The 55,588-nt window shown below is 71.2% G+C and carries 56 protein-coding genes and 1 pseudogene (2 of these 57 cut by a window edge); 25 read left to right on the plus strand and 32 right to left on the minus strand.

Going from position 1 to position 55,588, the window contains the following annotated elements; genetic code table 11:
* Nucleotides 1–146: the 3' end of an AlkA N-terminal domain-containing protein gene (locus AB0A63_RS24150; protein ID WP_360395356.1), read on the plus strand. 934 nt of this gene lie to the left of the window's left edge; the window shows 146 of its 1,080 coding nt (coding positions 935–1,080); its start codon lies beyond the left edge, outside the window; its stop codon occupies nt 144–146.
* 229 nt (nt 147–375) lie between these two features.
* On the opposite strand, the gene AB0A63_RS24155 is transcribed toward AB0A63_RS24150, so the two are convergent.
* The gene (locus AB0A63_RS24155; protein WP_360395358.1) at nt 376–1,296 is read right to left on the minus strand and encodes a serine/threonine-protein kinase; all 921 of its coding nucleotides are present in this window, start codon (nt 1,294–1,296) and stop codon (nt 376–378) included.
* A gap of 163 nt (nt 1,297–1,459) precedes the next feature.
* Nucleotides 1,460–2,872, minus strand: coding sequence for an N-6 DNA methylase (locus AB0A63_RS24160; protein WP_360395360.1), 1,413 nt, complete (start codon nt 2,870–2,872; stop codon nt 1,460–1,462).
* Between the two features lie 52 nt (nt 2,873–2,924).
* On the opposite strand from AB0A63_RS24160, the gene AB0A63_RS24165 reads away from it, so the two are divergent.
* Nucleotides 2,925–3,620, plus strand: a complete 696-nt coding sequence (locus AB0A63_RS24165) for a protein phosphatase 2C domain-containing protein (RefSeq protein ID WP_360395362.1) — start codon at nt 2,925–2,927, stop codon at nt 3,618–3,620.
* Between the two features lie 99 nt (nt 3,621–3,719).
* Here the strand turns inward: AB0A63_RS24165 and AB0A63_RS24170 are convergent, their stop codons facing one another.
* The 3 genes from AB0A63_RS24170 to AB0A63_RS24180 form a co-directional block, all read right to left on the minus strand.
* Nucleotides 3,720–5,480, minus strand: a complete 1,761-nt coding sequence (locus tag AB0A63_RS24170; protein WP_360395364.1) for an alpha/beta hydrolase — start codon at nt 5,478–5,480, stop codon at nt 3,720–3,722.
* Nucleotides 5,481–5,656: 176 nt separating this feature from the next.
* On the minus strand, nt 5,657–6,547 hold the full coding sequence (locus tag AB0A63_RS24175) for a helix-turn-helix transcriptional regulator (protein WP_360395366.1): 891 nt from the start codon (nt 6,545–6,547) through the stop codon (nt 5,657–5,659).
* A gap of 39 nt (nt 6,548–6,586) precedes the next feature.
* Complete coding sequence (locus tag AB0A63_RS24180; protein WP_360395368.1) at nt 6,587–7,405, minus strand: oxidoreductase; 819 nt, start codon at nt 7,403–7,405, stop codon at nt 6,587–6,589.
* A 91-nt stretch (nt 7,406–7,496) separates the two neighbouring features.
* Between AB0A63_RS24180 and AB0A63_RS24185 the strand changes: the two genes are divergently transcribed.
* Entirely contained in the window at nt 7,497–8,024 is a 528-nt protein-coding gene (locus AB0A63_RS24185; RefSeq protein ID WP_360395370.1) for a TetR family transcriptional regulator, read from the plus strand.
* On the opposite strand, the gene cobF is transcribed toward AB0A63_RS24185, so the two are convergent.
* From cobF to AB0A63_RS24200, 3 genes are all read right to left on the minus strand, one after another.
* The gene (cobF, locus tag AB0A63_RS24190; protein WP_360395372.1) at nt 8,021–8,764 is read right to left on the minus strand and encodes a precorrin-6A synthase (deacetylating); all 744 of its coding nucleotides are present in this window, start codon (nt 8,762–8,764) and stop codon (nt 8,021–8,023) included. The genes AB0A63_RS24185 and cobF overlap by 4 nt on opposite strands.
* 26 nt (nt 8,765–8,790) lie before the next feature.
* On the minus strand, nt 8,791–9,135 hold the full coding sequence (locus tag AB0A63_RS24195) for a hypothetical protein (protein ID WP_360395374.1): 345 nt from the start codon (nt 9,133–9,135) through the stop codon (nt 8,791–8,793).
* A gap of 172 nt (nt 9,136–9,307) precedes the next feature.
* Nucleotides 9,308–9,940: a peptidylprolyl isomerase gene (locus AB0A63_RS24200; protein ID WP_360395376.1), complete on the minus strand. Its 633-nt coding sequence runs from the start codon at nt 9,938–9,940 to the stop codon at nt 9,308–9,310.
* A gap of 695 nt (nt 9,941–10,635) precedes the next feature.
* Between AB0A63_RS24200 and AB0A63_RS24205 the strand changes: the two genes are divergently transcribed.
* Nucleotides 10,636–12,765: a diguanylate cyclase gene (locus AB0A63_RS24205; RefSeq protein ID WP_360395378.1), complete on the plus strand. Its 2,130-nt coding sequence runs from the start codon at nt 10,636–10,638 to the stop codon at nt 12,763–12,765.
* Nucleotides 12,766–12,884: 119 nt separating this feature from the next.
* Nucleotides 12,885–14,435 carry a tannase/feruloyl esterase family alpha/beta hydrolase gene (locus tag AB0A63_RS24210; RefSeq protein ID WP_360395380.1) on the plus strand — a complete coding sequence of 517 codons (1,551 nt, stop codon included), beginning with the start codon at nt 12,885–12,887 and terminating at the stop codon, nt 14,433–14,435.
* Here AB0A63_RS24210 and pip (AB0A63_RS24215) read toward each other — a convergent pair.
* The 4 genes from pip (AB0A63_RS24215) to AB0A63_RS24230 all read right to left on the minus strand — a co-directional run bounded on the left by pip (AB0A63_RS24215) (nt 14,408) and on the right by AB0A63_RS24230 (nt 17,488).
* Complete coding sequence (pip, locus tag AB0A63_RS24215) at nt 14,408–15,418, minus strand: prolyl aminopeptidase (RefSeq protein ID WP_360395382.1); 1,011 nt, start codon at nt 15,416–15,418, stop codon at nt 14,408–14,410. The two genes, AB0A63_RS24210 and pip (AB0A63_RS24215), sit on opposite strands and share 28 nt — an antisense overlap.
* Nucleotides 15,415–16,365 carry a prolyl aminopeptidase gene (gene pip / locus AB0A63_RS24220; RefSeq protein WP_360395384.1) on the minus strand — a complete coding sequence of 317 codons (951 nt, stop codon included), beginning with the start codon at nt 16,363–16,365 and terminating at the stop codon, nt 15,415–15,417. The genes pip (AB0A63_RS24215) and pip (AB0A63_RS24220) overlap by 4 nt, the downstream gene beginning before the upstream one ends.
* 116 nt (nt 16,366–16,481) lie before the next feature.
* Nucleotides 16,482–17,024, minus strand: coding sequence for a DUF305 domain-containing protein (locus tag AB0A63_RS24225; RefSeq protein ID WP_360395386.1), 543 nt, complete (start codon nt 17,022–17,024; stop codon nt 16,482–16,484).
* 56 nt (nt 17,025–17,080) lie between these two features.
* Nucleotides 17,081–17,488: a hypothetical protein gene (locus AB0A63_RS24230; protein WP_360395387.1), complete on the minus strand. Its 408-nt coding sequence runs from the start codon at nt 17,486–17,488 to the stop codon at nt 17,081–17,083.
* Between the two features lie 324 nt (nt 17,489–17,812).
* Here AB0A63_RS24230 and AB0A63_RS24235 point away from each other — a divergent pair, with 324 nt between their 5' ends.
* From AB0A63_RS24235 to AB0A63_RS24245, 3 genes are read left to right on the plus strand one after another with little or no spacing between them, the layout of a single operon-like run.
* Nucleotides 17,813–18,562, plus strand: coding sequence for a lytic polysaccharide monooxygenase (locus AB0A63_RS24235; protein WP_360395389.1), 750 nt, complete (start codon nt 17,813–17,815; stop codon nt 18,560–18,562).
* A gap of 4 nt (nt 18,563–18,566) precedes the next feature.
* Nucleotides 18,567–19,181: a DUF305 domain-containing protein gene (locus AB0A63_RS24240; protein WP_360395391.1), complete on the plus strand. Its 615-nt coding sequence runs from the start codon at nt 18,567–18,569 to the stop codon at nt 19,179–19,181.
* A 43-nt stretch (nt 19,182–19,224) separates the two neighbouring features.
* The gene (locus AB0A63_RS24245) at nt 19,225–20,247 is read left to right on the plus strand and encodes an FAD-dependent monooxygenase (RefSeq protein WP_360395392.1); all 1,023 of its coding nucleotides are present in this window, start codon (nt 19,225–19,227) and stop codon (nt 20,245–20,247) included.
* Here AB0A63_RS24245 and AB0A63_RS24250 read toward each other — a convergent pair.
* Complete coding sequence (locus tag AB0A63_RS24250) at nt 20,216–22,816, minus strand: BTAD domain-containing putative transcriptional regulator (RefSeq protein ID WP_360395393.1); 2,601 nt, start codon at nt 22,814–22,816, stop codon at nt 20,216–20,218. The genes AB0A63_RS24245 and AB0A63_RS24250 overlap by 32 nt on opposite strands.
* Nucleotides 22,817–22,828: 12 nt before the next feature.
* Nucleotides 22,829–23,590 (minus strand): AraC family transcriptional regulator, encoded by a 762-nt coding sequence (locus AB0A63_RS24255; protein ID WP_360395395.1) that lies wholly within the window; start codon nt 23,588–23,590, stop codon nt 22,829–22,831.
* 50 nt (nt 23,591–23,640) lie between these two features.
* Here AB0A63_RS24255 and AB0A63_RS24260 point away from each other — a divergent pair, with 50 nt between their 5' ends.
* On the plus strand, nt 23,641–24,039 hold the full coding sequence (locus AB0A63_RS24260; protein WP_360395397.1) for a DUF2000 domain-containing protein: 399 nt from the start codon (nt 23,641–23,643) through the stop codon (nt 24,037–24,039).
* A gap of 76 nt (nt 24,040–24,115) precedes the next feature.
* The gene (locus AB0A63_RS24265; RefSeq protein ID WP_360395399.1) at nt 24,116–25,321 is read left to right on the plus strand and encodes an MFS transporter; all 1,206 of its coding nucleotides are present in this window, start codon (nt 24,116–24,118) and stop codon (nt 25,319–25,321) included.
* Here the strand turns inward: AB0A63_RS24265 and AB0A63_RS24270 are convergent.
* Both AB0A63_RS24270 and AB0A63_RS24275 read right to left on the minus strand, forming a co-directional pair.
* Nucleotides 25,231–26,055, minus strand: coding sequence for an alpha/beta hydrolase (locus tag AB0A63_RS24270; RefSeq protein WP_360395401.1), 825 nt, complete (start codon nt 26,053–26,055; stop codon nt 25,231–25,233). The genes AB0A63_RS24265 and AB0A63_RS24270 overlap by 91 nt on opposite strands.
* The gene (locus AB0A63_RS24275) at nt 26,052–26,735 is read right to left on the minus strand and encodes an SRPBCC domain-containing protein (RefSeq protein ID WP_360395403.1); all 684 of its coding nucleotides are present in this window, start codon (nt 26,733–26,735) and stop codon (nt 26,052–26,054) included. Before AB0A63_RS24275 ends, AB0A63_RS24270 begins: the two co-directional genes overlap by 4 nt.
* Before the next feature lie 110 nt (nt 26,736–26,845).
* Here AB0A63_RS24275 and AB0A63_RS24280 point away from each other — a divergent pair, with 110 nt between their 5' ends.
* Nucleotides 26,846–27,025: a hypothetical protein gene (locus AB0A63_RS24280; protein WP_360395404.1), complete on the plus strand. Its 180-nt coding sequence runs from the start codon at nt 26,846–26,848 to the stop codon at nt 27,023–27,025.
* Here AB0A63_RS24280 and AB0A63_RS24285 read toward each other — a convergent pair.
* Nucleotides 27,004–27,237 (minus strand): zinc-ribbon domain-containing protein, encoded by a 234-nt coding sequence (locus AB0A63_RS24285; RefSeq protein ID WP_360395406.1) that lies wholly within the window; start codon nt 27,235–27,237, stop codon nt 27,004–27,006. The genes AB0A63_RS24280 and AB0A63_RS24285 overlap by 22 nt on opposite strands.
* A gap of 91 nt (nt 27,238–27,328) precedes the next feature.
* Between AB0A63_RS24285 and AB0A63_RS24290 the strand changes: the two genes are divergently transcribed.
* From AB0A63_RS24290 to AB0A63_RS24320, 7 genes are read left to right on the plus strand one after another with little or no spacing between them, the layout of a single operon-like run.
* Nucleotides 27,329–27,835 carry a GNAT family N-acetyltransferase gene (locus AB0A63_RS24290; RefSeq protein WP_360395407.1) on the plus strand — a complete coding sequence of 169 codons (507 nt, stop codon included), beginning with the start codon at nt 27,329–27,331 and terminating at the stop codon, nt 27,833–27,835.
* 35 nt (nt 27,836–27,870) lie between these two features.
* Nucleotides 27,871–28,461: a nucleotidyltransferase family protein gene (locus AB0A63_RS24295; protein WP_360395409.1), complete on the plus strand. Its 591-nt coding sequence runs from the start codon at nt 27,871–27,873 to the stop codon at nt 28,459–28,461.
* Nucleotides 28,424–28,672: a BON domain-containing protein gene (locus AB0A63_RS24300; RefSeq protein ID WP_360395410.1), complete on the plus strand. Its 249-nt coding sequence runs from the start codon at nt 28,424–28,426 to the stop codon at nt 28,670–28,672. Before AB0A63_RS24295 ends, AB0A63_RS24300 begins: the two co-directional genes overlap by 38 nt.
* The gene (locus tag AB0A63_RS24305) at nt 28,669–29,391 is read left to right on the plus strand and encodes a metallophosphoesterase (protein ID WP_360395412.1); all 723 of its coding nucleotides are present in this window, start codon (nt 28,669–28,671) and stop codon (nt 29,389–29,391) included. Before AB0A63_RS24300 ends, AB0A63_RS24305 begins: the two co-directional genes overlap by 4 nt.
* Nucleotides 29,388–31,145 (plus strand): thiamine pyrophosphate-requiring protein, encoded by a 1,758-nt coding sequence (locus AB0A63_RS24310; RefSeq protein ID WP_360395414.1) that lies wholly within the window; start codon nt 29,388–29,390, stop codon nt 31,143–31,145. The genes AB0A63_RS24305 and AB0A63_RS24310 overlap by 4 nt, the downstream gene beginning before the upstream one ends.
* On the plus strand, nt 31,142–32,092 hold the full coding sequence (locus AB0A63_RS24315) for a TIGR03557 family F420-dependent LLM class oxidoreductase (protein ID WP_360395416.1): 951 nt from the start codon (nt 31,142–31,144) through the stop codon (nt 32,090–32,092). The genes AB0A63_RS24310 and AB0A63_RS24315 overlap by 4 nt, the downstream gene beginning before the upstream one ends.
* A gap of 56 nt (nt 32,093–32,148) precedes the next feature.
* On the plus strand, nt 32,149–32,748 hold the full coding sequence (locus tag AB0A63_RS24320) for a DUF6766 family protein (protein ID WP_360395418.1): 600 nt from the start codon (nt 32,149–32,151) through the stop codon (nt 32,746–32,748).
* A 139-nt stretch (nt 32,749–32,887) separates the two neighbouring features.
* Here the strand turns inward: AB0A63_RS24320 and tuf are convergent, their stop codons facing one another.
* Together tuf and AB0A63_RS24330 are read right to left on the minus strand one after the other, a co-directional pair.
* Complete coding sequence (gene tuf, locus AB0A63_RS24325; RefSeq protein WP_360395419.1) at nt 32,888–34,069, minus strand: elongation factor Tu; 1,182 nt, start codon at nt 34,067–34,069, stop codon at nt 32,888–32,890.
* 200 nt (nt 34,070–34,269) lie between these two features.
* Nucleotides 34,270–35,142, minus strand: a complete 873-nt coding sequence (locus tag AB0A63_RS24330) for a LysR substrate-binding domain-containing protein (protein WP_360395421.1) — start codon at nt 35,140–35,142, stop codon at nt 34,270–34,272.
* Between the two features lie 70 nt (nt 35,143–35,212).
* Between AB0A63_RS24330 and AB0A63_RS24335 the strand changes: the two genes are divergently transcribed.
* The 4 genes and pseudogenes from AB0A63_RS24335 (at nt 35,213) to AB0A63_RS24350 (ending at nt 37,352) form a co-directional block, all read left to right on the plus strand.
* Nucleotides 35,213–36,250 (plus strand): FAD-dependent oxidoreductase, encoded by a 1,038-nt coding sequence (locus AB0A63_RS24335; RefSeq protein WP_360395423.1) that lies wholly within the window; start codon nt 35,213–35,215, stop codon nt 36,248–36,250.
* 102 nt (nt 36,251–36,352) lie between these two features.
* Nucleotides 36,353–36,448, plus strand: a pseudogene (locus AB0A63_RS24340) (hypothetical protein); the annotation flags it as partial.
* 91 nt (nt 36,449–36,539) lie between these two features.
* A complete protein-coding gene (locus AB0A63_RS24345) occupies nt 36,540–36,803 on the plus strand; it encodes an ATP-binding protein (protein WP_360395669.1) in 264 nt (87 codons plus the stop codon).
* Nucleotides 36,804–36,968: 165 nt separating this feature from the next.
* The gene (locus AB0A63_RS24350) at nt 36,969–37,352 is read left to right on the plus strand and encodes an STAS domain-containing protein (protein ID WP_360395424.1); all 384 of its coding nucleotides are present in this window, start codon (nt 36,969–36,971) and stop codon (nt 37,350–37,352) included.
* Nucleotides 37,353–37,374: 22 nt separating this feature from the next.
* Here AB0A63_RS24350 and AB0A63_RS24355 read toward each other — a convergent pair whose 3' ends face one another.
* The 8 genes from AB0A63_RS24355 to AB0A63_RS24390 all read right to left on the minus strand — a co-directional run bounded on the left by AB0A63_RS24355 (nt 37,375) and on the right by AB0A63_RS24390 (nt 46,947).
* Nucleotides 37,375–38,520: a glycosyltransferase gene (locus AB0A63_RS24355; protein ID WP_360395426.1), complete on the minus strand. Its 1,146-nt coding sequence runs from the start codon at nt 38,518–38,520 to the stop codon at nt 37,375–37,377.
* Nucleotides 38,521–38,574: 54 nt separating this feature from the next.
* Complete coding sequence (locus AB0A63_RS24360) at nt 38,575–39,648, minus strand: nucleotide disphospho-sugar-binding domain-containing protein (protein WP_360395428.1); 1,074 nt, start codon at nt 39,646–39,648, stop codon at nt 38,575–38,577.
* Nucleotides 39,649–39,739: 91 nt separating this feature from the next.
* On the minus strand, nt 39,740–40,663 hold the full coding sequence (locus tag AB0A63_RS24365; protein WP_360395430.1) for a hypothetical protein: 924 nt from the start codon (nt 40,661–40,663) through the stop codon (nt 39,740–39,742).
* 143 nt (nt 40,664–40,806) lie between these two features.
* Complete coding sequence (locus AB0A63_RS24370) at nt 40,807–43,566, minus strand: AAA family ATPase (protein ID WP_360395432.1); 2,760 nt, start codon at nt 43,564–43,566, stop codon at nt 40,807–40,809.
* Between the two features lie 251 nt (nt 43,567–43,817).
* Nucleotides 43,818–44,246 (minus strand): very short patch repair endonuclease, encoded by a 429-nt coding sequence (locus AB0A63_RS24375; protein WP_360395434.1) that lies wholly within the window; start codon nt 44,244–44,246, stop codon nt 43,818–43,820.
* Between the two features lie 16 nt (nt 44,247–44,262).
* Entirely contained in the window at nt 44,263–45,066 is an 804-nt protein-coding gene (locus tag AB0A63_RS24380) for an SAM-dependent methyltransferase (protein ID WP_360395436.1), read from the minus strand.
* Nucleotides 45,067–45,123: 57 nt separating this feature from the next.
* A complete protein-coding gene (locus AB0A63_RS24385) occupies nt 45,124–45,879 on the minus strand; it encodes a toll/interleukin-1 receptor domain-containing protein (RefSeq protein ID WP_360395437.1) in 756 nt (251 codons plus the stop codon).
* 93 nt (nt 45,880–45,972) lie between these two features.
* The gene (locus AB0A63_RS24390; RefSeq protein WP_360395438.1) at nt 45,973–46,947 is read right to left on the minus strand and encodes a YafY family protein; all 975 of its coding nucleotides are present in this window, start codon (nt 46,945–46,947) and stop codon (nt 45,973–45,975) included.
* 61 nt (nt 46,948–47,008) lie between these two features.
* Here AB0A63_RS24390 and AB0A63_RS24395 point away from each other — a divergent pair, with 61 nt between their 5' ends.
* Nucleotides 47,009–47,482 carry a VOC family protein gene (locus tag AB0A63_RS24395; protein ID WP_360395440.1) on the plus strand — a complete coding sequence of 158 codons (474 nt, stop codon included), beginning with the start codon at nt 47,009–47,011 and terminating at the stop codon, nt 47,480–47,482.
* On the opposite strand, the gene AB0A63_RS24400 is transcribed toward AB0A63_RS24395, so the two are convergent.
* The 4 genes from AB0A63_RS24400 to AB0A63_RS24415 are packed head-to-tail and all read right to left on the minus strand — an operon-like array spanning nt 47,466 to nt 51,356.
* Nucleotides 47,466–48,839, minus strand: a complete 1,374-nt coding sequence (locus AB0A63_RS24400; RefSeq protein WP_360395441.1) for an FAD-dependent oxidoreductase — start codon at nt 48,837–48,839, stop codon at nt 47,466–47,468. The genes AB0A63_RS24395 and AB0A63_RS24400 overlap by 17 nt on opposite strands.
* Nucleotides 48,840–50,057, minus strand: coding sequence for an MAB_1171c family putative transporter (locus tag AB0A63_RS24405; RefSeq protein ID WP_360395443.1), 1,218 nt, complete (start codon nt 50,055–50,057; stop codon nt 48,840–48,842).
* Complete coding sequence (locus AB0A63_RS24410; RefSeq protein WP_360395444.1) at nt 50,044–50,601, minus strand: hypothetical protein; 558 nt, start codon at nt 50,599–50,601, stop codon at nt 50,044–50,046. Before AB0A63_RS24410 ends, AB0A63_RS24405 begins: the two co-directional genes overlap by 14 nt.
* 47 nt (nt 50,602–50,648) lie before the next feature.
* On the minus strand, nt 50,649–51,356 hold the full coding sequence (locus AB0A63_RS24415) for a hypothetical protein (RefSeq protein ID WP_360395446.1): 708 nt from the start codon (nt 51,354–51,356) through the stop codon (nt 50,649–50,651).
* 230 nt (nt 51,357–51,586) lie between these two features.
* Between AB0A63_RS24415 and AB0A63_RS24420 the strand changes: the two genes are divergently transcribed.
* On the plus strand, nt 51,587–52,507 hold the full coding sequence (locus AB0A63_RS24420; protein WP_360395447.1) for a diguanylate cyclase: 921 nt from the start codon (nt 51,587–51,589) through the stop codon (nt 52,505–52,507).
* Nucleotides 52,508–52,557: 50 nt separating this feature from the next.
* On the opposite strand, the gene AB0A63_RS24425 is transcribed toward AB0A63_RS24420, so the two are convergent.
* Nucleotides 52,558–53,190, minus strand: a complete 633-nt coding sequence (locus AB0A63_RS24425; RefSeq protein ID WP_360395449.1) for a DsbA family protein — start codon at nt 53,188–53,190, stop codon at nt 52,558–52,560.
* Between the two features lie 353 nt (nt 53,191–53,543).
* Between AB0A63_RS24425 and AB0A63_RS24430 the strand changes: the two genes are divergently transcribed.
* On the plus strand, nt 53,544–55,588 hold the 5' portion of the coding sequence (locus AB0A63_RS24430) for an NB-ARC domain-containing protein (RefSeq protein WP_360395451.1). 76 nt of this gene lie beyond the right edge of the window; 2,045 of the gene's 2,121 nt are visible here — the first part of the coding sequence; the start codon lies at nt 53,544–53,546; its stop codon lies off the right edge, out of view.

The raw sequence follows: 55,588 nt of genomic DNA on the forward strand, positions 1-55,588 counted from the left end.
TCAAGCTGGCGGCTGCGTCACTCGGGTTGCCGGTGACTCCGGCGGCGTTGAGCCGGCGGGCTGCGGAGTGGCGGCCTTGGCGGTCCTATGCGGTGCAACACCTGTGGGCCACCGGGGAGCACGAGGTGAACCGCATCCCGTCGTGATCCGGCCACGGCTCGCACCGCCGGAGTGCGGCTTCCGCGCGCACGTCCTGGTTTTCGCCGCTCACGGCGCGGTTCCCGCTACCCATGCCTCGGCCCCTGCCGCACACGGCCCGTTTCTCGCCCCACCACGTGCCCGCTCCACCGCGCACCCCACCGCGCGCCCGCCCCACCGCGTGCCCGCTTCGCCGCGTGCCCACCGCCTAGCGGGCCCACGGCCTTGCGTAGCCGCCTACTGCCTGACCCCCGCCACCCGAGGCGCGCCCCCGCCGTCCACCGCACGGTTCCCGTACCGCCGCTGCACGTTGGCGTACATCGTCCCCGTCGACCCCTCCGCCACGAACCCCGGCAACGCCGGCACATCCCTCGAAACCCCTTGCAGCGCCTCGAAAACCTCCCGCGCCGACCCCGGCCGCCCGTCCGGTTCCTTGGCCAGCAGCCGCTGCACCACCCCGTTGAGCCCGCCCGCGACGGCTCGCGGCACCTCGCGCACGTGCCGTTCGAACACCGCGTACGCCGTCGGGCCGGTGAACAGCTGTGCGCCGGTCAGCATCTCGTGCAGCACGCACCCCAGCGCGTACAGGTCGCTGCGCGGCTCGGCGACTCCGCGCTGGATCTGCTCGGGCGCCATGTACGAGGGGGTGCCCAGGATCTGGCCGGCGCGGCTGAACGGGGCCACGTCGCTCTCCCGCAGCAGGGCCAGGCCGAAGTCGAGGACCTTCACGGCGCCGTCGGGGCAGAGCATCAGGTTCGTGGGCTTGAGGTCGCGGTGGCAGATGCCGCGGTCGTGGGCCGCGGCCAGCACGGCGGCGGTCTGGGCGGCGATGTTGGCGGCCCACGGTTCGGGCAGGGGGCCGAACTCGTCGACCAGGTCGGCGATGGTGACGCCGTCAACGAACTGCATCACCTGGAACAGGCGCTGGTCATACGTGCCGAAGTCGTAGAGCACCGGGACGCCGGGGTGTTCGAGCTTCGCCACGATGCGCGCTTCGCGTGCGAAGCGCTGCTGGACCTCCTCGTCGCTCCCGGGCAGTTGCAGGAGCTTGACCGCCACGCGGCGATCCAGGCGCAGGTCGCGGCCGCGGTGCACGGCGCCCATGCCTCCCCGGCCCAGCGGCAGGTCGTCGATCTCGTAGCGGTCGGCGATCAGCACCGGCGCAGCCTAACCGCCGCCGGCGACGGGCTGTTCCGGTTCGCGTGCGGGTCCCGGTCGCCTGTCCCGCGCGCTTCCTCGTCAGCGAGGCGGGCGAGACCGCGAATCCGGACATCTCGATCGGGTGAATTGGGGTCACGGTGCGTGCTCATCGCCGTGCGCCCTACGCAGGTCCGATCTGGCCGCCGAGCAACCCGTTGTATCCCAAACGGACCAGCTCCGCAGCGCCCTCCAGGCTGTCCTCCAGGTCCCTGAGCTGCACGAACGCGCGGCCATAGCGTCGTTGTTCGTCCAGCGGCAGCGACGGGACCTGGGTGCGGCGGACGTCCAGGCGCGTCGAGCCGGTGGGGGTGCGGGCGAGCGCGGCGCGGAGCAGGCCGGTCAGGTAGTCCGGGTCGAGGCGGGCCGGGTCGATCTCGTAGGTCGCGCCGGTCGGGGACGTGACGACGTGCGGGCCGGGGGCCGCCCGGAGCAGGTCGCCGATGGTCGTCATCGGCGGCAGGACGCGGTCGTGCAGTTCCGGCGGCTCGGGCATCGAGTACTTCGCGCGGGTCTCCACGTAGGCGCGGCCGTGCTGGCCCCGCAGGCGGCCGGGGCTCAGGTCGACGTCGTCGTCGAGGAGGTCGAGCACGCGCGTGTTCGGATCGAGCGACTCCGGGCGGTCGACCGAGTCGGGGGAGTCGAGCAGCGTCACGTGCTCGGGTGCGCGGTCGCTCGGGTGCGGGTGGCGCAGCAGCCACAGGTCGCGGCCCGGCTGGACGGTGATCACCGCGGTCACGGCGCCGGCGCGCAGGAGGTTGCCGCGCACGCGTTTGCCGGCCCGGCGGGAAGCCGCGGCGGACGGCATCAGGATCGCGACGGGCGCGCCCGGCCTGGCCAGCGACAGGCAGTGCTGCGCCCAGGCCAGCTCGGGTTCACCGCGCGGCGGCTGGCCGTGCGTCCAGCGCGGGTCACCGATCAGCTCCTCGTGACCCCACGCGCGGTCGTGCCACGGCGGGTCGCACAGCACGGCATCCGCCTTCTCGACGATCCCGTTGTGGCGCAACGAGTCGCCGTCCACGACGTAGGCGTCCGGCAGGCGGCGGCGCGCGATCGCGGCCAGCACCGGGTCGAGCTCCTGGCCCACCTTGCGGCGCGCACCGGCCAGCTTCAGCAACGAACCGGTGCCGCACGCCGGGTCGGTCACCGTGCCGTCGTGAGCTTCGGTCAGCGAGACCATCAGCCGCGCGATCTCCGGCGGCGTCGGGTTCAGCAGGCGGGAGTGGGCGGCCGCGTACCGCTCGTGCAGGTACTCGAACGTCACCGCGTCCGCCTCCACGGCCAGCAGCGCCGAACCGAGCTTCAGGTCGTCGACGGTGCGCAGCTGGGTCCAGAGGCGCTCGGCAGGGGAGACGCGGAACGGCTTGCCGTTGCGCCGCAACCATGCCTCCACGTCGCGCAGCAGGTACAACGGACTGGAGGCCGTACCACCGACCGGCACCGGGAAGTCGTCGAACCGGCGCCGCCAGTTCGACACGGCCGCGCGGCCCACGTCTGCCAGACGCGCGATGTCACCGGCGTTGACCGTCTCATCCATGTTCACAACCGTATTGCTTGTGAAGTGACTTCACAAGTGATCTACTGGTGGCATGACACACGAGCTGCGCATCGCCGTGGCCACCGATCCGGGGCTGGTCCGTGAGCAGAACGAGGACTCGGTGTACGTCCGCGCGGACCTGCAGGCGGTGGCCGACGGGATGGGCGGCCACGAGCACGGCGAGCTCGCCAGTGCAATCGCGGTGGACGTTCTGGCGCACTGGCAGGGCGACCTCGGCCCGGCCGTCAGCGAGATCGCGCGCCGGCTCGACGAGGAGGCCCCGCAGGGCACCGGCACCACGCTGACGGCGATCCGCTGGGAGGGCTTGGCGTTCCAGCTGGCCCACATCGGCGACTCCCGCGCGTACGTGCTGAGGGAGGGCGAGTTGCGCCAGCTCTCCCACGACCACACCATGGTGCAGGCCCTCGTCGACGCCGGCCGGCTGACGCCGGAGGAGGCCGCCGGGCACCCGCGCCGCGCGTTCGTGCTGCGGGCCCTGCAGTCCGGCAACTCGCACGACCCGGACCTGTCCTGGCACCAGGCGCACCTCGACGACCGCTACCTGCTGTGCAGCGACGGTCTCACCGACTACACCGACCTGGGCGACGTGCACGAGATCCTGCAGTCCACAGAGGACGGCACGGAGGCCGCCTGGCAGCTCGTCGCGCTGGCCAACGGCAACGGCGGCCCGGACAACATCTCGTGCGTCATCGTCGACGTCGTCCGCAAGAAGTGGTGGCAGCGCTAGAAAGCAAGCGCCGAGGACCAAGCGCCGAGGACCAAGCGCCGCAAAGCAGAAGTGGCCCCCGGGAAGCTTTCCCGGGGGCCACGACCGCAGCTCAGACCGTCAGAGGTTCGACGGCATGCCCGACTCGTCCGCCTGCGCGGTGGACGACGAGCTCAGCAGGTCCTTCACGATCTTGTTGGCCTTCTTCACGGCCGGCGTGATCATCTTGATCTTCACCTTGCCGTTGGAGAGCGTGCCGCCCACCTGGAACGTCTCGGTCTCCCCCGGCAGCGGCAGCGCCTGGCAGCCCGTGAACTGCTTGCGCGGCGTGGCACCGGTCTGGAAGTAGAACGTGATCGGGTCGTCGACGCAGTCCGTGTTGTACGGGAACAGGCCGTGCGAGCCCTCGTTGTCGACGCTGATCAGCTTCGCGCCCGGCAGCGCCTTCGTGGTGGACACGCCACCCTCGTACGGCGTCGCCGCGTCCAGCTCGCTCTGCGCCAGCAGCACGCGCGGGAAGGTCTTCTTGTCCGGCGCGGGCTTCGAGTTCTTGGTCTGCCAGTACGCGCACAGCGGCGTGCTCATGAACGGCGCGATGAACGGCGCGTTCACGGTCAGGTCGGCCTTCCAGTAGTTCCAGTACTGCAGGTTCTGGTTCCACTGGCCGTCCTGGCAGCGGATCGCCTCGAACGTCGCGTCCCAGGTCTCGACCTCGGCGGCGGCCGTCGTGGACTTGACCGCGACGCGCTCCTTCTTCTCGATGGCCGCGAGCGCGTTCGCCTTGGCCTTCGCGATGAACTCGGCGTTCTCCGGCGACAGACCCGGACGCGCCAGCATCTTCGCGACGAGCGCCTCGACGCGCTGGGCGGTGGTGCCCTCGGTCACCGTGCCGGCCACGGTCGCCACCGCGGAGGCCGCGACCTCGTACTGGCTGGTGTCGTACATCGCCGGGATGATGAACCAGGCGGTGAACAGCTGGCCGAGGAAGTCGCGCGTGCCGCCCGCCTTCTCCCAGTTCTTGCGGATCTCGAACGGGTCGGTGCCCGCCTCGTAGATCGCGTTGTTGCGCGCCACGTACGGCAGCAGCGCCTCCTGGAACTGCCGGTCACGGCTGCGCGGCTGCAGGTCCCACGTCTTCTCGAGCGTGGTCTGCGAGGCGTCGACGGCCGAGTCGAGCAGGAAGCGGTGCACCTTGCCCGGGAACACCGTGGCGTACCAGGTGCCCAGCCACGTGCCGTAGGAGTAGCCGATGTACGAGGTCTTCTTCTCCCCGAGCAGCACCCGGATGAAGTCCATGTCGTACGCGGTCTGCTCGGTGGTGATGAACTGCGTGAGCGGGTTCTCCAGGCAGCCGGCGACCTTCGCGCGGTTCAGCACGTCCTCGTCGGTCGAGCTCGGGACCGTGTAGGAGCACTTGAGCGGCGTGGACAGGCCGACGCCGCGCGGGTCGAACCCGATGAAGTCGTACTGGCTCGCCAGAACCGGTGCACGCAGGGCCATCGCCGCACCCCACGGCAGGCCGGAGCCGCCGGGGCCACCGGGGTTGACCAGCGCGATGCCCTGGCGGGCGGTGCCCTTGTAGGCGGTCTCGGTCTTCGAGACCCTCAGGTCGATCGTGTTGCCGTCCTGCGGGTTGTGCCAGTCGCGCGGCACCTTGACCGTGGCGCACGCGAGCCCCTTGACGGTCTTGAACCGCGCGACCGTCTCCTCCGCGACGCCGGGGAAGGTGCACTCCTCCCACTTGATCGTCTGGGTGGTCAGCGCGCCCGCGAGCGCCGCCGTGTCCGGGTCCGCCTTCGGTGCGGCCTGCGCCCCCGGTGAGAGCGCGAGGCTCGAGACGGCGAGCGCCCCGGCCAACGCGACTCTGAGAGTCTTCGTCACTGTCGATCCCTTCCTGCCCCCGCACGGCCTGATGAGCCCGTGCCTTCAGAGGAGGAGAAAGGTTTTCAACGCCGTTTAACACGTCTGGGTGATGGCAGAAAGTCGCCATGTCTGGAATCCGTCACCAAAGAGTGCCACAGAGTGATGAACGACTGCCGCACGCTAACCCGTTGTGATCAAAGCCAGCCGCGCCGTGACGCCTGCACCCCGAGCTGGAACCGCGTCTGCGCCCCCAGCAACTGCTGCAGCCGGCTCACGCGCCGGTGCACCGTCCGGTCGCTGACGCCGAGCTCCCGCGCGATCGACTCGTCCGTCAGGCCCGCGCTGAGCAGTGACAACAACCGGTGCGTCGCCAGCGTCGGCTCGCCACCGACGCTGTCCTGCCCGCCGGCCGTGACCGGCACGCCCATCCGCCAGAACGCCTCGAACAGCTCGATCAGCGCGCTCAGCAGCACGGACGGGTGAATGAGCAGGGCGACGACGTTCGCGCCCGTCACCGTCGGCACGGCGATCAACGCCCGGTCCGAGTCCGCCACGACGAGCTTCAACGGCACCCCGGGGAACGCCCGCGCCTGCTCGCCGACCGCGATGCTCTCCTGCACCGACGCGAACCCCTGCGGGTCCTGCAAGAGCGACGAGTCGTAGACCACCCGGTAGGAGACCCCGCGGGCCAGCGCCGGCGGCTGCGCGGGACTCGCCTCCGGCTGCGGGCTCAGGTACGAACCGGGGTCGAGCGCCCGCACCTCGGTCTTGGCCTGGCTCTGCATCTCCTCGAACGCGGTGATCACCTCGTCCGCGTCCCTGAGCACCTCGACGAAGTCCGCGTCCAGCCCGCCCCGCCCGGCGTAGGCCCGCGCCAGCACCTCCGCGGTCTCCCTGGCCCGCTGGGCGGCGACCTCGTGCTCGGAGGCGATCGCCGTCAACGCCGACCGCGGCGGCCGCACGTGCCCACCGCGGGTGAGCCCGAGCCGTTCGAGCTCCTCCAGCGCCGCACCGGGATCCGCCCTGCCGCCGCGCAACAACGCCAGGTACAGCCGTTCGGCCTCCGCCGACAAACCCCCGCGCACACCGCTCCCTCCGGTCTGAACCGAAGGTACCTGCTGCGATCAGGCGGCGGCCCGGTTGAGCGCACCGAGGAAGAGCGCGTCGAACGCCCGGTCGGGCAACACCCTGCGGGCGAACAGGATCGGCCGCGCACCGAACCCCGCCGCGTACCGGGTCCTGGGCCTGCGCGCCCGAGCGGCCCTGACGATGACGTCCGCGATCACCTCCGGTTCCGACCCGCGTTCGACCTGTGAGAAGAACGCCGCGAGCGCCTCGGCCTGCTTGCGGTAGGCCCCCTGCCCGGACGTCCTGCGGAGGTTGTCCACCGCGATGCCGCCCCACTCGGTCTTGATCGCACCCGGCTGGATCACCACGACGTCGATCCCGAACGGCTTGAGCTCCAGCCGCAGCGAGTCGCTCAACCCCTCCACCGCGAACTTCGTCGAGTGGTACCACCCGCCCAGTGGCTCGTAGATCCGCCCGCCGATCGACGACACGTTCACGATCCGCCCGCTGCCCGCCTCCCGCATGTGCGGCACGACCAGCTGCACCAACCGCGCCAGCCCGAACACGTTGACCTCGAACTGGTACCGCCCCTCGGCGAGCGGCACGTCCTCGAACGCCCCGTACGACCCGTAGCCGGCGTTGTTGACGAGCAGGTCGATCCGCCCGGTCTCCGCGACCACCCGCTCGACCCCGGCGACCATCGACGCGTCCTCGGTGACGTCCATCCGCACCACCTCGATGCCGCGCTCGGCAAGCCCGTCCATCCGCTCGACCCGTCGTGCCGCGGCGTAGACCGCGTAGCCCGCCTCGTGCAATGCCAGCGCCGTCGCCTCGCCGATGCCCGACGACGCGCCCGTGACCAGTGCGACCTTCATGTCCGCGCTCCTAACTAACCGGTTGGTTGCTAACTCCAGGCAACCACGGTCGCGGTCGACTGTCAACCAACTGGTTGGTTAGAATCGGTCCGTGGTGAGGGACAGGGAAGCAACCAAGGCGAAGCTGCTGGCGGCGGCGCTGACCGAGTTCGCGGCGCACGGCATCGCCGGCGCGCGCGTCGACCGCATTGCCGCCGGTGCCGGGTGCAACAAGGCGATGATCTACGCCTACTTCGGCAGCAAGGAGGACCTGTTCGAGGAGGTCCTGAAGATCCAGATCGCGGCCGTGGTCGAGGCCGTCCCCATCACGCCGGACGACCTGCCGGGGTACGCGGGGCGGTTGTTCGAGACGTACGCGCGTCAGCCCGAGCTGCTCAGCCTCGCCGGGTACCACCGGCTGGAGAACGGGTTCGAGGCGATCTCCCGGGCCGAGGGGGAGGCGCACGTGGCGAAGGTGGCCGCGATCGCCGAGGCGCAGGAGCGCGGGGTGCTGCCGGGGGAGTTCGGGGCCGAGGAGCTGCTCGCGCTGACCGTGCACATGTCGATCCTGGCGTTCTCCACGCCGGTGGCGAGCCGGGAGCTGGTCGAGCGGGCGGTCGCGAAGCTGATCGCCGGCTAGCCCCTGCGCAGCAGGTAGGTGTCCATGATCCACCCCTTGCGCGCACGGGCTTCCTCCCGCACCGCGCGGATCTCGGCGGCCACGTCCCCGACCCGCCCGGACACCAGGACCTCGTCGGGCATCCCCAGGTACGCCCCCCAGTAGATCCACGTGTCGGGGTCGACGCCCTCGAAGGAGTACTTCGCGTCCAGCATCACGGCCACGTCGTCGACGTCGGCGGGCCAGCCCTCGGACAGGCGGCGGCCGGTGGTGATCTGCACGGGGCGGCCGACCTGGTTCAGCGCCACGCGGTGGCCGGCGGTCAGCGCGGCCACGGAGGTGACGCCGGGGACGACCTCGACGGTGAACTCCAGGCCGCGGGCCAGGAGGTCGTCGAGGATCGCGAGGGTCGAGTCGTACAGGGAGGGGTCGCCCCACACCAGGAACGCGCCGACCTCGTCGTCGCCGAGCTGGTCGAGGAGGGCTGCGCAGACGTCGGCGCGGTCGCGGCGCCAGGCCTCGATCGTCTGCACGTAGTTGTCGGGGGTGCGGTCGCGGTCGGGGTCGCGGCCTTCGAGGACGCGGTAGGGGCCCGTCGCGTGTTCGGCCACAATGGACTGGCGGAGGTCGACCAGCTCCTGTTTGACGGCACCCTTGTCGAGCACGAAGAACACGTCGACCGTCCGCAGGGCCTTCACGGCCTGCAGGGTGAGGTGGTCGGGGTTGCCCGCGCCGATGCCGATGACCAGGATCTTTCGCACCACGACACCCTAGACCAGAGGTGGGATCATCCGCGCCGGTCGACGACCGCGACGAGTTTGCCGCGGGTGCGGGTGAAGTCGGCCAGGCCGACGTTCTCCACGCGCACGGTGAGCGGGCGGTCCTGTTCCACGGCGGCCGCCACCTCTGCGTAGCGGGCGAGCAGGGTGCGCCGGCTCGTGGCCGGGTCGGGTGCGCGGCCCTCTTCCAGGCGCACCACCAGTTTCTCGCCTGACGCGGACTCGTCGAGCACGAGCTGCAGTGCGCCGGAGTAGCCGAGCTCGTCCTCGACGATCATCAGGAAACGGCGGTAGTCCAACGTCTGCGCGGCGGTGCGGAACGCGTCACCGGTGCGGTCGAACTCGGTGAGCACTCCGCGGCTCCTCCGTTGCTGGGCGAATGGTTGTACCAATCGGACGTTACTGATCGGTACAACCGCCGTTCAGTCGAGCGAACGGGCCCAGCAGGGATTTTCGGTCCGCGGGGCGACCGGGATCACAGGCAGGGGAACGAGGTTGACCGTTGACCCCGATCGCGAAACGCGGTCAGGCGGCCACGTGGATGATCCGCACCGGCTTCTTCGGTGCGCCGTCGAGCGTTCCGTCCGGCTGCGGCACGATCCCGGCCGCCACGATCCGGTCCAGGGTGTCCATGCCGGACACGACGTGGCCCAGCACCGTGTAGACCGGCTTGATGTTCGCGAAAGAGTGCACGATGAAGAACTCGCTGCCGTTGGTGCCCGGCCCCTGGTTGCCGTATGCGATGGTGCCGCGCGGGTAGGTCTCCGCACCGCTGACCTCGTCGGCGAACCGGTAGCCGGGACCGCCCTCCTCCGCCCGGTGGATGTCACCGCATTGCAGCACGCCCAGCCGCGCGGTGTCCGTCAGCCGCCAGCACTGCGTCATCGTGTAGAACCAGCTCCGCGCCAGGTGCGCGAAGTTCGCCACCCCGCACGGCGCGGTGGCGCGGTCCAGCTTCGCGACCACGACGCCGTAGTTCGTCACGATGGTGACCTTCACGGTGCCGCGGGCCGGGACCGTCGACGGCGGTGGCTGCACCGGGCGGGCGGCCGGGTTCTCCGGCGTGGGGATGAACTCGCAGCGCGCGGTCGGCGGTGCCGCGTGTGCGGTGGCGGGGGCGAGGACGACCATCATCAGGACGGCGAGCAGTAGCCTCATGGCCGCCGACCGTAGTCCCGGCTCCACGCCTTGTCAGCACCTCGACGGCGCCTTGGGCAGCTCCCGCGGCACCGCTGCCCGGTGCGTCCATAGCACTGTTGCGAGCCGCTCCCCGCACGCACTGGCCGAAGAGGCAGAAACCCGGAGCCGTGCAGGTGAAGGGCTGCCCCGATAACGATATCGCGCTACTGCCGCGGTAACCGGATTTCAAAACCCAGCAACGGTCAACGACGAAGGTTCCGGAACTCGCGCGAAACGCCGTGCGTCAAGTCAGGTGGAAAGTCGTGACGGCACCGGGCACGGGAGACCCCCGTTGCGCCCCTCGGGTGTCCGCCAACAGGTGGAGGGCACGGGCACAGCGCGTGGTCGAACGGGGAAAGGTGCCCGAATCCCCGCCGAGCAGCCAAAAGTCGTGCGAAAATCGGCGCGGTCCACCCGTGGGCGGGAACCGGCGACGGACCGGAACCGCCGTCGTCACGCTGTCGGACGAACTCGTGGGGCGGATTGGGTGAGCCGGCTCGCCGGCTGCCGCGACGGTGCTGGGATTTCATTCGCGCGGAAAACAGAACAGTGATTTGCGGTAACGTCGGACTCGTATTGGTTGGTCACCTCATCGGAGTAACGGCGGTGCCGCGGTCATGAGGAGTCGGGCATCATCACCTGGCCCGACCAAGTCGCAGAACGAGGGGTCTCGTGTGACCATCTTCCGTGCCGGCCGGACCGGAGCGTGGTGGATGTACCTGGTGGCAGGTCACCTGCTGCTGGGGGTCTACTACCTCATCCCGGTGAGCCCGGCTGGCACAACGGGGCAGACGGTGCGCGTGGTGCTGTACTGCACGATCTCCGCCTCGGCCGCGATCGCCATGTTCGCCGGCGTCCGCCGCAACCGGCCGCAGTGGCGGCGCCCGTGGGTGCTCCTCGCACTGAGCCAGGTCGTCTACGCGCTGGCCGACCTCACGTTCTACGCCTCGCACTACATCTTCCGGTACACGCTCTACCCGTCGTACGCGGACGTCCTCTACCTGGGCCACTACCCGCTGATGGTGGCCGGCGTGATCATGCTGATCCGCCGCCGCACACCGGGGCTGGACCTGCCGAGCCTGCTCGACGCCGCCGTGCTCGCCGTGGTGGCCGGCATGGCGTCCTGGCTCTACGTCATCGGCCCGCAGGCCCGGCTCACCTCGCCGGCGCTGGTCAAGCTCGCCTCGCTCGGCTACCCGATGATGGACCTCGCGCTGTTCGTCGTGGCCCTGCGGCTGATCTTCGGTGCCGGACCGCGGCCGCGCGCGTTCGTGCTGCTGACGGCGAACCTGCTGGGCATCCTCACCGCGGACACGATCTACGTGCTGCAACGCCTCGACGGCAGCTACCACGCGGGCAACTTCCTCGACGCCATCTGGCTCTCGGCGAACCTGTGCATCGGTGCCGCCGCTCTGCACCCGACGATGGCGCGGCTCGTGGACCGCGCGCACATGAAGGACGTCGGCCTGAGCCGCGGCCGGATCATCGCGCTGTCGTCGGCCGCGCTGGCCGCGCCGGTGCTGATGCTGGTGCACGACGTCGGCGAGTCGTCGCAGGACGTGGTGGTGATCGCGGCGGGCAGCGCGCTGCTGTCGCTGCTGATCATCGCGCGGCTCGCGGGCCTGGTCGCCGACCAGCGCAAGCTCGCGATCACCGACAGCCTCACCGGCCTGCACACCCGCCGGTTCTTCGAGGCGCAGCTGCCGCTGGAGATCTCGCGGGCACGTCGCAACGACGGGTCGGTCGCGGTGTTCATCATCGACGTCGACCGGTTCAAGTCGATCAACGACAACTACGGCCACCCGGCCGGTGACGACGTGCTGATGGAGGTCGCCGCCCGGTTGCGCGCGGCGTCGAGGTCGGGGGAGGTGCTCGCGCGCTACGGCGGTGAGGAGTTCGCCCTGCTCGTCCCGGACGCGGGCCCCAACCGGCTCTCGGTGATCGCGAACCGGCTGCGCGAACGCGTTGCGGAGAAACCCATCCCGGTCAACGCGGGCAACGACGACATCCCGCTGTCGGTCACGGTGTCGGTGGGCTCGGCGAGCTTCCCGACGCACGGCGACGGCCCCGACGACATCGTGGTGATCGCCGACCGCGCGCTGTACGCGGCGAAGGCCGCAGGCCGCAACCGGATCGCGGTCGGCCCCGAGCCGCTGCCCGCCGTCGACCCGGACACCGACGGCGCGATGGCGGAGTTCCTCTGCCAGGTCGCCGACCGCGTGGACGGCTGGCTGCACCGCTACGACCACAGCCGGTCCGTGTCGCGCTGGGCCGGGGTGGCCGCCGGGGAGTTCGGCCTCGACGCACCCACGACCAGGGTCGCCCAGCTGGCCGGCCGGCTGCACGACATCGGCAAGATCATCATCCCGGAGGTCGTGCTGACCAAGCCGGGCGCGTTGTCGGAGGAGGAGTGGCGGCTGCTGCGCCAGCACCCGGACTTCGGCTACCGGCTCGCGCGGATGGTGCCGGGGTTCGCGGGCGTCGCGCACGTGATCCGCCAGCAGCACGAGCGCTACGACGGCACCGGCTACCCCGACGGCCTGAAGGGCGCGGACATCCGGGCCGAGGCGCGCATCCTCTCGGTGTGCGTCGCCTGGGCGGCGATGCGGTCGAACCGTCCACACCAGACCGCGCTGGACGAGAACCGTGCGCGGCGGGAACTCTGGGCAGGGCGCGGCGAACAGTTCGACCCGGACGTCGTGGACATGTTCCTCGACCTGCACACGCAGGGCAGCATCGGAACGCTGCGCCCCTCCGGTCTGTCCGTGCAGGAGGCCGGCTTCCCCGCCGACTTCCGGCCCTGACCCGCGGCGGTTCGTGCGCGAGATCATCCGTTCGGCCGAGCCGGATCCTGCCCAACACCTCCGGAACCACACCGGACAGGTGCGAGACTTCACCTGGTTCGAACCAGGGGGAAGATCGCATGGTCCGCAAGTCGCTGGCGGCGCTCGTCGCCGTGCTCACGGTCGTGGCGGGAACGGTGCCCGCCGCCTCGTCGTCGGGCGGACCGACCCGGCCGGTGCGGTCGTGCGCGGCGCTGGTGCGCTCGTACCCGGTGCCGGACGCGCGGACGCGGGTCGAGTCGGCCGTGGTCGTGCCGGCCGCGGGCAGAGTGCCGGAGTTCTGCGACGTGCGGGGCACGATCGAGCCGGACGTCCGGTTCCAGCTGAAGCTGCCCACCCGGACCTACCGCGGCCGGTACGTCCAGTACGGGTGCGGCGGGTTCTGCGGGTTCCTGGAGCCGGCGAAGTTCCCCCAGTGCGGTCCGGCGTTCGGCGACGCGGCGGTCGCGACCACCGACGCGGGCCACCGGACGCCGCCGGAGGACCCCACGGACACGACGTGGGCGCGGTCGGACCAGCAGGCGCGCGACGACTTCTTCTTCCGCGCACCGCACGTGCTGGCACGGGTGTCGAAGGTGCTCGTGCGGAGCTTCTACGGCGTCGCACCGGCGAAGTCGTACTTCACCGGCTGCTCGAACGGCGGCCGCCAGGCGTTGCAGCTCGCCCAGCGCTACCCGCACGACTTCGACGGCATCGTCGCCGGCGCGCCGGCCGGCTACTTCGGGGCGCTCGTGGGCTACCAGGCGTGGATCACCCGCAACGCCATCCCGAACGACAAGATCGACCTGCTGCACGCCGCCGTGCTGCGCGCGTGCGACGGTCTCGACGGGCTGGTGGACGGCCAGCTCGACGAGCCGCGGCTGTGCCGCTTCGACCCGGCCGTGCTCGCCGGTCAGCTGACCGACGACGAGATCGCCCGCGCCCGCCGGCTCTACGCGGGCCCGTCCGACGGCGGTGTCCGGCTCTACCCCGGTGGTCAGTCGTACGGCTCGGAGCTGGGCTGGAAGTACTGGACCAACCCGGTCGACGGCCACTCGATCTCCGGTGAGCTCGCCGACGACGCGCTGAAGAACCTCGTCTACCCCATCGGACAGCCACACTCCTCTGTGGACTCGTTCGAGTTCACCGTGCGCGAGCTGCACCGCGTGGCACGGGAGGCGGTGAAGGCGAACGCGATGTCGCTGGACCTGCGGGAGTTCCGGCGTGCGGGCGGCAAGCTGGTCGTCTGGCACGGCGCCGCAGACCCCGGCATCCCGGTGCAGGGCACGCTGGACTACTGGCAGCGGCTGACCGGCGGCCGGACGCAGGACTGGGCCCGCCTGTTCGTCGTGCCCTCGCTGCACCACTGCGCGCGCGGTGACGAGCTGACCGACTTCGACCCGTTCCCCGCGCTGGTGCGGTGGGTGGAGGGCGGTGCGGCACCGGTGAAGGTGGTCGCGGAGGGACGGGACGGCTCCGGTGCCGTGACCCGCACCCGTCCCGTGTTCCCCTATCCGGCCCGCGCCGTGTACGACGGCACCGGCAGCACCGACGACGCCGCGAACTTCGTGCCGGCGCCGGGCCCCGTGCTGCGCGACCGCATCCTGTGGGCCGGCGAAGGCCTCTACCGCTCCGGCCCCGTCGCCCCCTGACCCCCGCTGCTGGCAAGGCATCTGCAAGTACCACCAACTTGCAGATGCCGGCGGAAGCAGGGTTGGAGGAACTTTGCGATGGCCGCCGTCAAAGCGGCGTCCGTGCTGCGCGTGGACTGGTGGCCCGCGTCGCCGACGAACACGAGCTCGGCGTCGGGCCACCGCTGGGCGACCTCCCAGGCGTTCTCCGGCGGGCCGCCGAAGTCGTACCGGCCGTGGATGAGCACGCCCGGGATGCCGTGCAGGCGATGGAGGTTGTCCAGGACGTGGTCCGGTTCGAGGAACGCCTCGTTGCCCCAGTAGTGCGTGATGATCCGGGCGAGCGTGTACGACGTCAGCGGGTCCTCGTACCGCGTGCCGGCGAAGTCCGTCGCACCACCGGCCATGAGCGCGAGGTCCCACCTGTTCCAGTCGTGGGCGGCTTTCGCGCGGGTATCGGGATCGTCGGAGTTGAGGAGCCTGTTGTAGGCGACGGCCAGGTTGCCGTTCCGTTCCTCCTCCGGCACCCCGCGCTGGAACTCCGCGAACAGGTCGGGGAAGAACAACCGGGCCCCGCGGGTGAGCCACGCGTGCTCCTGCGGCCGGGACGTGGTGACCGCGCTGATGATGAGCTCGCTGACCCGGTGCGGGTGCTGGATCGCGTACGCCAGCGCGAGCGTCGACCCCCAGGAGGCCCCGGCGATCAGCCACTTGTCGATGCCGAGGTGTTCTCGGAGCTTCTCGGCGTCGTCGATGAGGTGCTGGGTGGTGTTGTGCTCCATGCTCGTGGCGGGGTCACCGGCGTGCGGGGTGCTCTTGCCGCAGCCCCGCTGGTCCCACAGCACCAGCAGCCAGTGCTCGGGGTCGAAGTCCTCGCGCCACCGCCGGTTCAGCCCGCTGCCGGGACCGCCGTGGAACACGACCGCGGGCTTGCCCGCCGGGTTTCCGCTGACCTCGTAGTGGATCCGCTGCCCGTCACCGACGTCCAGCCAGTCCCCGGTCACCGGAACTTCTCGACGGCCGCGGCGATCGCCTCGCTCATGCTGCCGCCCTCCTTCGCCTGGTGCCCGGCGTCACCGAGGACCACCAGCTCGGCGTCCGGCCACCTCTTCGCCACCTCCCACGCGGTCCACAGCGGCCCGCCGAGGTCGTTGCGGCCGTGGATGAGCACGCCGGGGATGCCGTGCAGGCGGTGGAGGTTGTCCAGGACGTGGTCCGGTTCGAGGAACGCCTCGTTGCCCCAGTAGTGCGTGACCACCCGTGCCGTCGTGTAGCGGAAGAGCGGGTCCTCGTAGGGCGTGCCGGTGAAGTCGTTGTCGCCGCCGGTGACCGTGGCGAGGTCCCACTTGCTCCAGTCGTGGGCGGCTTTCGCGCGGGTATCGGGGTCGTCGGAGTTGAGCAGCCTGTTGTAGGCGAGGGCGAGGTTGCCGTCGCGGTCCTCCTCGGGGACGCCGTCGAGGAACCGCTCGAAGTGGTCGGGGAAGAACAGGCTGAGGCCACGGGTGATCCACGCGTGCTCCTGCGGCCGGGACGTGGTGACCGCGGCGATGACCAGCTCGCTGACCCGCTCGGGGTGCTGCTCGGCGTAGGCGAGCGCCAGCGTGGAACCCCAGGAACCGCCGATGATCAGCCACCTGTCGATGCCGAGGTGGTCGCGGAGCTTCTCGGCGTCGTCGATGAGGTGCTGGGTGGTGTTGTGCTCCATGCTCGTGGCGGGGTCGCCGGCGTGCGGGGTGCTGTTGCCGCAGCCGCGCTGGTGCCAGATGACGAGCTTCCAGTGCTCCGGGTCGAAGTCGCGGCGCCAGCGGGCGCTGTTCCCGGGGGCACCGGGGCCGCCGTGGAAGACCACGGCGGGTTTGCCGTCCGGGTTTCCGCTGATCTCCCAGTGGACGCGGTTGCCGTCGCCCACGTCGAGGAGGCCCTGGTCGTAGGGCTCTGGATGGGGGTGCATGCGGTCAGGCTATTGCCGGGAACGGGGGAGGGCCCGTGGTTTTCCGCTGCCCCGCGCACGACGCGGTGGCGGGTCCGCCGCCCTTCGAGAGGGGACCCGCCACCGGTGCGGCCGCGTCAGGACTTCTGCCGGGCGCCGATCTGGTCCAGCACCTCGGTCTGCGACACGATGATCTTGCCGGCCAACGCCTTCGAGCCCACGTGCACGCCCTTCGCCTGGGCGTCCTTCGCCATGTCCACGCCGCTGCGCAGGTGGCGGGACAACGTGGCCAGGTAGAGCGTGTCGAACTGGGTGCCCTGCGCGGTCTTGAGCGCCTCGACGTCCTTGGCGGTCATCATGCCCGCCATCTTGTGCGTCTCGTGGGGGGCGTCGCCGGGGACCTGGATGTTCCACGTGCGCAGGTAGGTCGACATCTGCTCGATCTCACCCGCCTCCGCGGCGGCGATCCGGTCGGCCACGTCGACGACGAAGGAGTCCTTGGAGCGTTCGACGGCGAGCTTCGAGATCTCGATCGTCTGCCGGTGGTGGGGGATCATGCGCAACGAGAACGTCGCATCCGCCTCGTTGGCCGCCGGTTCGCCGGAGCCGCCCCCGCCGAACGCCGAACAGCCCGTCAGTGCCAGCAGCCCCAGCACCACGATGAGCAGACGCGCACGCATGAAGCCTCCCGTCCTCGGTTCCCTGCCGAGGCATACGGAGGGGCGTTCTGCCCGGTTCAGAAGTTCCGCTGGCCGAGCTGCTCGGTCACCGCGGACACCACGTCGGGGTGGCCGAGGGGCAGCGGTGCGGGGATGCGGTCGTCGGCGCTGTCGTCGCTGCGCGCGATGACACGGGCGAACGGCGCGGTGACCTCGGTCTCCGGGTCCACCAGCAGGACCGAGTTCACGAGGTGCTCGTGCCGGCCCACCAGGTCGACGACGTCGGCGGCGAGGGGTCCGCTGCACACCACGTCGAGGCGCACCGGCGCGTCGTCGTCGTGGTGGGCGGCGAGCACCTTGTCCACTGTGGACTTCCACTCGGGTGCGGCGGGGACGCGCAGCCACACCACGCGCAGGGTGTCGGTGAACGGGCGCCAGGTGGCGGGGATGCCCTCGTGCGGGGCCTCGCCCGCTGGATCGATCACGAGGACCGTTGGGGCACCTGCGGGTCCGTCGACGACGACGCCGGGGCCACTGGCTCGGGAGGGCTGGTCGAAATCACGCATGACGCGGGGATTCCCCGTCCGGAGGCGACTTACTCGGCTGACAGGACCAGTTGTCCCGGTGGACCGGCTGGTGCGGAACTCGTCGAACTTCGCTCCGGGTGACTCCTTGACCACTTTCGAAACGTCGGTTTATGGTCTAGACCACACCGATACTTGATCGGCGAGCGATCAGAAACGCCGTCGGTTCCCGCCCCTGCAACGGGGGTCCACCCCGCCTGGGAACGATCCAAGGAGTTCGGAAGAATGAAACTCACCAGGAAAGCGGCGCTCGTCATGGCCGCGGTCCCCGCAATCGTGCTCGTCACGCCCGTCGGTTCGGCCAGTGCGCACGGGTACGTGTCGTCACCGCCGAGCCGGTCGGCGCAGTGTGCGCAGAAGACCGTTCCCTGCGGTGCGCCCACGTACGAGCCGCAGAGCGCAGAAGGCCCCAAGGGCCTGATGAACTGCAACGGAGCGCGCGGCGACTTCGACGAGCTCAACGACGACAGCAAGGGCTGGCGGGCCACCAGCACCGGCACCAGCCTGACGGTGAGCTGGACGTTCACCGCCCGCCACCGCACGCGCGACTACGAGTACTACATCAACGGCTCGCGCGTCGGGTACGTCAACGGCAACAACGCGGCTCCGGCCGACCCGGTGCGGCACACGATCAACCTGAGCGGCTTCTCCGGCCGCCAGAAGATCTTCGCCATCTGGAACATCGCCGACACCGGCGCCGCGTTCTACTCCTGCATCGACGTCAACGTGAACGGTGGCGGCACCCCGCCGCCCACCACCACGCCGCCGACGACGCAGCCGCCGACGACCACCCCGCCCACCACGACCCCGCCGACCACGCAGCCGCCCGCGGGTGGCACGTGGGCCGCGAACACGTCCTACGCCGCGGGTGCCCAGGTCACCTACGGCGGCTCGACGTACCGCTGCCGGCAGGCGCACACCGCGCTGACCGGCTGGGAGCCGCCGAACGCGGTCGCGTTGTGGGAGAAGATCTGATCCGATGAGGCGCCTGGTGATCGCGGTCGCGGTCCTGGCGCTGGCGGGGTGCGGTGGAGGTGCCGCCGTGCCGGAGGCCCAGCAGCAACACCAGCAGGGCCACGGGCACGGTGCGGCGACCTCCACCGCACCACCTCCCGCTGCCACCGCGAGGTTCAACGACGCGGACGTCATGTTCGCGCAGATGATGGTCGCCCACCTGCAACAGGGCATCGACCTCGCGGTGGTGGCGAAGGCCATGGCCACCGCGCCGAAGGTCAAGGAGCTCGCCGGCGCGGTCGACGTGACCCAGCGCGAGGAGCTGGAGATGCTCAAGGGCTGGCTGAAGCTCTGGGGCAAGCCGGAGCAGCCGTCGAGCGACCCGAACGTGCACGCCGCCCACGGCGGCATGCCGCTGCTCGACGCCAAGGTCATCGCCGAGGTCAAGGACAGGAGCAAGGAGGAGTTCGACCTCGCCTACCTCAACCTGATGACCGGCCACCAGGGTGGCGCCGTCGAGATGGCGCAGACGGAGCTGAAGGACGGCTCCAACCCGGAGACCACCGCCTACGCCCAGCGCGTGCGGGACTCGCGGTCCGGTCAGATCCAGCAGATGCTGACGTTGATCAACGGGCAGTAGCCGGTCAGCGTCCGGTCAGCGGCCCGGTGTTGCCTGCCGGGCCATGGACGTGTTGATCTCGGGGGCCGGCGTGGCCGGCCCCGCACTGGCCTTCTGGTTGTCCCGCTTCGGGATCTCGGCCACGGTCGTCGAACGCGCGCCCTCGCTGCGGACCGGCGGCCAGGCCGTCGACTTCCGCGGCGAGGCGCACCTGTCCGTGCTGCGGCGGATGGGTCTGCTCGACGCCGTCCGCGCCGCCGCGACGACCCCGCGCGACATGGTGTTCCGCGGTGTCGACGGACGGGAACGCGCCCGGCTGCCCGCGTCGTTCACAGCGGGTGAGGTCGAGGTCCTCCGAGGGGACCTGTCCCGCCTGCTGCACGACGCGAGCGCCGCGGACGCGGAGTACGTGTTCGGTGACTGGGTCACGGCGCTGCACGACGACGGCGCCGGCGTGGACGTGGAGTTCGCCCGCGGCCGGCCGCGGCGGTTCGACTTCGTCGTCGGCGCGGACGGGATGCGCTCCGGCGTGCGGCGGCTCACCTTCCCGGACTACCGGCCGCGGTTCCAGGGCTACTACTTCGCCCTCTGGCCCGCCGACGGCGACGACCGGGACCTGACCTGCGCGCCGGGGGTGCTCAGCGCACCGGGCTGGGTGCTGTTCAAGTCGCCGGTGCCACCGGAGCTGCTGCCCGACGAGCTGATCGCTCCCGACGTCTACTTCGACTCGATCAGCCAGGTGCGGATGCCGTCCGTCAGCTCGGGGCGGGTCACCCTGCTCGGTGACGCCGGGTACGGCTCGACGCTGGGCGGCATGGGCACCGGGCTCGCGGTCGTGAGCGCGTACGTGCTGGCCGGGGAGCTGGCCGCGGGCGGTGACGCGTTCGCCCGCTACGAGGCACTGGTCGGCCCGTACGCCCGCGGCTGCCAGGGCAACCCGGGACCGTTCCTCGCGCCGGGCACGCGGCTCGGCATGTGGGTGCGCGACCGGGTGTTCGGGTTCCTGGACAAGGCACCGGTGTTCGCGCGCATGGACCTCAGGGCCGCCACCGCGATCAAGCTCCCCGAGTATGCGCGAGTGCGCTGAGCGCCGCCTCCACCTGCTGCTTGGCGTTCGCGTGCATCCACCCGAACCCGAGCTCCCGGTCGGCGGCCAGCAGCAACCGCTCCGCCTCCGCCGGGTCGTCCCGGCGGCGGGCGATCTCCGCGAGACCCACGTGGGCCAGTGCCCTGGTCGCGGCGAGACCCGCGCGGGTCGCCAGGTCCAGCGCCTCGCGGTAGTCGCGTTCGGCGGCGTCCTGGTCGAGGTCGAGCAACCGGTCGGCGCGGCGGCCGCGCAGCTCGGCCAGCTCCTCGGTGGCACCCAGCTCACCGACGGCGCGCAGGGCCTCGTCGGTGAGGGCCAGCGCCTCGTGCGGGTCGTCGGTCAGGGTGGCGAGCACGTCGAGGACCTGGGCCGCGCCCCAGCGCTCACCGAGGTCCTGGAACCGGCGCAGGGCCTCCCGGGACCGTTCGACGGCCAGGGCGCGGTCGCCGTTCACCGCCCACTCGGTGTAGGCGGTGCTGAACGCGATCAGGCCCCGCACCCACGGGTCGGTGCTGTTCTCGACCGCCTCCTGCAACGGGGTGCGCGGGCGGTCGCGGTCGGGCGGCCCGGCCAGCATGGCCCACGCGATCAGCACGAACGGCTGGCGCACCGGGCCGCGCAGCTGCTCCAGGACACCGCGGACGCGTTCGGGTGCGGCCAGTGCCAGCAGGATCGCGTACTCCTCGCTCACCTGCTCGGGCACCACGCCGAGCAGGGTGCGCGCGATCGGCTCGACCTCGGTGCGGCTGCCCTTCACGTACAGGTACCAGGACAGGTCCGCGAGCAGGCGCAGAGCGGCCGCCGGCTCGTGGGCGGTGGTCCAGGTCAGCGCCTGCAGGAGGTTGGCGTGCTCCGCGCTCATCGCGGCGAGCCAGCGCAGCTGGCCGGGGCCGCGCAGCTCGGGGTCGGCGCGGCGGGCCAGTGCGCTGTAGAACGCGGCGTGCCCGGCGTCGGCGCGACCGTGCCGCGCGCAGAACTCGCGGATCGTCTCCAGCATGCGGTAACGGCCGTCGGCGGCTTCGACCAGCGACTTGTCCACCAGCGCTGCCAGCACCTCCAGGTCGTGCCCGCCCACCTGTTCCACGGCGTCGAGGGTGGCGCCACCGCTGAACGTCGCGACCGCCGTGGCGAGGTCGCGTTCGTCGGGCGTGAGCAGGTCCCAGCTCCACCCCACGACCGCGCTCAACGTCTGGTGGCGGGGTGCCGCGGCGCGGTTCCCCTTGGACAGCAGGCGGAACCGGTCGCCCAGCCGCCGCGCGATGTCCTCGGTGCTGAGGGTGCGGACGCGGGCGGCGGCCAGCTCGATGGCGAGGGGGAGGCCGTCGAGCTCGCGGCAGATGCGGTCGGTGTGCTCGTCGCGGGTGAACGACGGCCGCACGGCCCTGGCGCGCTGGACGAACAGCGCCACGCTCTGCTCGGGGTCGAGCGGCGGCACCGGGCACAGCGTCTCGCCGGTGATGCCCAGCGCCTCCCGGCTGGTCGCGAGGACCCGCAGCCGCGGGCACGTGCTGAGCAGGTGCTGGACCAGCCGCGCCGCCTGCTCGACGACGTGCTCGCAGTTGTCGAGGACGAGCTGGACCGCGCGGTCCTTCAGCGCGAGCGTCAGCCGTTCCTCCGGTGGCAGCACGGTTTCCTTGAGCCCCAACGCCTGCAGCGTCGCCGCGGCCACGTCGTGCACCGGTGCCAGGTCCACGAACACGGCGTCGTCGGCCGCCGCCCGCAGCGCGAGCCGGGTCTTGCCCGCCCCGCCCGGACCGGTGAGCGTGACCAGCCGGTCCTCGGTCAGTCCCGCGAGCCGCTCCAGCTCCGCCTGCCTGCCCACGAAACCGGTGAGCTGGGCGGGCAGCTCCCGCGGTGCCTGACCGCGCAGCAGCTGCACGTGGATCGCGCGCAGCTCGGCGGACGGGTCGGTGCCGAGCTCCTCGGCCAGCACGGCGCGGGCGTCCTCGAAGGCCTGCAACGCCTCGGCCGACCGGCCCTGCTGGTGCAGCGCCTGCATCAGGAAACCGCGCAGCCGTTCGTCCAGCGGGTGCTGCCGCACGAGGTCCTGGATCTCCTGCACGTCCGCCCTGTGCAACCGGACTCGCGCGGCGATCAACCCGTGCGCGGCGCTCCGGCGTTGCCGTTCAAGGCGGTCGGCGTGCCCGGTCGCGGTCGTGCCGCCCAGTGCGGGCCCGCGCCACAACGCCAGCGCGTCGGCCAGCAGTGCCTCCGCCGCCTGCGGGTCACCCCGGTCGAGCGCCTGCTGCCCGGCCGCCGCCAGCGCCGCGAACCGGTGCGCGTCAACGGTGTCCGGGTCGAGCGCGAGGCGGTACCCGGCCGGGTGCAGCTCGACCAGCTCGGCCGCCCCGAGCGCCCGGCGCAGCCGCGACACCTGGCCCTGCAACGCGTTCGCCGCGTCGGACGGCGGTGCCTCGCCGTACAGCTCGTCGATCAGCCGGTCGACGGGCACGACCTCACCGGCCCGCAGCGCCAGCAACGCGAGCAGGGTGCGCGGCCGCGGACCGCCCACCGCGACCTTGCCCGCTGCGGTGCGGGCCTCCACCGGACCGAGGACGTCGACGTGCACCGGCTGATTCTGTCAGCGCGCGAACCGTCCCGGGCTGGTACCGAGCACGCGCCGGAAGTGCCGGGTCAGGTGCGACTGGTCGTGGAACCCGGCCAGCACCGCCGCCTCGGCCGCGGGCCGCCCCTCCAGCAGGTGCCGGCGGGCCAGGTCGACCCGCCGCCCGGTCAGGTAGCGGTGCGGCGGCAACCCGAACCGCCGGCTGAACGCGCGCACCAGGTGCGTGGGGCTGCTCTGCAGCTCGGCCGCCGCCTCCGCCAGCGTGAGACCCGCGGGCAGCGACGCGTCGAGCAGCTCCCGCAGCCGGTCGGCCAGCGTCGGGTCGGCGAACACCTGCGGTGCGGTCCCGGCGAAGTGGTGCGTGATCCGCTCGGTGATCAGCGCCAGCCGGCTCTGCGCCTCCAGCGGCTCGTCCAGCACCAGGTGCAGCTGGTCCACCCGCCTGCGCAACAAGGGGTCGGCGAGCATCGGGGTGTCGACGGACTTGCCGACGAGCCCGGCGGGCAGCACGTCGCCGTCGAGGTACAGCACCCGTTTGCGGAAGCCCGACTCGTGCGCGGACCGGCCGTCGTGCGGCACGTGCGGCGGCAGCAGCGTCACCCCGTCGACCAGCGCGCCGTGTTCGTGCCGGTCCAGCTCGTAGCGCACCGCACCCGTGTCTATCAGCAACAACGTCCACGCGTCGTGCGTGTGCGCCGGGTAGACGTGGGTGGTGAACTCGGCGTGGAAGACCTCCCGGATGCCGTCCACCGCCGGGCGCCAGGCGGTGCTGCTCATGTCAGGAACGTACAAGACCGGCGGCGGCCCCACCCGCGATGGTGGACGCCATGTTCGACACCAAGATCGCTGTGCTGCTGCGGGACGACCTGGCCTCCTGGCAGGCGCTGAACGTCACCGCCTTCCTCGTCAGCGGCCTCCCGCAGGAGCTGCGCGGTGAGCCGTACACCGACGCCGACGACGTCACCTACCTGCCGATGTTCGGCCAGCCCGTCGTGGTCCTGCAGGGTGACCGGGACGTGCTCACGAAGGCCCACCAGCGCGCGCTGACCCGCAACCAGGCCATGTCGATCTTCACGGCCGACCTGTTCTCGACCGGCAACGACGCCGACAACCGCGCCGCCGTGCGCAAGGTGCACACCCGGGACCTCGACCTGGTCGGCCTCGCGGTGCACGGCCAGAAGAACGCGATCGACAAGATCCTCAAGGGAGCGCGGATGCACCCCTGACCGATCCAAATTGGCCCAGAGAAGCAGTGCGTTCTTGTCCCAAGGTCAGGGCCAATCGGCGTCCTACGGTCGTTCCATGACCCGGCGACTCGCGTACGCGCAGCTGACCAACTCGATCGGTGACGGCGGCTTCCTCGTCTGCTCGGCCCTCTACTTCACGCTCGTGGCCGGCCTGAGCCCGGCGCAGGTCGGCCTCGGCCTCACCGTCGCGTGGGGTGCCGGCGCGGCGGCCGGTGTCGCACTCGGCTCGCTCGCCGACCGGTGGGGGCCGCGCACCACCGCGGTCGTGCTGGCGGCGCTGACCGCGGCGAGCATCGGCGTTCTGCTCGTCGCACGGGGTCACCTGGCGTTCGTGCTGGTCATGTGCCTGTACGCGAGCTTCCAGAGCGGGTTGCAGGCGGCCAGGCAGGCGTTGCTCGCGGGACTGACGACGCCCGAGGAGCGCACGCGGGTGCGGGCGCGGATCCAGTCGACGGCCAACGCGGGCATCGCGATCGGCGCGGCGGCGGGCGGGTTCGCGCTGCACCTCGGCACGGAGCTCGCCTACACGGCGGTGTTCGCGCTGGACGCCCTGAGCTTCCTCGCCGCCGCGGCGATCCTCGCGACATTGCCGGAGACCGTGACGACCCGTGCACCCGGCCGGTTCGAGGTGCTCAAGGACCGGCCATACGTGCTGGTCACGCTGGTCAACGCGGTGATGCTGCTGTACATGCCGCTGCTCAGCCTGGTCATCCCGCTGTGGATCGTGCAGCGCACCGAGGCGCCGACGTGGCTCGCGGCCGCGCTGCTGGTCCTCAACACCGCGGCCGTCGTCCTGTTCCAGGTCCGCATCGCCCGCCGGGCCACCGAGCTCACGCGGGCCGCGGGGCTGGTGCGGCACGCCGGGCTGGTGCTGGGCGCGTCCTGCGTGGTCTTCGCGGCCACGGCGTTCGGCATCGGGGCGTGGCCCGCGGCGGCGCTGCTGGTCGCGGCCGCCGCGCTGCAGGTGCTCGGCGAGATGATGCTCGCCTCCGGGGCCTGGGAGATCGGCTTCTCCCTCGCGCCCGCCGACCGCCAGGGCCAGTACCAGGGCTTCTTCGGCACCGGCACGGCGGTCGCGCGCATGGTCGGTCCGGCCCTGCTCACGACCGTCGTGCTCGGGTGGGGGAGCCTCGGCTGGCTGCTGGTCGGCGGGCTGTTCGTGCTGGCCGGCTACGCGATGGGACCGGCGGTGCGCTGGGCCCGCGAGAAGAACTCCACCAGCTCCGGCGCCATCACCGAGGACTTGTACATGTGCGTCTGACCAGCCAGCGTGCGGTGCTCGGCGCCCTTGACGACCTCCGCGACGTTCTTCATCGCGTTGCGGAGGTACACGGGCGACTTGCCGCCGTCCATCGCGAGCGTCGGCACCTCGACGTGCCAGCGGCCGGCCGGCAGCGGCTCGCCGCGGCCGTCTTCGCCGAGGATGCGCAGGTCCCACGGCAGCGTGTGCGCCACGGCCTTGAGCTTCTTCCACACCGGCGTCAGCTTCATGACCGCGACGGCGAAACCGGGCGTGCCGACGAGCTTCATGAACGACGACAGCGCGCCGGACCGGTCGCCGCGCGCGATGAGGTCGTCCACCGTCCGCACGTAGTCGGCGGGACGGGCCGGGTGGGTGTCGTCCACGACGAACGGCGCCTCGTAGACCGCGAGCCGGGTGATCGACGGCAGCCTCGACGCGGCTTCGAGCGCCAGCACCGCGCCGGAGGAGACGCCGAAGACGAACGCGGACCCGCCGGCCTCCCCGATGACGGCCTCGATGTCCTCCACCTCGCGCTCCAGCGACCACGGCGTGGCGCCGTCCCCGGTCTCGCCCCGGCCGCGGCGGTCGTAGGTGTGGACGGTGAAGTCCTTGTCCAGCACGGACGCGAGCTCCGTGCTGGGCCCGAACCTCCGATGGCACAGTGCGCCGTCGACGAGCAGCAGCGCGGGACCGGAGCCGGTGGTCGAGCAGGCGACCTGCGTGCCGTCGGCCGAGGTGGTGAAGCGGGTCATTTCTGCTCTCCCAGGGTGTTCTCGAGCCAGAGCTGCCAGTCCTGTTCGGACTCGTCGCCCGCGAAGACGTGGTGCGCGGCGATCATCGGGCCGTGGAAGCCGCGCAGGAAGCGGTACATGCCGTTCTCGGTGCGCAGCCCGAGGGTGTGCGAGTTGCGGTGGTACTCGACGGCACCGGGGAGCTTCGCCTCGATCGCGTCGTCGAGCCTGCGCCACGCCTCGTCCCAGTCGGTGACCTCGGGCCCGAAGACGGTCAACGGCTGCGCGGTGCGGCCGGCGAAGTGGCCCAGGTCCTCGACCAGCGTGCGCCAGAACAGCGCGCCGCCCAGCTGCATCGCCTCGAACTCGTCGGCCCAGTCGTCGCCGGGCAGGAAACCGCTCGTGACCATCCGCAGCACCGTGCTGCCGTGGTCACGGCCCTCGACCAGGAACTCGTAGGCGATGAACCGGCCGTCCCCGGCCTTGCCGCTGTCGTGCGCGAAGTGCTTCGGCGGGTCCCACGCGGTGACCTCCGAAGTCGGCCGGTAGGCGCCGAAGGCCATCGTGACCTGGCCGTTCCGCACCTCGTTGCGGCCCATGTACCACGAGTCGATGCCCGGTCCGGTGGCGATCGCCTCCCAGACCTCGTCGACCGAGGCCGGTACCTCGGCGCTGTCGGTCGCTTCGAACGCGTGGCCCATCAGCTGCTCTCCCTCTCCTGCGGCATGGTGTCATCCTGCCGCCGAAGAAAATTGTCGTCAAGAAGAAAAAATTTGTCGGTTAAGGGGGAGTGCGGGCGTACGCTCGGAGGATGGCTGACGGTGATGACCGTCCCGGTCCGCTCGGTCGCGACGAGCGGCTCGCCGTGGACCTCGGCGACGCCGGTTCGAGTGCGTGCTTCCTCGACCTGGTCTGCCCCGAGTGCGGGCGCGTCACCACCGACGCGGACGCGCCCGGCTGCGCCGCCTGTCAGACGCCCGCGCCCAGCTGATGCGCGTGGGTGGAGCTGATGTCGTAGGCGACACCGCAGAACGTGCACTGCATCCCGTACCTGCGGCTGATCGTGAACAGCGGGATGAAGAAGACCGTGGGCTTCGTGACCCGGCGCGTGAGGCTGTGCGCCGCCTGGTGACCGCAGTGGCCGCACACCAGCGTCAGCATGACGAGCTGCTGGACCGTCGTTCGCCAGCCGAAGATGACCATCCGCGTGCTCCCTGGGGGTTGGGGTTGTCCCTATGACGTCCCGCGGGCCCGCTGAGTTGCAGCCGGTCCGCCATCTTCAGAAGGTGGACAGGTGGACGACCTGTTGCGACCCTGGCGGCCCGACGACGCCCCCGTGCTCCTCGCCGCCGCCCGCGAACCCCTGATGGACCGCCAGTTCACCACCGAGATCACCTCCCTGGAGGACGCCGTCTCGTGGATCGACCTGCTCGCCGTGCGGCGCGTGGACGACGTGGCCTACACCTTCGCCGTGCTCCTGGACGGCGAACCGGCCGGGAACATCGCCGTGTCGAGTGTGGAACGACGCCACCAGACCGGCTGGGTGTCGTACTGGGTGCGCGAGCACGCACGCGGCAGAGGACTCGCGACCCGCGCCTGCCGCGCGGTCAGCGACTGGGCGTTCACGGAGCTCGGGCTGTTCCGCCTGGAGCTCGCCCACCGGGTGGACAACCCCGCCTCCTGTCGCGTGGCCACCCGCGCCGGCTACGCGGTGGAAGGCGTCGAACGGGGCCGGCTCCTGCACGACGGGCAGCGGTTCGACGCGGAACGGCACGCCCGGCTCGCCACTGATCGGGTGTGAGGTTCACCGCGCGGGCAACGCGGGTAACCGCTGACATGAGCGACGTGCAGGACGAGTTGCTGCGGACGCTGACCAAAGTCGCGAACGCGTTACGCAGCGAAGGGATTCCATTCGCCCTGACCGGAGGGTGCGCCGGCTACGCGCGCGGCGGCCCGACGAGCGAGCACGACGTCGACCTGCTCGTGCGCGAGCAGGACGCGACGGAAGCCGTGCGGGTGCTGGTCGCGCGCGGGCTGAGGGCCGCGGAACCGCCGGAGGACTGGCTGCTGAAGGTCTACGACGGCGACTCGCTGGTGGACCTGCTGTTCCGGCCCAACGAGCGGCCCGTGACCGACGACCTCCTCGCGATGGCCGAGGAGATGCCGGTCGGTTCGGTCATGCTGCCGGTGATGCCGGCGACGTACGTGCTGATCAGCAAGCTGCTGGTGCTCGACGGGCACCGCTGCGACTTCAGCGAGCTGCTGCCGTTCGCCCGCGCGCTCAGAGAGCAGATCGACTGGCAGCAGGTGCGCGACGAGACCAAGAACTCGCCGTACGCGGAGGCGTTCCTGGTGCTCATCGAACGCCTGGACATCATCGGGAGGGACCATGGGCTCCGAGCAGTACCTCGCGGCGAATCTGCGTAGGGCGGTCGCGGAGGACCCGAGAACGGCCGAGCTCGGTGTGCGCGTCACCGTGCGCGGCGACAACGTGATGCTCTCCGGCGACGTCGCGTGCGCGGACCGCAAGGCCGCGTTGGAGGAGGTGCTGCACGAGGCAGCGCCCGAGCTGACGATCCTCAACGACGTGCGCGTGACACCGGCCGGTGAACCGGAGGGTGAGGAGGACCTGCGATGATCCGGATCGCCGCCGTCGGCGACGTCCACCTGGGCGAGGACATGCGCGGCCACCTGCGGCCCGCGCTGGAGAAGGTCGGCGAGCACGCCGACGTGCTGCTGCTGGCCGGTGACCTGACCCGGCACGGCACGGTCGCCGAGGCCGAGGTCGTCGCCGACGAGTTCGCGGACCTCCCGGTGCCCGTCATCGCCGTGCTCGGCAACCACGACCACCAGGACGACAAACCGCTCGAAGTCACCAAGACGTTGCAGGACAAGGGCATCCACGTCCTGGAGGGCACGACCTTCGAAACGCGCATCAACGGCTGCACCCTCGGCGTCGCCGGGGTGAAGGGCTTCGGCGGCGGGTTCGCCGGCAAGTGCGGCAGCGCGTTCGGTGAACGCGAGATGAAGGCGTTCATCCAGCACACCTGCGACATCGCCGGGACGCTGGAAAGCGCACTGTCCGAACTGGAAACCGACATCAAGGTGGCGCTCACGCACTACGCGCCGGTGCCCGACACGTTGCGCGGCGAGCCACCGGAGATCTACCCGTTCCTCGGCTCGTACCTGCTCGGCGAGGCGATCGACAAGACCGGCACGCACCTCGCGATCCACGGGCACGCGCACTTCGGCACCGAACAGGGCATGACCCCCGGCGGCGTGCGGGTCCGCAACGTCGCCCAGCCGATCATCCGCTCCGCCTACGCGGTGTACGTGCTCGAAGGGGCGTCGGCATGACCGTCGGAGACTTCATCGTGCAACGCCTGCGCGACTGGAAGGTCGCGCAGGTGTTCGCCTACCCCGGTGACGGCATCAACGGCATCGTGGCCGCGTTCGGCAAAGCGGACAACGACCCGAAGTTCATCCAGACCCGGCACGAGGAGATGGCCGCGTTCGCCGCCGTCGGCTACGCCAAGTTCAGCGGCGACGTCGGCGTGTGCCTCGCGACCTCGGGACCGGGCGCGATCCACCTGCTCAACGGCCTGTACGACGCGAAGCTCGACCACGTGCCGGTCGTCGCGATCGTCGGCCAGACCGCGCGCACCGCGCAGGGCGGCAGCTTCCAGCAGGAGGTCGACCTGCACGCGCTGTTCCGCGACGTCGCCTCGTTCCTGATCGACGTCACGGTGCCCGAGCAGCTGCCGAACGCCCTCGACCGGGCGTTCCGCACCGCCGCCACCGAACGCGCGCCTGCCGTGGTGATCATCCCGAACGACGTGCAGGAACAGGAGTACGAACCTCCCAAGCACGAGTTCAAGCACATCCCGTCCAGCCCGCCGTCCCGGCCGTCGTCCGTCGTCGTGCCTGCCGACGACGAGGTGCGCCGCGCCGCCGAGGTCCTGAACAGCGGCTCGAAGGTCGCCATCCTGATCGGCCAGGGCGCGCGCGGTGCCGCCGCCGAGGTCGGCGAGGTCGCGGAACTGCTCGGCGCCGGCGTCGCGAAGGCGTTGCTGGGCAAGGACGTCCTGTCCGACGAGCTGCCGTACGTGACCGGGTCCATCGGCCTGCTCGGAACACGACCGAGCTACGAGCTGATGCGCGACTGCGACCGGCTGCTGATCGTCGGGTCGAACTTCCCCTACTCGCAGTTCCTGCCGAAGCCCGGTGCCGCGCGGGGAGTGCAGATCGATGCCGACGGCAGCACCATCGGCATGCGCTACCCAACCGAGGTCAACCTCGTCGGCGACGCCCGCGCGACGCTGCGCGCCCTCATCCCGTTGCTCGAACGGAAGACCGACCGCTCGTGGCGGGAGACGATCGAGAAGAACGTCGAACGCTGGTGGGAGGTGCTGGAACGGCAGGCGCTCGTCCCGGCCGACCCGGTCAACCCCATGCGGATCGTGCACGAGCTGTCCCAGCGCCTGCCGCACAACGCGATCGTCACCGCCGACTCCGGTTCCGCGACCAACTGGTACGCGCGCCTGCTGAAGATCCGCGGCGACGTGCGGTCCTCGCTGTCCGGCACGCTGGCCACCATGGGCTGCGCCGTGCCGTACGCCCTCGGCGCCGCGTTCGCCCAGCCGAACCGGCCGCTCATCGCACTCGTCGGCGACGGCGCGATGCAGATGAACGGCATGGCCGAACTCCTCACGCTGCGGCACCACAACATCCGCTGCGTCGTGTGCGTGTTCCACAACAACGACCTCAACCAGGTCACCTGGGAACTGCGCGCCATGGGCGGCGCCCCGAAGTTCGAGCCGTCCCAGGACCTCCCGGACCTCTCGTACGCGCAGTTCGCCCGGTCCATCGGCCTGCAGGGCATCGAGGTCGACGACCCCGACCAGCTCGGCCCCGCCTGGGACACCGCACTCGCCTACGAGGGCACCACCGTCCTCGACGTGCGCTGCGACCCGGACGTGCCACCGATCCCGCCACACGCCACGTTCGAGCAGATCAAGGACATGACCGAAGCAGTGCTGCGCGGCGACCCCGACGCCTGGGGCCTCATCACGCGCGGCCTGCGCACCAAGATCCAGGAGTTGCTGCCGTGAAGCTCGGTTACTTCCTCTCCTCAGAAGAACACGGCCCGCGCGAGCTGGTCCGCAACGCCCGCCTGGCCGACCAGCACGGCTTCGAGGCCCTGTGGATCTCCGACCACTACCACCCGTGGAACGACGAACAGGGCCAGTCCCCGTTCGTCTGGGGCACCATCGGCGCCCTCTCCGAAGCCGTGTCCATCCCGATCACCACCGCGGTGACCTGCCCGACCGTCCGCATCCACCCGGCCGTCATCGCCCAGGCCGCCGCCACCGCCGCGGTCCAGTGCGAAGGCCGCTTCGTGCTCGGCGTCGGCAGCGGCGAGGCCCTGAACGAACACGTCCTCGGCGACCACTGGCCGTCCGCCGACGTGCGCCTGGAGATGCTGGAGGAGGCCATCGGCATCATCCGCACCCTCCACCAGGGCGAGGAGCTCACCCACCACGGCAAGCACTACACCGTTGAGAACGCCCGCATCTACACCCTCCCCGACCGCCCGGTCCCGATCTACGTCTCCGCCTTCGGCCCGAAAGCCGTCCGCCTCGCCGCCCGCGCCGGCGACGGCTACATGTGCGTCGGCCCCTCCGGCGACCTCCTGGAGAAGTACCGCGCCGAAGGTGGCCGCGGCCCCTCCCAGAGTGCGCTCAAGGTCTGCTACGCACCGTCCGAAGAGGACGCCGTCACCACCGCGCACCGCCTGTGGCCCAACGACGGCCTGCCCGGTGAGCTCGCCCAGGTCCTCCCGACCCCGCGCCACTTCGAACAGGCCTCCCAGCTCGTGACCCCCGACATGATCCGCGAGTCGATCCCGTGCGGTCCCGACCCCGAGCGCTACGCCGAGAAGGTCAAGGAGTTCGTCGATGCCGGGTTCGACGAGCTGTACGTCCAGCAGATCGGGCCCGACCAGGAGGCGTTCTTCGAGTTCTGGGCCAAGGAGGTCGTGCCGCTCCTCGAGGTGTGAGCGGGCTGCTTTCGCGGTCGGTGCCGCCCTTCGAAGTCGGAGCCGGTCCACGAAGTGTGGGCCGGCTCCTCGCGGGCCACACCGACTACAACGACCGCCAGGCCGCGCTCGGCCAGCCCCTCCTGACCCTCGGCTCCTACCTGGTCTCCGCGGACTTCCTCGTCGACGTCGTCGAGAACTGGCAGTCCGAGTACCTCCAGTTCTTCCTCTACGTGTGGGCCACCGTCTGGCTCGTGCAACGCGGCTCCCCGGAGTCCAAACCCGCCGACAAGACGGGTCCGGGGTCCGACGAGGACCAGCAACTCGGCGCCCACACCACCGAGTCGTCCCCGCGCTGGGCCCGTGCCGGCGGCTGGCGCACCTCCCTCTACTCGAAGTCGCTCGGTCTCGCGATGCTGACGCTGTTCCTCTTCTCGTGGACCATGCAGTGGATCGCCGGGTGGTTCGCCAACAACTCCGACCCGCTGGCCACCCGGATGGGACTGTTCGAGTACTTCCTCAGCTCGGACTTCTGGAGCCGGTCGTTGCAGAACTGGCAGTCGGAGTTCCTGGCGATCGCCTCCATGGCTTTCTTGAGCGTCTACCTGCGGCAGCGCGGATCACCGGAGTCGAAGCCCGTCGGGGTGCCGCACTCGGTGAGCGACCGGTCGGGGTGACGGCTCGGCGGGTCAAGTCCGCCGGGCGCAAGAACCCCCAGCCACCTGCCAAAACAGGAGGGCGTGACGAGAGCCGGAAGCCCTCGTCACGCCCTCCTGCCAGGCAGCGCGACCACCTTCTCGGGCCGTCGCCGCCGCCTTAGGCGAGGATCTCGCCGACCGTGCCCGCGCCCACGGTCTTGCCGCCCTCGCGGATCGCGAACCCGAGACCGGTGTCCATCGCCACCGCCTTGCCGAGCTCCACGGTGACCTCGACGGTGTCACCGGGCAGGGCCGGCGCGTCGAGGTGCACCACGCCCACCACGTCGCCGGTGCGGAAGTGGAACTGCGGGCGGTAGTTCGTGGCGATGCCGGTGTGCCGGCCGCCCTCCTCGTGCGACAGCAGGTACACCGACGCGCGGAAGCGGGTGTGCGGGGCGACGGTGCCGGGCTGGGCGAGGACCTGGCCGCGGCGGACGTCGCCGCGGCGGACGCCGCGCAGCAGGACCGCCGCGTTGTCGCCCGCCTGGGCCTGGTGCATCGGCTTGCCGAAGGTCTCGATGCCGGTGGCGACGGACGTCACCGCGGCGCCGAGGCCGATCACCTCCACCTGGTCGCCCAGGCTGAGCACGCCGCGTTCCACCGCGCCGGTCACGACGGTGCCGCGGCCGCTGATGGTCAGGACGTTCTCGACCGGCATCAGGAACGGGCTCGTCACGTCCCGCTCCGGCACGGGGACGTGGGTGTCCACGGCCTCCAGCAGCGCCAGCACCGACCGCGTCCACACCGGGTCGCCCTGCAGCGCGCGCAGGCCGGAGACGCGCACCACCGGGGTGGCGTCGCCGTCGAAACCGTAGCGGGACAACAGGTCGCGGATCTCCAGCTCCACCAGGTCGAGCAGCTCGGGGTCGGTGACCGCGTCGGCCTTGTTCAGCGCCACCACCACGTGCGGCACGCCCACGCGCCGCGCCAGCACCACGTGCTCGCGGGTTTGCGGCATGGAGCCGTCCTCGGCGGAGACCACCAGGATCGCGCCGTCGAGCTGCGCCGCACCCGTGATCATGTTCTTCACGTAGTCGGCGTGGCCGGGCATGTCGACGTGGGCGTAGTGCCGCGTCGGCGTCTCGTACTCGACGTGCGCGATGTTGATGGTGATGCCGCGGACCAGCTCCTCCGGGGCGCGGTCGATGCGGTCGAACGCGGTGAAGGACGTGGCCGACGGGTCCACTTCGGACAGGACCTTGGTGATGGCGGCGGTCAGGGTGGTCTTGCCGTGGTCGACGTGACCCATCGTGCCGATGTTGAGGTGCGGCTTGGCGCGCACGAACTCCTGCTTCATCATTCCCTCGAGAACACAGCCGGGTTGCCCAGAACCGATCGACCACCACGACCCTCCCCCAGCGGTCCTGGAGGAACGGACTGGAGAAGGGTCAGAGTCGAGCGCCGGCCGGCTGTGCCGAGGCGACGGCGAGCGCGCCCGCAGGAACACCTGCGTGCATCGCGTTCTCAGCCGTCACGAACATGCCGCAGATCGTGGCAGACTCACAGATCCGCTGTCACCCGGTTTTCCGCGAGCCTGATCAACGCCCGCGCGGCCGGGCTGTGCGGGCCGCCGGTCCGCCACGCCAGCGCCAACCGGCTGTGCGGCACCGGGTCCGTGATCCGCACCGGGTGCAGACCGGACACCATCGAGCCCGCCAGGATCGCCGGCCCGAGACCGCGCTGCGCCAGCGTGATCACCATCGGCGGCGCCGAGGCCTCGAACGCGATCCGCGGCCGCCGCGCGCCGCAGGCCGCGTCCAACGCCCCGCGCAGGCCCGTCCCGACCGGCAGGCTGATCAACCCGCGTTCCAGCAGCTCGTCCAGCGGCACGGATTCCCTGCCGTACCACGGATCTGACTCCGACACCGCCGCCACGAGCGGCTCGTCGGCCAGCACCCGCACCGACAACCCGGCCGGCGTCCCGCCCGCGTACCCGACGAGCGCGAGGTCGAGCCGTCCCTCCACAAGAGACTCGACCAGCTCGTCGGAGTTGGCCTCCGCCAGCGTGATCTCCACGCCCGGATGCGCCGAGTGGAACGCCGACAGCAGCTCCGGCAGGTCCTCGATCCCGCACGACACCACCATCCCCACCCGCACGGTCCCGCGCACCAGCCCGGCCAGCTCCTCCACGGTCCGCCGCGCCGACTCCACCGACCGCAACGCCGCCCGCGCCAGCGGCAGCACCGCCGCGCCCACGTCGGTCACCGTCACCGACCGCCCCGACCGGTCCAGCAGGTCGTGCCCGAGCTCCCGCTCCAGTCGCCGGATCTGCGCGCTCACCCCGGGCTGCGCGACGTGCACCCGTTCCGCGGCCCGCGTGAACGACCCCTCCTCGACGACCGCGACGAAGTACTCAAGCTGCCGAAGCTCCATAACGAACGATTCTAGCCACGAGCACAACCAGCTCTTGGACATATAACCGCAGCTCAACAACGATGAGATCATGCACATCCTGCACCCAGGAGACCCCGGCTACGACGACGAGCGCAGCGGCTTCCAGACCGGCCTGCGCCACGAACCACAGGTCGTCTTCGTCGTGGAGACCGCCCACGACGTCGAGAAGGCGGTCGAGTACGCCGAGACCAACGGCCTGCCGTACGAGGTGCAGGCCACCGGCCACGGCCTCACGACCCCCACCACCGGCGTCCTCATCTCCACCAGGCGGATGAACGCCGTCCACGTCGACCCGGACCGCCGCACCGCCACCGTCGAGGCCGGCGCGGTCTGGCAGCAGGTGATCGACGCCGCCGCCCCGCACGGCCTCGCCCCGCTCAGCGGTGACGCGGCCGGCGTCGGCGTCGTCGGCTACACCCTCGGCGGCGGGTACGGGCTGCTCGCCCGCGAGTTCGGCCTGGCAGCGGACCGCGTCCTGGGCACGACCGAGGTCGGCGATGTCGTGACGACGATGGAGTTCGAGCTTCTGCCTGTGAACCGGGTTCACAGCGGTGAGATGTACTTCGACGCGACACACGCGGAAGCGGTGTTCGACGCGTTCCACGGCTGGGACCTGCCCGACCACGTCACACCGCAGCTCGCCACCATCGCGTTCCCCGACCTGCCGATGCTCCCGCCACCGCTCCGGGGCAGGAACACCGTGCGCATCACCTTCGCGAGCACGCGGCCGTTCGACGTCGAGGGCCTGAAGGTCGCGCCACGCCTCACCGAGGACTTCGGTGTGAAGCCGTTTCACAAGGCGCTCGGCGCACAACTGCCGCCACACACCTACCAGGGCGACAACGTGCTGCTCGGCGAACTGCCCGCGGAGACGTTGCACAGCGTCCGCGTGAAAGCCGCCACCGCCGACGTCCCGATCTTCCTCGGCCTCCTCCCGCTCGGCGCCGGCATCGGCGGGCCCGCCTCCCACCTGCTCAAGCTGATCTCACCGCGGCTGGGCGCCGAACGGGCGCACGCCGAGGTGTTCGACCTGGTCCGGCCCTTCGTCGTCGGCCGGTCGCGCAACTTCCGCTTCGCCGTGCGCTGACGACCATGACGCCCTCGCCGACGTCCGGCGCACGGCACCCGACCGCAGGAGCAGGAACGCAGGCGGATCGCCTGGGACGTCCACGACGACCCCCTCCAGGTCGTGATCGCAGTCGGCCTGCGGCTCCAGCTACTCGCCCGCACGCTCCCCGACGAGCACCGCCACACCGCCGAACAGCTCGACGACGACGTGCGCGAGGCCGTCGTGCGCGAGACCGTCGACCGGCTGCGCGACCTGGTCCTCCAGGTCCGCCCGCCCGGCATCGAACGCGGCCATCACCGCCCTCCGCATCTGCCAGGAGGCACTCACCGACGTCCGCAAGCACGCGCGGGCCGCGGCGGTGCTCGTGGACATGTCCACTGTGGACCAGGGCTTCCTCGTGCGGGTGACCGGCGACGGCATCGGACTGCCCGCCGGTGACCAGGTCGCCAGGCCCTTCGGGCTGGTCGAGACGCGCGAACGCGCCGAGGCGGCCGGTGGCCGGTGCACCGTCGTGCGACCGCCCGACGGAGGGACCCTCGTGGAGTTCTGGCTGCCGGATGTGCGACCGTGATCTCCGAGCGCCGACCGGGGAGGCAGGGCGGTCGCCGCCGTTCGACGGAGGGGTTTGCAATAGGTTGTGGTCCGAAAGCAACAGCCGTAACGTCGATGACGCAGCCGGGTTCAGCAGCGTGCTCGGAGTCAGGGTCATACGCGCTTCGGCCACCGGGGAGTGCTGGTGAACGAAGATCAGTTCAATGAGTCGCCGCTGCTGACCGTGCGAGCGGACGAGGTCGCCGGGGTGGTGGTCGTCGCGGTGGAGGGTGAGATCGACGTCGACACCGCGGACGTCGTGCTGGACGCGCTGCGCCTGGGCTTCGAGACGAGCGGGTCGGCCCTGGTCGCCGACCTGACCGAGGTCAGCTTCTTCGGGTCGACCGGCATCTCGACCCTGATCACCGCCCACGAGCTCGCCGACGAGCACGGCAAGGACCTCCGCGTCGTGGCACCGCACCGGGCTGTGCGCAGGCCGTTGCAGGTCACCGGGGTCGCGGACGTCCTCCTGCTGCACGACTCGGTGCCGGAGGCCCTCACCGCGCTGAAGCCGGTGCCCAGCGAGTGACCCCCGCCGGGCACCCGCGCGCCTAACCGGCCAGGTCGACCAGCCTGGGCACCACGTCCGCGGGCGACGGCATCGCCGCGATCTCCAGCCGGATGCGCTCCACGGCGTCGTGCACGGTCGCGTCGTTCAGCAGCTTCGCCGCCGTCTCGTGCACGGCGTCGGCGGTGAACTGGTCGTCGACCAGGTGGGAACCGAGGTTCTCCGCCGCCACCAGCTCGCCGTTGCGGAACTGGTCGGCGCCCTGCGGCAGCACGAGCTGCGGCACCCCGGCCGTCATGGCGCTCACCGTGGTGCCGCTGCCGCCGTGGTGCACGACGAGATCCGCGTGCGCGAGCAGATCCGCCTGGGGCACCCACGACAGGACGTGCACGTTGTCCGGCACGCCGTCGACCAGCGACGCCTCCACCAGCGGTCCGGTGGCGACGAGGACCTCGGCGTCCAACCGGGACAGCCCGGCGATCGCGCGCTGGATCAGCTCAAGACCCGCGAACGCCGTGCCGAACGTCAGGTACACCAGCGGCCTGCGGTGTTCGAGCACCCAGTCCGGCAGCGGCTGCGGCTCGGCGAACGGCACCGGCCGCACCGGGATGCGCTCGACGCCCCTCAGGTGGTCGAGGTCCTGCAACGACGGCGGGAAGATGTCGAGATAAGGCGAACCGAGACCGAAGTTCTGCCCATTCGGCAGCGTTATGCCGAGTTCCGCGAGGTACGCCAGCAACGGGTCCACCATGGTCGCCGGGATCATCTGGTCGTCGACCTTGCCGAATCCGTGGCACACGGTCGGAATTCCCGCCTGCATGGCCGCGATGCCCGCACCGGGGTTGATGATCTCGAAGACGACGAGGTCCGGCTTGTCCCTTTCCATGACCGGCGCCAGGTCCTGGGCGTAGGCGCGGGGGAGCACCGAACCGAAGGCGTCCGAGGCGGTCTGCCGCAGCATGTCGCGGGTGAACCGGTCGGTGCCGTGCAGGCTGTTGGCCTGGTGGAACGCGTCGAAGATGCTCAGGCCCGCATCGACGACCGTGAACCCCAGCGGCGCCAGCGGGGCGTGGAAACCGGAGTCCACGGCGTAGAGGACGTCATGTCCCTGCTCGCGGGCGGCGACCGCGAGCGGGAGCAACGGATAGGTGTGTCCGTGCGAGCCCAGGCTCGAGAAGAGAATGCGCACGCGATCACAGTAGGTGCTGCCCCGTTGAACCGGGTGCGGTTCAGCTTGCTCGATCTAGGTGATGATGTTTTCCCATTCGGCGGCAATATCAGCGGGTGAAGGCATCTTCGCGAGTTCGGTGCTCACCTCCAGCGCGGCCGCCTGCAGAGCCGGGGCGGTGATCAGCGTGGTCAGCAGTTCCGGGGTGACGTCACCGGCCGCCGCCTTCAGCCCGGCGCCGCGCTCGGCGACCGCGGTGGCGTGCACCGTCCGGTCGCCGGGGCCGGGCTCGACCAGCTGCGGGACGCCCGCGGCCAGCGCCGCCAGCAGCGTGCCCGCGCCGCCGTGGTGGACGATGCCGTCGCAGAACGGCAGCACCGCCGGGACGGGCACCCAGCCGGTGGTGCGCACGTTGTCCGGCAGCCCGCCGGTGCGGTCCGGGCGGACCAGCACGAACTCGGCGTCGACGTGGGCGGCGGCCCGCACCACCGCGGCCATCATCGTGCCGGCACCGGGACCCGGCGCGGTGCTGCGGCTGACGAGGATGCGCGGCGTGCCGGACGGTTCGGCGAGCCAGCCCGGCACGTCCCCAGCGCCGCTGTGCGGCACGAACCGCATCGGCCGGCCACCGGGGAACTCCGCGAGACTCGCGGGAGCGGTGCGCAGAACCGTTGCGGGAGAACGGGTCTCGGCGTCCATGCGAGCGCTGACGGCGGCGGTGAGCCGCAGCCCGTCGAACAGCGAGACGTCCTGCACGACCGACGGCACGCCCAGCGCCGAACCCGCGGCGGCCAGCGGTTCGTGCAGCACCACGTCCGGGCGCCAGCGTGCGGCGAGCTCCCGCAACGGTGCCGTCATCGCGTTGCCGACGGCGCCGAAGAGGCGGGAGACGAACCCCAGCTCACCGCTGCCCCGCAGCTCCCTGCGCGCCACCAGCGGGTGCGTGACCACGATCCGGGCCGCGATCCGGCCGAAGTGGACCCCGGCCGGGACGACGTCCTCGACCGGCAGGCCCGACTCCGCGGCCTTCAGCGCCTCACCACCGGTGGCGACGACCACCTCGTGACCGGCCTCGCGCAGCGCCAGCGCCAGCGGCACCAGCGGGAAGACGTGCCCGAGCAGAGGGGCCGACACCACGAGAACACGCATATGGCCAGGTTAGACGCGTTGGGTGAGAGCAGTCTGAGAACAACGCCGCGAGGGCCGTGCCCCTGGGGAGCACGGCCCTCGCGGTCCGGTGTCACTTGGCCATGTCGAACCAGTTGAAGGCCTCGACCATCGGACGGGTGGTGCCGACGTAGCGCGGACCGGTCAGCTCCCAGCGGGTCACCGTGCGGTACGTGCCGGGCTGCAGCGACTCGTCCACCTCGGTGTTCTCGTCGTCCGCGACCGCGACGTACTGCTTGATCGACTTCTTGGTCAGCGTCACGTCGAGCGCCTCGTAGGCGGACTGGGTCTTCAGGTAGTCGCCCTCGCCGTGGTCCCCCGCACGGCCCGGATCGGCCAGCTTCAGCTGGACCGTGTTGCCGCCGAAGGAACCCGTGGCGGACACGACGGTCACGATGTGACCACCGCTGCGCTGCAGGGACCCGGTCGTCGGGCCCTCCTTGTAGCGGCCGTAGACGAGCTGCAGCGGGCCCTCGTTGAGCTTCTTGGCGAGCTCACCGGCGAAGTCAGGGGAGTTCTTGGTGTCGACCGCGCCCGTCGTGGTGGTCCAGCCGGCGTCACGGGCCGGCTTGGTGGCGATGGTCCACGCCGTGCGCAGGTTGGTGAGGTTGGTGCTGCCGTTGTACTTCGCGTCGACGCCGATCCGGCCGATCGAGTTGGTGATCACGCCGTAGTCGGCCTGGTCCTTCGGGTTCAGGTTGGCGACCTTGGTGGTGATCCAGCCGACCGGGGCGTCCTTCTCGTGAGCCCAGTAGTGCAGGACGTTGTAGAGCGAGGTGGGCCCGCAGTAGGCGCCGCCGTTGTTCTCCAGCCCAGCGCGGAACTGGTCCACGTCGCTCACACCGCACTTGCGGACGGTGAAGTCCGGTCCGGCCAGGTCGGAGGCGCTCACACACGGCGGCGGCGTGCCGATGACCGGGTCGGCCGACGCCATCGGGGCGAAGACGGAGGCGATGGTGGCGGTCGCGGCAGTGGCGATCAGAGCGTTGCGGATCATGTCGGTGTCCCCTTCGAGTTCCTGTGTTCCCCTGCGGTGGCACAAGATTCGCCGAGGCGGACCCCCAAGGGCATGAGGGGAGAACCCTCAACCCTCCAGCGCGGAAGTTGGGTGTATCAGGGACACCCCCACGTGCATCTGCTTCAGGCGAGAACGCGGGAGAGGTCCCTGCGACCCGCGATCCCGAGCTTCGTGTAGATGCGGCCGAGGTGGTTCTCCACCGTCTTCGGCGTCACGAACAGCTCCTGCGCGATCTCCCGGTTCGCCCGCCCCGCCGCGGCCAGGTCGGCGACCCGGCGTTCCGAGGCGGTCAACGCCTCCGCACCCACCACGACCTGCCGGCGCGGCCGGTCGCCGAGCGCCTCCAAGGCCTCGGTGGCGCGCGTCCGGAGCACCGCGGAGCCGCACTCACCGGCCAGCTCGATCGCCTTGTGCAGCGGTTCGCGCCCGTCGGAGCGCTTGCGGGCCACCCGCAGCGCCTCGCCGAGGTCGACCAGCGACCGGGCCAGCTCCAGACGGGCGGGGGAGCCCTCCAGGACCTCGACGGACTCCGTCAGCAGGTCCAGGCGTGCGGTGGCGTCGGCGTGGGCGAGCAGCCGCAACGCGGCCCCCACCTCGGTGGCGGCCCCCCACGCGCGGGCGACCTCCAGCTGTTCGGTGGCGAGCTCCACCGCCAGCTCGTGCTCACCCAGCAGCAGCGCGGCCCTCGTCGCCGGTGCGCGCCACGGGATCGTGGGCGGGTCGACGTGCACCTCGTGCATCGCGTCGCGTTGGCGGTAGGCCTCGAACATCGCCTTGCGCGGGTCGTTCTCCGCCAACGCGATGAGCGCGCGCACCTCGTGCAACCAGATCGTCGGCATGGTCGGGCGGGCGTGGGCGTGTGCCCGGTCGAAGGCGTCGATGAGCGACGCTGCTGCTGCCGTGTCGCCACGTTCCAGTGCGGCGTACACGGCGAAGTGGGTGGAGGTCGCGCGCAGGCTGATCACCGTGGACGTGGGGTCCTCCTGGGCGACGGCGGCCAGCGCGGCCTCGGCCTCCGCCTCGACCGCACGCATTTTGCCCTTGCGCCAGCTCAGGAACGAGGTCGCGTTCGCCACCATCGCGAACTCGATCGGTGAACCGTGGGTGCGCACCTTGAGCCGTGCGCGTTCGATCTCCCGTTGCGCCGTGTCGACCCCGTCCGCGGCCATCAGCGCGAGGAGCGCCACGAGCCACGCGACCATCTCGTCGGTGCTTCCGGTCGCGTCGTCCAGATACGCGCCGTTGGCCAACGCACGCGTCGCGGTCGCGGCCACCTCGTCGTGCGGCCACACCTCGTAGCGGCCCATCTGCGCGAGAAGACCCAGCAGCGTGCGTTCGTCGGGGGTGCCTCCGGCGAGGTGCTGGTAGCTGCTCAGGTGCGCGGACGCGGTCTGGCGCTGGTCCGGCAGGAACGAGCGGAACACCGCGAGCCGTGCCTCCAGGTGCAGCCGCGACTCGCCGACCGGCCGCTGGGCGATGGCCTCGGTGAGCTCCGCTATCGCCGCCGCGGGCCCCTCGACCACCGCCGTCGCGGAAGCAGCGGCGGCCACCAGCTCGGCGTCCGGGAGCCCCGCCGCGGCGGCCTTCAGGTGGCGGTGGGCGTTGACCGCGTCACCGGTGCGCAGCAACGCCCGGCCGAGCTCCGCGCGCAACGCGGCGTCGTCGGGCCGTTCGTCCACGGCCCGTGCGAGGTGTGCGGCGGCCGTACGTGCGTCACCGGCGGCCATCAGCGCCGACGCAGCCTTCCTGAGCACGTCGGCAGCGTTCGGCAGCGTGCCCTTCGGAGCGTGGACGAGGTGCGCGGCGATCCGGTCTGCCGGTGCGTGGGCTTCGGCCAACGCCGTCGCAGCGCGCGCGTGCAACGACCCGCGCGCAATCGGGCCGAGACTGCTCAACACCGCCTCACGCACCACGGGGTGCACGAACTCCAGGTGGTCGCCGGGGACGATCACGTTCGCCGCCACCAACGCCTCGACCGCGGCCGTCAGGTCCTCGGTCCGCGCGAGTGCCGCGGCCTGCCACGGATCTGCGTGCGTGCCGAGAACCGCGACCGCACCCGCGAGAGAGACGGCGTCCGCCGGCAGACGACCGAGCGTGGCGCGGAAGACCGTGCTGGGCCCCAGCCCACCGACCTCCGCCGCCGTGTCCGGGTCGTCGATCGGCAACCCGAGCGCCGCCAGCTCGTCGACCAGCACCCCGGCCAGGAACGGGTTGCCGCCGCTGGCCGCGTGCACGGCCTTCACCACCTCGGCGTGCCCGCCGACCAGCCTGCCGATCGCGTCCGGGGTGAGCGGCCGCGGCAGCAACCGGTCGGCCGACATGCTGAGCTGCGCGAGCGGGCCCGCGTTGTCCGCGGGCGGCCGGGTGGCCACGACCAGCGCGATCGGCAGGTCGGAGATCCGGCGCGCCAGGTAGCCGAGGAACCGCAGCGACGACAGGTCGGCCCAGTGCGCGTCGTCCACGGTGATCAGCAGCGGCCGGGTGGAGGAGAGGTCCACCGCCACCCACCACAGCGAGTGCAACGTGCGCGCGAGCTCGGCCTCGCTCGGGTCGAGCGCCGCGTCGTCGAGGGCCCTGAGCGCGGCCCCCGACGGCCCGGCGAGGATCTTCTCCCTCACCTCACCCGAGTAGCGCGAGATCGACCGCTCGACCAGCTGCCGCACGACCCCCCACGCCATGGCGCTCTCCAGGGCGTCGCCGACCGCCTGCAACCGCCCGAACCCGCGCTCCTTGGCCAGCTCACGGCACTCGTGCACGAGCCGCGTCTTGCCGATGCCCGCACGCCCCTCGATGACGACGACACGACCCTCACCACGGGTGGCTGCGTCCAGGGCTTCGCGGATGTGCGCGATCTCGTCATCTCGTTCAAGCGGTTCGCGCACGCAGTGATCGTAGCGGCCCTCCGGCGGGCTACATGCTGGTCATCGGCGTCGCGGACGGGCGACTTGATGCTCCATCGGGGTGAACGCACATCAGTACACGCAGTCGTCCGCCGACGGCCGCCGCGGGACCGGCCGACAGCATGATCATCTGATTCGGTCTGCCCGCCGCACGACCCGCCCGTCCCCATGCCGCTTCGGCAGATCACGCCACGACACCCCGGTCTTGGAGGAGGGAAAAGCGCCCGGCTCGATCAGCGCGGTCGCCTGCTCAGCACCACCTCGTGCACGCGGGCGGCCGCGGCTGCGGCGTCCTCGTGTTCCCACACGCGCACCGCCAGCCAGCCGGCATCGGTGAGCTTCGCGTCCGTGTCGAGGTCACGGCGGCGGTTGGTCTCGATCTTCGTCCGCCAGAACTCGGCGTTGTTCCTGGGCCACGTGGCGTGCTCGGGGCAGCCGTGCCAGAAGCACCCGTCGACGAAGACCGCGACCTTCGCGCCGGTGAAGACGATGTCGGCCTCCCTGCGCACGCTCTTCAGGGGCCGGCGGTGCACGCGGTAGCGCAGGCCCGCGGCGAACAGCGCCCTGCGCAGCTCGATCTCGATCTGGGTGTCGCGGGACTTCTGCTTGCTCATCCGTGCCCGCACACCCGGCGCGGTCTCGAGCGGCTCCACGGAGGCCATTCTCCCGTGGTGGTGCTCAGCGCTTGCGGGCGAGTCCCACGTAGACGTCCTCGGGGCCGCCCTCTCCGGCGGGGCCGAGCTCGGGGTGCCAGTGCGGTGCTGCGACGACGCCCGGTTCCAGGACCTCCATGCCCTCGAACATGGGGAGGAACTCGTCGCGCGAGCGGAAGTACATGGGGTCGCGGCTGTGCTGCATGGCCTCGACGACGGACCCCATCTCCTGCGGCTTGAAGTCGGCCGTGAGGTGCGATAAAGCGATGAGGCTGCCCTGCGGCATGGCGTCGCGATAACGCGCGACGACGTCGGCGGGACCCTTCTCGTCGGGCACGAAGTGCAGCACGGCCACCATCAGCAGGCCGACGGGCCGGGACAGGTCGATGAGGTCCTCCACGACCGGGTCGGACAGCACGTCCCGCGGGGAGCACATGTCGGCCTGCACGACGCCGGCGTTCGGGTTGCCCTCCAGGATCAGCTGGCTGTGCGAGACGGCGACCTCGTCGTAGTCGACGTAGACGACGCGCGCGTCCGGGTTCTCCTGCTGCACGATCTCGTGCACGTTGCCGACCGTCGGGATGCCCGAGCCCAGGTCCAGGAACTGCGTGATGCCCTGCTGCATCATCATCAGCACGGCCCGGCGCATGAACGACCGGTTCGACGCGGCGATGGCCCGGCCGTCGCGCAGCACGCCGAGGACCTTCTCGCCGACCACGCGGTCGGAGGCGAAGTTGTGGCCACCTCCCAGCAGGAAGTCGTAGACGCGCGCCGCGCTGGGCACGTCGGTGTTGATTCCTGCGGGCACCCACGAGAACGGCTCGGACATGCCGGTCAACCTACCGGGTTGCATGCACGCGTGTGTGACCCCGGAACGGGTGAACCGCTACGGGAGCAAATGGCGGAACGCGGCGATGAGCAGCAGCCGTTGCTGGTCGACGTCGAGCGCGTCCTCGGGGCCCAGCCACTCGACCCTGATGCCGAGGTCGACCGCTGTCAGGTCCACAGTGGACTCATCCCGCGCGATCGGGCTGTCCTGGTGCAACAGCTGGTAGGAGAACCGGATCGCGACCGTGCCGTCGAAGCTGACCTGCTCCTCCGGCAACCGCAAGGCGGTGTGCACGGCCCCGTGCAGGGCCTCGCCGGTCAGGTGCAGCGGCGCCATCACCACGTGCGTGATGCCGAGGTCGTGGCTGCGCACCGACACCGCGACCGTGGGCCCGTCCGCGACCGGTGGCCGCGGCTGCGGGAACACCGGCAACGCCGACTTGCGGTCCGACCGCCACGCCGTGACCAGCCGCTCGACCGCGTCCACCAGGTCCACGTGCTTGCGCGGCGTCAGCAACGGCAGCGGCTCCTCGTCCACGCGCACGATGAACAGGAACGCGCGGCGGCGGGTCAGCTCCGCCGCGAAGTCGGCGATCCAGGTGTCCGTGGCCCATTCGCGCGACGGCGTGTGGGACGACCACAGCAGGACGTAGTAGTCCGACGACGCGATCGCGTCGGGCACCGGTGCGTCGGTCAGCTCGGTGAGGGAGGTGGTGACGTTGCGGGCTTCCAGGCCGGCTTGCAGGGCGTCGGCGTGCTGGCGGTCCTTGTGGGCGTACGCCAGGAACACCTTCGGGTGGATGTCTAAGGGCACGGGAGTCACCGTTCTTCCGCTGTGCCTTGGGGGGTCTGCGGACAGTTGCCGTGGGTCGCAGGTTAACGATCCAGGTGCGGTTCAGATCGTTTGTCATGTTTCTGTCCTTGAACCGGCGCCTATCGAGTGGGTGATGCGGGCCGCCACCCTGCGCAGGTGGTCGACCAGCGCCCCCGGTCCGTGCACCGTGAAGTCGCAGTCCAGCAACGTCAACCGGAACGCCAGGTACTCGACGGTGTCCTCCCCGCTCTCCCACCGGCACGACGCCGCGTCGAGTGCCCGCAGCTCCCCGGCGGCGTCACCGAGGCGGGCCCGCGCCACCTCCACCGGCAACCGCAGCGTCGCGGAAGCCCGGTGCACCGGCACCGAGTCGTACATCCGTTGTGCCACGTACTCCACGGCGTCGCCGCCGGGTGCGGTGCGCGGGGTGGAACGGGCGCCGGTCGCGAGGGCCGACGTGATCCGGTCCAGGCGGAAGACGCGCCAGTCGGCGCGGTCGAGGTCGTGGGCGAGCAGGTACCAGCGGCGGCCGAGTGCGACGAGGCGGGTGGGTTCCACGTGGCGTTTCGAGGTCACGCCCTCGGTGGAGACGTAGGAGAAGCGCAGGCGTTCGCAGGCGTGTGCGGCGGCGGCGACCACGGTCAGCTGGGCGGGGTCGACCAGTGCGGCCGCGGGGACCGGCGAGGACGAGGTCGTGGCGGTCAGGGTCGCCACGCGGCGGGCCAGGCGCGGGGGCAGGACCTGGCGCAGTTTCGCGAGGGCGCGCAGGGAGGCGTCGGCGATGCCGGACACGGGCTGGCGGGCCGCGGTGTGCAGGCCCAGGGTGATGGCGACGGCCTCCTCGTCGTCGAGGAGCAGCGGGGGCATGGCCTGGCCGGCGACCAGGCGGTAGCCGCCGAGGGTGCCGAGGGTCGCCTCCACCGGGTAGCCGAGGTCGCGCAGGCGGTCGACGTCGCGGCGGATCGTGCGGCCGGTGACGCCGAGGCGGGTGGCGAGCTCGCTGCCCGGCCACTCGCGCGGGGTTTGCAGCAGGGACAACAGGCGCAGGAGCCGGGCGGCGTCGCTCATGCCGGAAACCTAGGCCAGAAGTAGGACCGATGTCGTCCTACATCGGCCATACGGTCGGGCCATGAACGTTGTGCCGGAGGGCTACCACACCGTCACGCCGTGGCTGATCACGCGCGGCCGCACGGTGGAGCTGATCGAGTTCGTCGTCGAGGTGTTCGGGGCGGTGGAGCTGGGGCGCGTCGGGCAGGCCGGGGCGATCGGCCACGCCGAGGTGCGGATCGGGGACTCGGTGGTGATGATGTTCGACCATCCGGACTGGCCGGCCACACCGGGGTTCCTGCGGTTGTACGTCGCCGACGACGCGGCTGTTCTCCTGCGGGCGGTGGAGAACGGCGCGCGGGTGCTCACCGAGCCGACCGAGTTGTTCTGGGGCGACCGGGTGAGCAGGTTCGCCGACCCGTTCGGCAACCTGTGGTGGGTGCACCAGCGGGTCGCCGAACCGGCCCCGGACGAGCTGGACGCCAGGATGCGCGACCCGGAGTTCAGCAGGGCGATGGAGTACGTGCAGAGCCTGGACTTCACGCCGGGCCGGTGACGCGGGCGCGTTCCTCCGCGGTCAGCGTCGGGGCGGGGGCAGCGGTGCGCGGGCCGCGGAGGGTCGCCAGGAACACCCTGGGGCTCATCAGGTTCGTCATCGGGCCGGAGAGGGTGAACGCGTCGATGAACGCGCGGGTCACCGCCGGTTCGGAGGTCGCGGTGCGGACCAGGCGGTCGACGTAGCGCTGCAGGACGCGGCCCGCCAGCGGCAGCGGCTTGCCGATCGCGTCGGGGTAGAGGATGTCCTGGTTGGTGGCCATGGCCCAGGCGCCGTCGACGACCTTCGCGATGGCGCGCTGCACCTGCTGCGCGGTGGCACCGGAGCGCAGGCCCGCGTCGAGGGCCAGCGCGCTCTGCGCGGCGATCGACATGCCGTGGCCGTACACCGGGTTGTAGGTGGCGACCGAGTCGCCGAGCGCGAGCACGCCCGTGGGCCAGGACTTCAGGCGTTCGAAGAACAGGCGGCGGTTCGCGGTGCCGTGGGCGCCGTAGACCGGGGTCAGCGGCTCGGCGTCGGCGATGAGGTCGCCGACGACCGGGTTGCGGACCGAGCGGGCGAAGTCGACGAACCGCGACTCGTCGGTGGTGGGCTCGCCGCCGCGGGTGCCGGAGAGCGTCACGAGCCAGCGCCCGCCCTCGATCGGCAGCAGCGTCGCCGTGCAACCGGGGTGCGGGTCGCGCGGGTTGGCCTGCACGTTGACGATCGGGAAGTCCGTCGCGGCCGAGGCGGGGGCGCGGTACACGCGCGTGGCGTAGGCGAGACCGGAGTCGACCGTCTCCTGCGGCACCTCGGGCAGCCCGAAGTCCGCGAGCCACCGCGCGAGCTTCGAGGCGCGGCCGGTGGCGTCGAGGACGAGGTTCGCCTCCAGCGAGACGCGCTCGCGGGAGACGCGGTCCTCCACCAGCACCCCGGTCACGGCGTCGCCGTCACCCAGCAACGACACCGGTTCCGTGCCGGTCAGCACCGAGATCTTGTTGTCCCGCAACGCCTGGCTGCGCACGACCCAGTCGAGCAGGCTGCGGCTGCACGAGACGATGTACTGCATCTCCGGGAACCGCGGCACCCAGCCCTGCGCGCTCAGCGACACCAGCGCGTTGGGCACGCCGATGCGGTGCGCGCCGGCGGCGAGGAGCTCGTCCAGCGTGCCGGGCAGCAGCTCCTCGATCGCGCGGGCGCCACCGGACATCAGCAGGTGTGCGTGCCGGGCCTGCGGCACGCCGGTGCGCGGCTCGGGGCCGTCCGGCAGCTGGTCCCGCTCGACCACGGTGACCTCGTCGTAGTGCTTGACGAGGACGGTCGCGGCGAGCATCCCGGCGAGTCCTCCGCCGAGGACCACGGCGTGTGTCGGTGCCATCTAGTCGTTTCCCCCTGCTGCGTGCACGCGGGCGGCGTCGGCCACCGCGGCGTCGACGATGGGCGAGTGCTGGAACGCGCGCGAGATGCGCACCCACCGGTCGTGTTCGGTCGAGAGGTCCGTCCCGTCGACGATCTCGGCGGCGGGACGGCGCTGAGGTGGCCTGCGGCGGGCCTCGGTGGTGCCGGCGGCGCGCAGCTGGGCGGCCTCGACCACGGCGGCCAGCTCGTCGGCGGGCAGCTCGGCCGCGCGGGCCAGGGTGGTGGCCGACTCGCCCACGGACAGGTCGTAGTACGGCGTCAGCGCCCAGCGCCAGTCGTTCAGCTCGATGATCTGCCTGCGCACCCGGTGGTGCGGGTTCAGGAACTTGCCCGGCGCGACCAGCACGATGTGCGGGTTCACGTGCGCCAGCGACCGGTGCAGCGGCCGCAGCAGGAAGTACGTCCGCCACCGGCGCAGCCACAGCCGCGGCGACGGGCGGCGCGGCCCGAACACCGGCAACGCCATCGCGATCACCAGCGGGACGATGCTGAGCGCCGCCACCAGCGGTGCGGCCGTGCTCAGCACGTCGAAGCTGCGCTCACCGGCCCAGTTCATCAGCAGCACGAACAGCTTGACCACAGCGAACGCCACCGGGCCCAGACCGGTGAGCGCGTACCAGCGCAGCCCCCGCGCGAGCCACGGCCGCGCCGAGATCGCCTCGTCACGCGCACCCTGCCAGCAGTGGTAGGCCTGCCCGCCGCAGCCGACCGCCGTGGCCACGAAGTAGATGAACAGGAACACCGCCACCGTCGGCTGCGTGGCGTAGAACGTGTCGAAGTCGACCTGGCGCTCGTCGCCGACCTCGGACTTGAAGAACAGCACCACCATCGCCGCGATGATCGTGCCGTAGCCGATGAGGATCAGCCGGACCCGTTGCCACGCCTGGACCGGTGGGCAACGCCAGTACAGCACCAACGCGAACGACGAGCCGGAGAACCCGACCACGAGCGAGTACACCAGCAGCGCCGCGAAGTTCGGCACGCCCGACACCCAGTTGATCCAGGTGATGTTCGCGGGCGCGGCGAAGAACACGGCGAACGCGGAGAACGACACCGTCGAGATCAGCGCGACGACCCTGGGGCTGCCCCAGTTCGAGCGCAGCGCCCGGATCTTGTAGGCGAGCAGGAGCAGACCGGTCAGACCGCTGGAGAGGTAGGCCAGGTCAAAGATCGCCACGACGCACCCAGCGGGATCGCCCCTCGAGCGACTCGGCGATCCGCCGCACGTGCGGAGCGGTGTCGGTGCCCGCCGTGTCCGCCCACACGTGGTGCTCGGTCAGGCGCTCCAGCAGGTGGTCGGCGAGGTTCTCGGCCTGGCGCTCCTCGTCCTCGGTGAGCGTGGTGCGCCCGGCGATGATCTGCGCCATCCGCGGCAGCAGGTTCGGGGCGAGCTTGCGCATGCCCTCGGCCTTGGTCAGCGCCACCGGCTCGTGCCGCAGCAACGCGTGCGCGAACTCGTGCAGCAGCACGTGCAGGCGGTGGTACCACGACGGCGAGTCGGCGCAGAGCACGAGGTACGTGCCGTTCTCCAGCAACGCCGTCGCGCCGCTCAGGCACGTCGTCCCGGTGATCTGCGCGAAGCGCACCTCGACCGGGCTCCCGAGCCGTTCGCCCATGAGCTCGCAGACCCGGCGGCTCGCGTCCCGGTGCGTCGCGTCAGGCGGCAGGTCGAGGTCGCGGGTGACCTCGTCGACGAGCTCGCGCAGCTTCCTGCGGTTCACCCGGCGCCTCCTCTCGTCCTCGGCAGCAGCGGTCCAGATCGCGATCTTCACGCGTTCTCGGGCGGGGTGCGGCGGCCCTTCATCGGGAACGTCCAGCCCTCGCCGACCTCCAGCGCCTGCCGGAACCCTTCTACCGCAGCGGCTCTGGCCTGCGGGGAGAGTTCACCCGTCCGCTCGGCCAGGCGGGTGACGAACTCGACCACGCCGAGCTCGCGCAACGCCAGGAAGTCGGTCAGCTCCGAGTCGACCTTCGCCGCGACGTCGTCGTCGAAGAAGTACGCGGGATCGGCGCCGAAGTGGTCGGCGAGCCCGAGGATGTGCTTGAGCCGCGGGTTCGCGCTGGCCTGGCTGAGCAGCTCGCGGATGTAGCTCGCGGAGATGCTGCCGTAGTGGCCGGCGCTGCTGATCGACGCCGCGACCTCCTCCGGCGACCACGGGCCGCGGTCGGGCGGGTGCACCGCCTCGAACAGCGTGCTCAGCGCGGTGGCGCGCCAGCCGGGGCGTTCATCGCGGTAGAGCTCGCGCCGTCCGCCCAGGAACACGGCGGGGTGCACGCCGAGCGCGCCGGCGAGGTCGACGACGGCCTGGCAGGTCGGGTTGTCCTTGACGCCGAGCCGCAGCTGCGAGATGTAGCCGTGCCCGATGTCCCCGCCGCGTTCCCTGACCGCCGCCGCGAGCGCCACGTTGGTCATCTTGCCGGGGTGGTTGGGCGGGTTGTTGCACAGCTCGTTGAGGACCTCGGCGAACGGCCTCACGCCACACCTCCGCTGGAGCGACCCTACGGCCGGCAATCATTCCACTGCTGTGGAACCTCGCGAGCATATGGCATCACAAGGGTTGAATCCACCAGTGCGTAGCCCTATGCTCACAGTCCGCCGCTTCCACTGCTGTGTCGCGTTTGATCCGAACGACGTCACTTCAGTTGAACGTGGCAGCTGAGGCCAGTCAGGGCTGACGTCTGGGGGGACTGATGACGACGGCGCGGATGGGGCTGACTGTGAACGACGGTGCTGCTCGTTCCCTTGTCCTGCACGACGAGAGCGCTCCCTCGCGGTGCGGTTCCTGCGCTCAGCCGCTCGGTGCCTGGGCCACGGACCGCCTCACCGGCCTGCTCGGCCGCTGGGGCTGGGACGACCAGGCACCCGCGCTGTACCGCAGGGCGCAGCGCCGCTGGGAGCAGGTCGCGCTGCTCATGATCGACCTCGACCGGTTCAAGAAGATCAACGACGACTACGGCCACCCGGCCGGCGACGTGGTGCTGACCGACGTGGCGGGCGTGCTGACGACGCACACCCGCTCCGCCGACCTGGTCTGCCGGTACGGCGGCGACGAGTTCCTGGTCCTGCTGCCGCGCACCACACCGGGCGAGGCCGCCGTGGTCGCCGAGCGGATCCTGCGCGGCATCAGGGCGTTGCGGACCGACATCACCACGAACGACGGCTACGGCCTCACGCTGACCGGCCAGACCGCCTCGATCGGCGTCGGCGCGCACGTCCCCGACCCCGGTGCCACGGTGGTCGACCTGGTCCGCGAGGCCGACGCCGCACTGCAGCTCGCCAAGCGCGGCGGCCGGGCGCGCGTCCAGGTGCACGACCCCGGCTCGTTCGCGGAACGCCGCACGGACACCGCGGCGCTGCACCACCTGCTCGTGTTGCAGGAGCTGATGGGCAGCGACCTGCTGCCGCACGTGCTGGTGGAGCTGTCAGAGGGTCCGAAGGCGTTCGAGGAGCTCGTCGCCACGGCGGGCCCGACCGTGCACCGGACGTTGGAACGCCTGCAGGACAACGGTTTCGTGATCCGCCGGGCGGCGAGGTACGAGTTGACGGCCGCGGCACGCGAGTGGATGACCGACGTGCTGCCGGTCGTGGGGGCCTGGGCCGGGCGCCACCACGTGCACGTGAGCTGAACCGCCGCGCGAACCTCGGGGCGTCGAAGGCACAACATCTGGCACCCTGCTCAGCGGATGGCCGCGAGCCGTTCCTCGACCTCCTCGGCCGTCGCGTGCCCGCGGGCGAGCGCGTACCCGTTCGTCCCGTCGAGCGCGATCAGCGTCGGGTAGCCGCTGACACCGAACCGCGCCGCGCGCACGAAGTCCGCCTCCGGCTGTGCGCTGTGGAACGCCGCGACCACCACGTCGCCGTCGAGCCCGAAGTCGGTGGCGATCCCGCGGAACGTCTCCGGGTCGGACAGGCTCCTGCCGTCGTGGAAGAACGCCTGCTGCACCGCGATGGCCAGCTCAGCGGCCCGCTCCGGCGCGGCTTCGCGCACCGCGGCCACCCCGCGGGCGGCACCCTCGGAGTCCATCACGAACTCGCCCTCGTCGAGCAGCCGGTTGAACGCGTCGCCGAACCGCGCGCCCGTACGTGCGGTCACCTCCACGTTCGCGTCCTTGATGAACCCGAACTCGCGGATCGGCACGCGCCGCGACCCGGTGAACAGCCCACCGGAGACGACCTCCACGGGCAGGTCGGGGTGGCGTTCGGTGAGGGCGCGCAGCGTGCCGGAGAAGGCGTGCGACCAGCCGCAGTAGGCGTCGAAGACGTAGACGAGCTTCACGACCGGGTACAAGGCCCCACTCGGACCAGGCATTCCCGCCGATCATGTCGATCACCTGTCGGGCGAGCCGCACCTCGGCCTCGTCCCGGGTCCGTTCGCATTCCCTGATCAGCGTCCGCCACGGGGGAGAGGCCAGCGGCACATCGTTCGCAGCAGCCATCAGCGGACCGACGAAGTCGTACGCCTCCAGCACGACCAGATCCTGCCCGAACGCCGTGGCCGCGTTCGGCGAACGCGCGGGCGAGGGGGAACAGCGAGAGCAGGTGACCGGGCTGCGGAGAACTCGACATGATCCGCATGGGGAATGGAGTGCTGATCCAATTAACCCGGTCTTGGGTGTCATGGAATCAAAACACGTCGTAGCGTGAGGCGTGGGGTGATGCCGGGTGGCCGAGGTCGAGAACTCCGTGTCCGGGACGGTCAGCGGGAACGTGGTGCAGGCGGGCTCGATCGGCAGTCTCCACATCCATTCCAGCGCACGTGGAAACCCGGTGCCGCAACAGCTGCCGCCTCCGCCGCGGGTGTTCGTCAGCCGAGCTGACGAGCTGACCGAGCTCGACCGGTGGTGGGAGCACGAGGAACACCAGCTGCTCGTGGTCGTCAGCGGTCCCGGCGGCGTGGGCAAGACCTCGTTGGCGCTGCGGTGGTTGCACGACACGCGCGACCGGTTCCCCGACGGGCAGCTCTACGTCGACCTCGGTGCCCACGCCGAAGCCGCCCAGCCGGACGAGGTGCTGGAGTGGTTCCTCGGCGCGCTCGGGGTCGAGGTGGTGCCGCCCGGCCTCCCGCAACGGCAGGCGTTGTTCCGCTCGCTGACGGCGGACCGCGCGTTCTCGATCTTGCTCGACAACGCGGCGAGCGCCGGGCAGGTGCGCCCGCTGCTGCCCGCGTCGGCCGGCTGCGTGGTCGTGGTGACGAGCCGCTGGCGACTGAGCCCGCTCGGCATGGACGGTGCCCGGTTCATCGACGTCGACCCGATGGGCGTACAGGCGTCAGTTGAGTTGCTGGAACGGGTTGTGGGTGAACCCCGGCTCGCGGTCGAGGCCGACGCCGCCCGTGAGCTCGCGCGGCTGTGCGGCGGGATGCCCATCGCGCTCGGCGTGATCGGCGCGCGGCTGTCCCGGCGGCCGCGCCGCTCGCTCGCCAGGGAGGTGGACGAGCTGAGGACCGAGAACCGTCGGCTGTCCAACCTGGACCTCGGTGGGTCCGCCTCCGTGAGCGCGGTGCTCGATCTGTCCTATGTTGACCTGCCGCCGCGGCAAGCACGGCTCTACCGCCTGACCTCGTGGCACCCCGGACCGAGCTTCGGGGTCGAGGTGGCGGCGGCGATGCTCGCGGACGACGTCGGCGAGGTGGAGGACGACCTGGACGACCTCGTCGAGAAGAACCTCCTCAGCGAGGCCGGCGACGACCGGTTCCGGTTCCACGACCTCCTGCGCCTGCACGCGCGCGAGCAGACCGACGCCGATGTCGAGCGGGCGGTCCAGCGAGCCGTGGAGTTCTACCTGGACAAGGCGGTCGTCGCCGACTCCGCCGCGATCCCCGGCCGGCCGCGGGTGGGGCTGCGGTTCAAAACGGCGGATCCCGACGCGTTCGGCTCCCGCGCGGAGGCCTTGGACTGGCTCGACCACGAACGCGACAACCTCGTGCAGGCGTTGCGCGCTGCCGAGGACCGCGGCTGGCCGGAGCTGGTCTGGCAGCTCGCCGAGGCGATGTTCGCGTTGTTCCAGCGTCGGCACCACTACTCGGACTGGCTGTTCACCCACCAGCTCGCCGTGGCGGCGGCGCAGTCGTGCGGTGAGCAGACCGCGGAGGCCAGGCTGCGCATCCAGCTCGCGGTCGCGTTGCGCAACCTCGGCCGGCTCGACGAGGTGACCGAGCAGGTGCGGGTCGTGCTCGAGCTCGCGGGAGACCACGACCTCGGCAGCCGGGCGACCGCGTTGGTGCTGCTGGGGCACACCCACCGGCTCAAGGGCGAGTTCGAGGTCGCGCTGCGGTACTTCCGCGAAGGTGTCAACGTCGAGACCCATCACGGACGCGTCCGCGGCATCGGTCTCGCCCGGCGGCGCGTCGGCGAGGTGCTGATCGATCTCGGGCGCTTAAACGAGGCCATCACCGAGCTGCGGGAGTCGGAGGCGTCGCTGGACAACGCGGTGGACAAGGCGCGGGCACGGGTGTTCCTGTCGCGCGCACTCCTGCACGCCGGTCGGTTCGACGAGTCGCTCATGCTGGCACACGGCGTGCTCGCCGACGTCCGGGACGCCGGCTCACCGCTGCACGTCGCCGACGCGTTCGAGTTGCTGGGCGAGATCGCCGAGCGGCAGCGCGACTGGCTGCTCGCCCGTGACCACTATCGCGCCGCACTGGCCTGCTACAGCGAATCGTTCGACCCGAGCGCCGACCGGGTCAGGGACCGGCTCGGCGCTGTCGA

The organism is Lentzea sp. NPDC042327, from assembly GCF_040647275.1.
Classification (GTDB): domain Bacteria; phylum Actinomycetota; class Actinomycetes; order Mycobacteriales; family Pseudonocardiaceae; genus Lentzea.

Bases quoted from the DNA above. Each gene is read 5' to 3' on its own strand.
- AB0A63_RS24160 (WP_360395360.1), bottom strand. From the start codon at position 2,872: ATGGATGAGACGGTCAACGCCGGTGACATCGCGCGTCTGGCAGACGTG.
- AB0A63_RS24165 (WP_360395362.1), top strand. From the start codon at position 2,925: ATGACACACGAGCTGCGCATCGCCGTGGCCACCGATCCGGGGCTGGTC.
- AB0A63_RS24180 (WP_360395368.1), bottom strand. From the start codon at position 7,405: ATGAAGGTCGCACTGGTCACGGGCGCGTCGTCGGGCATCGGCGAGGCG.
- AB0A63_RS24200 (WP_360395376.1), bottom strand. From the start codon at position 9,940: ATGAGGCTACTGCTCGCCGTCCTGATGATGGTCGTCCTCGCCCCCGCC.
- AB0A63_RS24210 (WP_360395380.1), top strand. From the start codon at position 12,885: ATGGTCCGCAAGTCGCTGGCGGCGCTCGTCGCCGTGCTCACGGTCGTG.
- pip (WP_360395384.1), bottom strand. From the start codon at position 16,365: ATGCACCCCCATCCAGAGCCCTACGACCAGGGCCTCCTCGACGTGGGC.
- AB0A63_RS24225 (WP_360395386.1), bottom strand. From the start codon at position 17,024: ATGCGTGCGCGTCTGCTCATCGTGGTGCTGGGGCTGCTGGCACTGACG.
- AB0A63_RS24235 (WP_360395389.1), top strand. From the start codon at position 17,813: ATGAAACTCACCAGGAAAGCGGCGCTCGTCATGGCCGCGGTCCCCGCA.
- AB0A63_RS24240 (WP_360395391.1), top strand. From the start codon at position 18,567: ATGAGGCGCCTGGTGATCGCGGTCGCGGTCCTGGCGCTGGCGGGGTGC.
- AB0A63_RS24245 (WP_360395392.1), top strand. From the start codon at position 19,225: ATGGACGTGTTGATCTCGGGGGCCGGCGTGGCCGGCCCCGCACTGGCC.
- AB0A63_RS24255 (WP_360395395.1), bottom strand. From the start codon at position 23,590: ATGAGCAGCACCGCCTGGCGCCCGGCGGTGGACGGCATCCGGGAGGTC.
- AB0A63_RS24260 (WP_360395397.1), top strand. From the start codon at position 23,641: ATGTTCGACACCAAGATCGCTGTGCTGCTGCGGGACGACCTGGCCTCC.
- AB0A63_RS24265 (WP_360395399.1), top strand. From the start codon at position 24,116: ATGACCCGGCGACTCGCGTACGCGCAGCTGACCAACTCGATCGGTGAC.
- AB0A63_RS24270 (WP_360395401.1), bottom strand. From the start codon at position 26,055: ATGACCCGCTTCACCACCTCGGCCGACGGCACGCAGGTCGCCTGCTCG.
- AB0A63_RS24275 (WP_360395403.1), bottom strand. From the start codon at position 26,735: ATGGGCCACGCGTTCGAAGCGACCGACAGCGCCGAGGTACCGGCCTCG.
- AB0A63_RS24280 (WP_360395404.1), top strand. From the start codon at position 26,846: ATGGCTGACGGTGATGACCGTCCCGGTCCGCTCGGTCGCGACGAGCGG.
- AB0A63_RS24285 (WP_360395406.1), bottom strand. From the start codon at position 27,237: ATGGTCATCTTCGGCTGGCGAACGACGGTCCAGCAGCTCGTCATGCTG.
- AB0A63_RS24295 (WP_360395409.1), top strand. From the start codon at position 27,871: ATGAGCGACGTGCAGGACGAGTTGCTGCGGACGCTGACCAAAGTCGCG.
- AB0A63_RS24300 (WP_360395410.1), top strand. From the start codon at position 28,424: ATGGGCTCCGAGCAGTACCTCGCGGCGAATCTGCGTAGGGCGGTCGCG.
- AB0A63_RS24305 (WP_360395412.1), top strand. From the start codon at position 28,669: ATGATCCGGATCGCCGCCGTCGGCGACGTCCACCTGGGCGAGGACATG.
- AB0A63_RS24310 (WP_360395414.1), top strand. From the start codon at position 29,388: ATGACCGTCGGAGACTTCATCGTGCAACGCCTGCGCGACTGGAAGGTC.
- tuf (WP_360395419.1), bottom strand. From the start codon at position 34,069: ATGATGAAGCAGGAGTTCGTGCGCGCCAAGCCGCACCTCAACATCGGC.
- AB0A63_RS24330 (WP_360395421.1), bottom strand. From the start codon at position 35,142: ATGGAGCTTCGGCAGCTTGAGTACTTCGTCGCGGTCGTCGAGGAGGGG.
- AB0A63_RS24335 (WP_360395423.1), top strand. From the start codon at position 35,213: ATGCACATCCTGCACCCAGGAGACCCCGGCTACGACGACGAGCGCAGC.
- AB0A63_RS24360 (WP_360395428.1), bottom strand. From the start codon at position 39,648: ATGCGTGTTCTCGTGGTGTCGGCCCCTCTGCTCGGGCACGTCTTCCCG.
- AB0A63_RS24365 (WP_360395430.1), bottom strand. From the start codon at position 40,663: ATGATCCGCAACGCTCTGATCGCCACTGCCGCGACCGCCACCATCGCC.
- AB0A63_RS24375 (WP_360395434.1), bottom strand. From the start codon at position 44,246: ATGGCCTCCGTGGAGCCGCTCGAGACCGCGCCGGGTGTGCGGGCACGG.
- AB0A63_RS24380 (WP_360395436.1), bottom strand. From the start codon at position 45,066: ATGTCCGAGCCGTTCTCGTGGGTGCCCGCAGGAATCAACACCGACGTG.
- AB0A63_RS24390 (WP_360395438.1), bottom strand. From the start codon at position 46,947: ATGAGCGACGCCGCCCGGCTCCTGCGCCTGTTGTCCCTGCTGCAAACC.
- AB0A63_RS24395 (WP_360395440.1), top strand. From the start codon at position 47,009: ATGAACGTTGTGCCGGAGGGCTACCACACCGTCACGCCGTGGCTGATC.
- AB0A63_RS24400 (WP_360395441.1), bottom strand. From the start codon at position 48,839: ATGGCACCGACACACGCCGTGGTCCTCGGCGGAGGACTCGCCGGGATG.
- AB0A63_RS24420 (WP_360395447.1), top strand. From the start codon at position 51,587: ATGGGGCTGACTGTGAACGACGGTGCTGCTCGTTCCCTTGTCCTGCAC.
- AB0A63_RS24425 (WP_360395449.1), bottom strand. From the start codon at position 53,190: ATGCCTGGTCCGAGTGGGGCCTTGTACCCGGTCGTGAAGCTCGTCTAC.